A 55,441-nucleotide genomic window follows, 5' to 3' on the forward strand; every position below is an offset into this window, starting at 1 on the left:
CCGCTCCACACTTTTCGGCATCATGCTCTAAGCCATTCAGGCCCCTCTCCAACGTTTCCGGATTGCCATGCCCCAGCCAGATCTTGTCATTTTCGATTGCGACGGCGTACTCGTCGATTCCGAGATCGTCGCCGCGCGCGTCGAGGCCGAGCTTCTGACATCGGCCGGATTCGAAATATCGGCGGAGGAGATTTTCGAGACCTATGCGGGGCTGACGTTCAAGGACATCATGCTGCGGCTCGAGGAGAAGTCCGAGATCCCGTTCCAGGCCTCGCTGATCGACCGCGCCGAGGAACTGGTCGACCGCAAGCTGCGCGCAGACGTGCGCATCATCGACGGCGCCCGCGAGGCGGTCGCCGCCGTCACGGCACCGCGCGCCGTCTGTTCCAACTCGCGCACCGAGCGGGTCGAATTCATGCTGGAGAAGGTGCGGCTGCTGCCGTTCTTCGCCGGTCGCATCTTTTCGGGACTGGACATTCCCAGCAAGAAGACCAAGCCGGCGCCGGACGTGTTCCTCTACGCCGCCGAAAAGCTCGGCGCCAACCCGAAGAACACCTTCGTCATCGAGGACTCTGTCCATGGCATCGCCGGCGCCAGGGCGGCGGGCATGCGGGTGATCGGCTTCACCGGCGCGGGTCATAGCTATCCGGGCCACGCCGATGCGTTGACCGAGGCCGGCGCCGCGACGGTCATCCGCCGCTGGGCGGAATTGAGCAGCACGATCGCGGCACTGTCGGAGTGGTCGGAAGACGCCTAGGGCTCGTTCGAACCCTGACCTTGCTCAGTTCGTCGCCGGAGCGCGCTTCTTCCGCTTGCCCTTCGACTTGTCCCCGGTGGCGGCCGGCGTGTTCTCGTCATAGCCGGCATAGGCCTGGTAGTCGCGCGCGGTCGGCTCCGGCACCACGACATTGTTGTCGACGAAGGCGAACTGAGTAGCGGCCGAGGGGTCGGTGACCTGCACCTGATACGGATGCAATTGAGAATAAAGCACCTCGTCGCCATGCTGGACCGCGATGCGGATCGGCATGGTGACGGTGCCGGGCGCGAACATCGGGCCTGGCACGATCTTGCCCGCCACGGCGATCTTCATCGACATCTGACCGTTGGCATGGGTGCAATCGCGCGTCACATCGGTGATCGAGGCCTGGTAGATGATCTTCGACGGGTCGTGATCGGGATCGATCGGCTGGCCGTTGGGGCCGGTCTGGGCGGCCGCGGCGGCTGCCTCGGCCTCGGCCTGCGCCGCCGGATCAAGCTTCTTTTTCTTGGGCTTCGCCGTTGCGCCCTTGGCATAGGTGTTGAAATAGGCGGTGCCGTCGCGCAACGTCACTTTAGGGCAATAGGCGCGCAACTGGCTGGCAAGGATCTTGGGATCCTGCGGCGGCGGCGGCGCGGTCGGATCGCTCTTCTTGCCGAAACCGAGGTTCAGAATACCATTGTCGCTCGATTGGCAGCCGGCGGCGGCAAGCATAAAGCCGGTGAGCGCCAGACCCGCGACAAAACGACGGTTGACCGAATAAAACGCCATGAAACTGCACTTCCCTCTCACAAAGCCGGTGACGTATAGCAACCGCGCGGCAAAAATGCGACTGAGCCGGCTCGGAAAATTAACCAATTGCCGTGGATGACGCGACCGGCAGCAATGGGCCTTTGACGATGCAATATGTGAGTACCCGCGGGGAAGCGCCCGCGCTTGGATTTTCAAACGCGGTGCTGGCCGGCCTGGCGCGCGACGGCGGGCTTTACGTGCCCCGCGAATGGCCGCAGTTTTCCGCCGCCGACATCCGTGCCATGCGCGGGCTTGCCTATCCGGACCTCGCCATCCGCGTCTTGACGCCATTCCTTGGCGGCGAGATCGCGGCGCCCGTCTTCGAACGGCTGGTGCGCGAAGCCTATGCGACGTTCCGGCATGAGGCCGTCTGCCCGCTGGTGCAGACCGGGAAAAACACCTTCATTCTCGAATTGTTTCACGGCCCGACGCTGGCCTTCAAGGACGTGGCGATGCAGTTGCTGGCGCGGCTGATGGACCACGTGCTTGCCGAACGGGGCCAGCGCGCCACCATCGTCGGCGCCACCTCCGGCGACACCGGCGGCGCGGCAATCGACGCCTTCGCCGGGCGCGACCGCACCGACATCTTCATCCTTTTCCCCAACGGCAAGGTCTCGCCGGTGCAGCAGCGCCAGATGACGACATCTTCGGCCGCCAACGTCCATGCGCTGTCGGTCGAGGGTAATTTCGACGACTGCCAGGGCCTGGTGAAGGACATGTTCAACGACCATGCCTTTCGCGACCGGGTGTCGCTGTCGGGCGTCAACTCGATCAACTGGGCCCGCATCATGGCCCAGATCGTCTATTATTTCTCCTCGGCGTTGTCGCTCGGCGCGCCCGACCGACCGGTCTCCTTCACGGTGCCGACCGGCAATTTCGGCGATATCTTCGCCGGTTACGCCGCCAAACGCATGGGGCTGCCGATCGAGCGGCTGATCATCGCCACCAACGACAACGACATCCTGGCGCGCACGCTTGCAACGGGCGAATACCGCACCAAGGGCGTGTTCGCCACGACCTCGCCGTCGATGGACATCCAGGTGTCGTCGAATTTCGAGCGCCTGCTGTTCGAGGCCGCGGGGCGCAATGCCGAGACGGTCAGACGCTACATGAACGGACTGAAGCAGTCCGGCGCCTTCGCCATCGAAGCCGGCGAGATGGCACGCATCCGCAGCGAATTCGACGCCGGCCGCGCCACTGTCGAGGAGGTCGCCGCCACCATCCGCGCGACGCTGGAGAAAAGCAGCTACCTGCTCGACCCGCACACCGCCGCCGCCGTTCATGTCGCCACCGTCCGTGCCTCCGGCCCGGTGCCCATGGTGGTGCTTGGCACCGCGCATCCGGCGAAATTCCCGGCGGCGGTGGAGGCGGCGAGCGGCATCGTCCCTGCCCTGCCCGCCTGGCTAGGCGGCTTGATGACAGCCGACGAAAAATACACGATACTTCCATCCGACTTGAAAATGGTGGAAGATTACGTGAGCCGCCACTCGCGGGCGGCGCGTTAGGGAGTACTTGCCATATGGGTGTTGAGGTAAGCCGTCTGTCGAACGGCCTGACAGTCGCCACCGAAACCCTTCCAAGCATCGAATCGGTTGCCCTTGGGGCCTGGGTCAAGTCAGGCGCTCGCAACGAGCGTGACGAAGAGCATGGCATGGCCCATCTGCTCGAGCACATGGCGTTCAAGGGCACCAAGCGCCGCAGCGCCTTCGAGATCGCCTCGGAAATCGAGAATGTCGGCGGCGAGATCAACGCCGCCACCAGCGTCGAGACGACATCCTACTATGCCAGGGTGCTTTCCGACGACGTGCCGCTGGCGGTCGATATCCTGGCCGACATCCTGCAGCAATCCGAATTCGATCCCGAAGAGCTGGAGCGCGAGCAGCATGTGATCCTGCAGGAGATCGGCGCCGCGCACGACACGCCCGACGACATCGTCTTCGACCGCTTCACCGAAACGGCCTTCCGCCATCAGACCATCGGCCGCTCGATCCTGGGCACGCCGGAGACGGTCAAATCCTTCACCTCCAAGCAGCTGCACGGCTTCATCGAGCGGCAATACGACGCCGAGCGGATGGTGATCGTAGCGGCCGGCGACGTCAAACACGACAACTTCGTGCGCGAGGTCGAGAAGCAGCTCGGCGGCTTCCGCGCCAAGGCGGCGGGCAATATCCCGCAATACGCGCAATATGTCGGCGGCGATTTCCGCGAGGACCGCGACCTTATGGACGCGCAGATCGTGCTCGGCTTCGAGGGCCGCGCCTACCATGTGCGCGATTTCTACGCCTCGCAGGTGCTGTCGATGATCCTCGGCGGCGGTATGTCGTCGAGGCTGTTCCAGGAGGTGCGCGAGAAGCGCGGCCTCTGCTATTCGGTCTATGCCTTCCACTGGGGTTTTTCCGACACCGGCATCTTCGGCGTGCACGCCGCGACAGGGCAAAGCGACATCGCCAAGCTGGTGCCGGTGATCATCGACGAATTGCAGAAGGCCGGCGAGAGCATCCAGCAGGAAGAGCTCGACCGCGCCCGCGCGCAATATCGCGCCGGCCTCATCATGTCGGCCGAAAGCCCGGCCAGCCGCGCCTCGCAGATCGCCAGGCAGTTGCTTCTGTTCGGACGGCCGATCGCCAAGGAGGAATTGATGGAGCGGCTTTCGGCACTGACCGTCGACCGGCTGACCGACCTCTCCTCGCGGCTGTTCTCGACCAAGCCGACGCTCACCGCGGTCGGCCCCGTGGGCACGCTTGCGCCCTACGAGGCGATCCTCGAATCGCTTGCGGGCCCGCAGACGACGGCCCGCCGGCTCGCCGTTTGACCCTAAGCAGGTTCCGCAAAAGTGCCCCACGGTTTTGCGATCAGAACCTGCGAGCAACCAGGGAATCTAGGCGGATATTCGTGGGGCATCCCACGAATATCCGCTTAGAACCAGCGCCGTGTTCGCGCTCCCTTTCTTTCGCCGCGACCTGCCGGCACTGAGAGGCGAAAAAGTCACGCTGCGCGTGCCCTTGACCAATGACTACCGCGAATGGGCGGCAGTGCGCGGCGAAAGCCGCGCCTTCCTCGAGCCCTGGGAGCCGCGCTGGCAGCCGGACGAGCTCGACCGCACCGCCTGGCGGTTGCGCATCAGCCGCTACCGCGAGGATTACGCGCAGGGCACGGCCATCGCCTTCTTCATCTTCGAAAAATCGAGCGGCAAGCTCGCCGGCGGCATCACGCTCGGCAACATCCGCCACGGCGTCGCGCAGAGCGGCCATATCGGCTACTGGATCGGCGAACGCTTCGGCGGACGCGGACTGATGACCGAGGCGGTCAAGCTGGTGTCGCGCTTCGCCTTCGATACGCTCAGGTTGCACCGGATCGAAGCTGCCTGTATCCCCGAAAACGCCCGGTCGATCCGCGTGCTTGAAAAAGCCGGATTCCGGCGCGAAGGACTGCTGCGATCCTATCTGAGAATCAACGGCATCTGGCAGGATCACTACCTCTACGCCCGGATCGCGGACGATCCGCCGAGCGACGGAACGAAGGGCTGAATGTGACGAATTCTCCGCGATTAGCGTCGCTGTTCGCCCTCATCATGACGGTCGTCGTCACGCTTTTTTCGGCGATGCCGGCTTTCGCCGTCGAGCCGATCAAGATCGCGCGTGACGACAAGGCGCTGGACCTCTCCGGCGCCGTGGAGATCTACCGGAACCAGGGTGAGAATTTCCAGGTTTCGACCGCGCCCGGCCCCGACGGCATCGTGCGGCGCATCGAGGTGGAGGCCAATGACGCGCGCTCCAGCGGCGACTGGGCCGTCTTCGCGCTCGCCAACACCACCGACCAGCAGCTCGACCGGCTGATCGTCGCCCCGCATTTCCGCCTGGTGAATTCCGGCATCTTCTGGCCCGACCTCGGCTCGACGCGCATCGCCGCGATCACGCCCAGCGAAGGCTTCGCGCTCGACCGCCAGACAAGCCCCGACGCCGACGTGTTCCGGGTGACGCTGAACCCCGGAACGGTGGTGACCTTCATCGCCGAGCTCGCCTCGCCGAAGCTGCCGCAGGTCTATCTCTGGGAGCCGGATTCCTACAAGGATTCGGTCAATTCCTACACGCTGTTCCGCGGCATCGTGATTGGCATTTCGGGGCTTCTGGCGCTGTTCCTGACGATTCTTTTCGTGGTCAAGGGAACCTCGATGTTTCCGGCGACAGCGGCGCTCGCCTGGGCCGTGCTCGCCTATATCTGCGTCGACTTCGGCTTTCTCAACAAGATCATCGAGATCTCGCCCGGCAACGAACAGATATGGCGGGCCGGCACTGAGGTGGCGCTTGCCGGAACCTTCGTGGTGTTCCTGTTCGCCTATCTCAACCTCAACCGTTGGCATGGCCATTTCAGCTATGGCGCCCTGGTCTGGATTCTCGGACTGCTCTTGATCGCGGGGGTGGCCATCGTCGATCCGGCGGTCGCCGCCRGCATCGCGCGCATCTCGTTCGCCGCCACCGCGCTCRCCGGCCTCGGCCTCATCATCTTCCTCGGGATTCGTGGTTATGATCGCGCGATCATGCTGGTTCCGAGCTGGGTCATGGTGCTCCTATGGCTATGCGGCTCGTGGATGGCGATCACCGGCATGCTGGACAACGACATCGCCCAGCCGGCTCTGGGCGGCGGGCTGATCCTCATCATCCTGCTCATCGGCTTCACCGTCATGCAGCATGCGTTTGCCGGCGGCGCGCTGCATCAGGGCCTGTTCTCCGACCTCGAGCGCCAGGCGCTCGCCGTCGCGGGCTCGGGCGACATCGTCTGGGACTGGGACGTGCTGCGTGACCGCGTGGTGACCAAGCCGGACATTAGCCTGCAGCTCGGCCTTGCGCCGAACAGCCTCGGCGGTGCTGCCCGCAACTGGCTGCCGGCGCTGCATGCCGACGACCGCGACACGTTCCGCACCACGCTCGACGTGGTGCTGGAGCACCGGCGCGGCAAGGTGGCGCAGAACTTCCGCCTGCGCGGCGCCGACGGCCACTATCACTGGTTCTCGCTGCGCGCCCGCCCGGTGATCGGGTCCGACGGCGAGGTGATCCGCTGCGTCGGCACCATGGTCGACGTGACCGAGCAGAAGAAATCCGAGGAAAGGCTGCTGCACGACGCCGTGCACGATAATTTGACCGGCCTCCCGAACCGCGAATTGTTCATGAACCGGCTGGAGGCGATCATCTCGATCGCCCGCACCGAGGACAAGGTGCGCCCGACGGTCTTCATCATCGACATCGACCGCTTCAAGCAGGTCAATGACGGTCTCGGCATTTCCGCCGGCGACACCATCCTTCTCACCGTCGCGCGCCGGCTGCACCGGCTCCTGAAGCCGAAGGATTCGCTGTCGCGCTTCGCCGGCGACCAGTTCGCCTTGATGCTGCTTTCGGAGCAGGACCCGGCCCGCATCGCGGCCATCGCCGACGCCATCAAGCACGCGATCAACAATCCGATCACCTTCGCCAAGCGCGAGATCGTGCTGACCGCCTCGATCGGCCTGATCACCTGGACGACGGCGCAAACCTCGGCCGAAGACATGGTCAAGGACGCCGAGCTTGCCATGCACCAGGCCAAGCGCTTCGGCGGCGACAGGATCGAGCCATTCCGGCCCGCCTTCCGCACCGTCGGCACCGACCGGCTGCAATTCGAATCCGACCTTCGCCGCGCCATCGAGCGGCGTGAGTTCACGCTTGCCYATCAGCCGATCGTGCGGCTGGAGGACGGCAGCGTCGCCGGCTTCGAGGCGCTGCTTCGCTGGGACCATCCCAGGCGCGGCATGATCCCGCCGGGGGACTTCATCCCGGTGGCCGAGAATTGCGGGCTGATCGTGCAGCTCGGGCTGTTCGCCATGCAGCAGGCGGCCGAGGATCTGGCTGCGTGGCAAAAGCAGATCGGCGACGCGCCGCTGTCGGTCTCGGTCAACCTCTCCAGCCGTCAGCTCATCCGCCGCGACCTGGTCAGCGACGTCCGGTCGGTCATCGCGCGAGCCAATCTGAAACCGCGCTGCTTCCGGCTAGAGCTCACCGAATCCCTGGTGATGGACAATCCCGAGCAGACCGCGCATGTGCTGACCAAGCTGAAGCAGCTCGGCATCGGCCTGTCACTCGACGATTTCGGCACCGGCTATTCCTCGCTCTCTTATCTGACGCGCTTCCCCTTCGACACGATCAAGATCGACAAGAGTTTTGTTGACGACGCGACGCCCAAGCGCGCCGTGTTGCTCAAATCCATGGTCAACATGGCGCATGAGCTGGGGCTTTCGGTCGTGGCGGAAGGCATTTCGGACGAGAGCGACGCGCTGGAGCTGCGCCAGATGGGCTGCGAATATGTCCAGAGCTTCATGTTCGGCGCGCCGATGCCCGGCGACCAGGTGCTGAAGACGCTGAGGGAGCAGTACCCGCTGACGCAGGCTTAGAGGCCTGTCGCTTCGGCGATTGCGCCTCTCAGTTCGTCATCCTGGGGCGGAGCAAGGAGCGCAGCGACGCGGCGCAGACCCTAGGATGACGACGTCGCGGGCGTTCGCGCCAAATCGCGAGCGTCAAGCATGCCCCGCAGCCGCGCTCAAATGAGCAAGGTCGATGCCGATCGAAGCCAAGATACGGTCGTATTTGCGCTCGATATCGGCGTCGAACAGAAGTTCCTGCGTGGCCGGACAGGTGAGCCAGCCGTTCTCGGCGATCTCCGTCTCGAGCTGGCCGGCGCCCCAGCCGGAATAGCCGAGCGCCATCAGCGCATGGCGCGGGCCGCGGCCGGTGGAGATGGCGCGCAATATGTCGACGGTTGCCGTCAGGCAGATGTCGTCGGAGACGGTGAGCGAGGATTCCACGCGATAGTCGCCCGAATGCAGCACGAAGCCACGGCTGCGATCAACCGGCCCGCCATTGCGCACGACGAAATCGCGCGTATGCGCCGGCAGGCGGATCGCTTCCTGCTCGTTCATGATGCCGAGCTGCACCAGCAGGTCCGGAAACAGCATCTGCTGCGTCTGGTTGATGATCAGCCCCATCGCGCCTTCGTCGCTGTGGGCGCAGACGTAGATGACGGAGCGCGCGAAACGGTCGTCCTTCATGCCAGGCATGGCAATCAGGAACTGGTCGTCGAGGAAGCCGCGTCCGGCGGCCGCCTTCTTGTGGCGCAGCAAGTCCATGGCTTGAGCGTAACGCGTTTCGGCAGCGCCGAAAAGATGGTGACGGTCCCCTATGTCACGCAAATATGATACCGGGAGGCTGACGAAGTCATTGCGCGGCCAAGAACGGACGGTCAAATCACCGCATGAGATACATGAAAATACTGGTTCTCGGCGTCGTTTTGGGGTGGGCTGCAAGCCTCCCGGCCGAGGCCTCTTCCTCGGACTGGTACAATTCGGAAGGCGGCAAGGTTCGGCTGGTAACCACCGGCAGGCCCGACCAGGCCGGCAAGATCCACGGTGTGCTCGACATCGCGTTGAAGCCCGGCTGGAAGACCTATTGGCGCGATCCGGGCGATGCCGGCGTGCCGCCGCAGCTCGACATATCCGGCAGCACCAACATCGCAGACGCGCAACTGTCGTTCCCGCCGCCTCAGCGGCATGACGACGGCTACGGCAAATGGGCCGGCTACGATCGTCCGGTCTCGCTGCCGGTGACCTTCACGCTGTCTTCGCCCGGCCAACCGGCGACCATCGACGCCCATGTCTTCCTCGGCATCTGCGAGACGATCTGCATTCCGGTGCAGACCCGGCTCAGCGTCGACCCCGGCTCCGATCCGGATAACGCGACCGACGCCGCACTGGTGAAGACCGCGCTGGCGACGCTGCCTTCCCCGGCCCGGCCCGATTTCGGCATCAACGTGCTGCCCGGCGACCATGAAACCCTTGTCGTCCAGGCGCAGTCGCCCGGCGATCCGGCATCCGTCGATTTCTTCATCGCCGGGGAACGCGACTATATGTTCGGCGCGCCGGTGCGCAGCCAGAAGGACGGCAAGCTCGTCTTCACCGTGCCGATCCTCGACCGGCCGTCGGCGACGCCGACCGATGGCGGGCTGTACTACACGCTGACCAGCGCCGAGGGTTCGGTGGACGGGTTGCTGCCTTTCCCTTGATCCAGCATGTGGTCAAGGTTGCGGGAAAGCGTCCGGTCCGTTATCGAAGGCGCTGGTCCTTCCCATCTCCCGTAAACGAGGCTCCCCATGACCATTTCGGTTGGCGAAAAACTGCCCGACGTGACCTTCAAAACGATGACCGCCGATGGCGCGAAGGATATAAGCGGCAAAGAAATCTTCGCTGGCAAGAAGGTGGTGTTGTTCGGTGTTCCCGGCGCCTTCACGCCGACCTGCAGCAACAACCATTTGCCGGGCTATCTGGAAAACCACGACGCCATCCTCGCGCGTGGCGTCGACACGATCGCCGTCGTCTCGGTCAACGACGTGCATGTCATGGGCGCCTGGGCGCGCTTCTCCGGCGGCGAAGRCAAGATCCTCTATCTCGCCGATGGCAGCGGTGATTTCGCCAAGGCCGTGGGGCTCGACAACGATCTTTCCGCGGCCGGCATGGGCCTGCGCTCCAAGCGCTTTTCGATGATCGTCGACGACGGCAAGGTCGTGGCGCTCAATGTCGAGACCAAGCCTGGCGTCAACGAAAGCGGCGCCGCCAAGATCCTCGAGCAGCTCTAGATCAGGATGACGTTTCGTTGACCCGCCATCCCGATCTGACTTTTTGTTGGAGCATGATCTTGTCCGAAAACCGGTTCCCACTTTTCGGGATCATACTCTGATGCTGGACATCCTCTGGCGCGCGGTGGCGATCGGCATCGGCGCCACGGTGTTCATGGATATCTGGGCGATCATCCTCAACAAAGCGATCGGCCAGCCCTTGCCCAATTGGGGCATGGTCGGACGCTGGGTCCGGCATCTGCCGGAGCGGGTTTTTCACGACGATATCGGCAAGGCAGCGCCCTATGCGCATGAAAAGGCGCTGGGTTGGGCCTTCCACTATCTGGTCGGCATCCTCTACGGCGTCATCCTTGTCGTGCTCGCCGGCGCGGGCTGGCTGGCGGCGCCGACCTTCCTGCCGGCCTTCATCCTCGGCATCGTCACGGTCGGGGCCGGCTGGTTCCTGCTGGCGCCTGGCATGGGCGCAGGCTGGGCGGCATCCAGGCTGCCCAATCCGATGAAGGTGCGCGCACTGAACCTGGTGGCGCATACGGTGTTCGCGCTCGGCATGTTCTCGACGGCGCTGCTGATCCGCTGAAGCGGCAAAAGGGGCAGCTCCCGTTCAGGAGCTAACAGCTCCTCGGCGCCGCTTCCGCCAACTTCCTCCGAGCCTCTTTTCGGAGGGCGTGAAAATCCAAAGGCCCCGGTCTCCCGCTCGCCTTGCCCTCATCCCAGAGTCGCCGCAGCCGGCGCACGTCTTCTTGCTTCAGTTCGCGCGTACCTGACCAATCTGCCAACGGTGAGCGCATCTCAATAGCTCTGCGTAGAGCGCCGGGGTGCGCGTTTGCCTGTTGGAGCGGCTTTCTGTGGCGCAGCCGCAGCCGCCGCAGGCCTTGCCAGCTTCGGCTTGAACGGCGCCATGCCTTGCCGGGCCAGCTCGTCGGCGCGCTCGTTCTCCGGGTGGCCGGCGTGGCCCTTGACCCAGTACCAGGTCACCTTGTGGCGCCGGTTGGCCTCGTCGAGCGCCTGCCAGAGCTCGCCATTCTTGACCGGCTTCCTGTCGCCGGTCTTCCAGCCGTTCTTCTTCCAGCCATGGATCCATTTGGAGATGCCGTCCATGACGTATTTGCTGTCGGTGTAGAGGTCGACCGTGCAAGGTTCCTTCAGCGCGTTGAGCGCGGTGATGGCGGCGAGCAGCTCCATGCGATTGTTGGTGGTCTCCGCCTCGCCGCCGGACAGTTCCTTGGTGACGCCGTTGTAGCGCAGCACCGCGCCCCAGCCGCCCGGCCCGGGATTGCCCGAGCAGGCGCCGTCGGTGAAGATCTCGATCTTTTTGTTCATGTCAGCCCATATTCGGATGGCGACTTGATGGCGCGGTGGAAGCGCATGCGGCGGATATACTCGGTCGGGTCGCGCTTCATCACTAGCCCGCCATCCGGAACGGTCAGCCAGTCATAGAGCCTTGTCAGCATGAAGCGCAGCGCCGAGCCGCGCGCCAGCATAGGCAGCGCCGCCTTCTCGTCACCCTGAAGCGGCCGCACCGACTGATAGCCGGAAAGCAGCGCGGCCCCCTTCGTGAGATTGAAGGAAAAATCCTTCTCGAAGCACCAGGCGTTGAGGCAGGTGGCGACATCGTAAGCGTAGAGATCGTCACAGGCGAAATAAAAGTCGATCAGCCCGGACAGTTTCTCGCCGAGGAAGAAGACATTGTCCGGGAACAGATCGGCGTGGATGATGCCTTGCGGCAGGCCGGTCGGCCAGTTGCGTTCGAAATCGGTAAAGTCGGCATCGACCTCGGCCGCCAAGCCCGGCTCGACCTCGTCGGCGCGCTCGCGCGATGCCGCCCAGAGCTTGCGCCAGCCGTCGATCGCCAGCGCATTCGGCCTTCTCATCTGAAAATCCTGACCGGCAAGATGGAGCCCGGCGAGCGCCTTGCCCACTTCCGCGCAATGCGCGGCGGTCGGGCGCCTGAGCGACAGGCCCTCGAGGAAGGTGATGATAACCGCAGGCCGGCCGGCCAGCGTGCCGATGACGGTGCCGTCATGCGCGGTGACCGGCAGCGGACAGGAAATGCCCTTCCTGGCGAGGTGGCCCATCAGGCCGAGAAAGAACGGCAGGTCGGCCTTGTCGACGCGCTTTTCGTAGAGCGTCAGGATATAGGAGCCGGTCGAGGCGTGGACCAGGAAGTTGGAATTCTCGGTGCCTTCGGCGATGCCCTTGTAGGAGAGCAGCTCACCCACCGGATAGGCTTTGAGGAGCGCAGTCAGCTCGCCTTCGTTGACGTCGGTGTAGACGGCCATGCGGTTCACGCCGCTCCGTTGACGAAGGCCATGTCGGCCGCCGTCAGTTCGACATCGCGCAGCACCCGCATCACCGGAAAATCCTCCGTTTCCGTGGCCGTGATAGCCAGATCGATGGTGACGTCGAAACGCTGCCGGAATGCGTCGATGATCTCATCGACGATGATTTCCGGCGCCGAGGCGCCGGCCGACAGGCCGAGTGTCCTGATCCCGGCGATCTCATCCCACGGAATTTCGGCGGCGCGCTGCACGAGAAGCGACATCGCAGCACCCGCACGCTCCGCCACTTCGACAAGACGACGCGAATTGGACGAATTGGGAGCGCCGACGATGAGGAAAAGATCAGCGCCCGCCGCGGTCTCCTTCACCGCTTCCTGGCGGTTGGTGGTGGCGTAGCAGATCGATTCGGCCGCGGCCGCGTGCAATTCGGGAAACCGCTCCTGCAGCGCCCGGATGATGCCGGCGGTGTCCTCGACCGACAAGGTCGTCTGGGTGACGAAGCCCAGCGCCGAAGCGTCGACGGGCACGAAGCGCGCGGCGTCGGCCTCGGTCTCGATCAGCGTTACGGCGCCTTCCGGCAACTGGCCCATCGTGCCGATCACCTCCGGGTGCCCGGCATGGCCGATCAAAAGCACATGACGACCGAGCCGCTGGTGGCGCATCGCCTGCTTGTGCACCTTGGAGACGAGCGGACAGGTGGCGTCGAGGTAGAAGAGATTGCGCGCCTCGGCATCCGCCGGCACCGATTTCGGCACGCCATGCGCGGAAAAGACCACCGGCGACTGCCGATGCTCCGGCGGAATCTCGGAGAGTTCCTCGATGAAGACGGCGCCGAGGCTCTGCAGCCCTTCGACGACATAGCGGTTGTGCACGATCTCATGGCGGACATAGACCGGCGCGCCGTATTTCTTCAGCGCCAGCACGACGATCTGTATGGCACGGTCGACGCCGGCGCAGAAGCCGCGTGGTTGGCAGAGCCTGATCGTCAGCGGTGGCTTTTTCTCGGTCATGAATGCGAAGCCGGTTCAGTCGGAATCCTGTGGCGAAATGAGGTGCGCACCCCTGCCCTGTCAAGAGCGACCCAGCCTCAGCCTTCTTTCGCCGGGCGGCGCAGCCTCAGGATCAGCACGGCTGCAAGGGCGGCGGCCAGCCCGTACCAGGTGACGGCATATTGCAGGTGGTTGTTCGGCAGGTCGATGATGGTGACGCCACCGACCGGCAGGCCGCCGGGATTCGGCGTCTTGTCGGCATCGATGAAGAACGGCACCAGCACGAAACCGGCAGGCAGACCGGCGGTCGCCGCCATGACGTCACGGTCCTTCCAGTAGAAGATGTTCTTGGCAACATCATTGTCGGGAAGCATCATCGACGGTTTTCCCGGCAGCGGATTGCGGGCAAGCCCGGTCACCGTCACCTTGCYGGCTACTTCGCCTTTCGGCCGCTTGGCGGGGTCCTTGAGCTCGTAGGGAACAAAGCCGCGGTTGACGAGCACGAAGCGGCCGTCCTCGAGTTGCAAGGGCGTGTAGACGTTGAAACCGCTGTCGCCTTGCCAGGTGGAAAAGAAATGCCGCTCGCCCTGGTGAAGGAAAGTGCCGGTCACCGTCACCGGCGTGTAATCGACGTCATGGGAAGCGGCGAACTCCCTCTCTATGTCGGCCAGCGGCAACGGCTCGGAATGCGTGCGCTTGTCGATGGTCGCGAGCAGGTCTTCCTTCCAGTGCAGGCGCTGGACCTGCCAGGTGCCGAGCCCGATCAGGACGGCGAACAGGACAAGGCCGAGACCGATGAGCAACGCCGAGCGCGACCGCGAACGGCCGGCCACCGAGCCTGTCGTCCCATTCATTCGTGGGATTCCAGCCTGCCTTCGGAGGCCTTCTTCGAATATTGCAAGGTGATCAGCACACCCTTGATGAGGCGCAGCGCCGTCAGGCAGAGCACCAGCGCCAGGGGTATCCACAGGATGAAGTGCAGCCAGAGCGGGGGGCTGAACGTCACCTCCATCCACAATGCCAGGCCGACGACGACGAAGCCGATGATCAGGATGACGAACACCGCCGGTCCATCGCCAGCATCGGCGAAGGAATAGTCGAGCCCGCAATTGTAGCAGCGCTTGCCGACGGTGAGGAAACCGGAGAACAGCTTGCCTTCGCCGCAGCGCGGGCAGCGGCCATGCAGCCCGGCCGAGATCGGATCGATGGGGGGCCAGATCGCCTTATCTTCACTCATGTCCGCACCGTAGACCCTTTCGCCCCAAAAGATAAGGCGGCCACGTCGCCGCAGCCGCCCTTTGGATGCCCGAAAACCGTCGGCTCAATGGCCTTCGATCAGTGCGCCGTTCGAGGCCCAGACATAGATGGCGCTGAACAGGAACAGCCAGACCACGTCGACGAAGTGCCAGTACCAGGCGGCTGCCTCGAAGCCGAAATGCTGCTTCGGCGTGAAGTCGCCGCGCATCGCACGCACCAGGCAGACCAGCAGGAAGATGGTACCGATGATGACATGGAAGCCGTGGAAGCCAGTCGCCATGAAGAAGGTAGCGCCGTAGATCGAATCCCTGAAGCCGAAGGGAGCGTGCATGTACTCGTAGGCCTGCACCATGGTGAACAGCATGCCGAGACCGACGGTCAGCACCAGGCCATTGATCAGGCCCTTGCGGTCGCCATGCAGCAGCGCGTGGTGCGCCCAGGTCACCGTCGTGCCCGACAGAAGCAGGATGATGGTGTTGTAGAGCGGCAGGTGGAAGGGATCGAGGACTTCGAGCCCCTTCGGCGGCCAGACGCCGCCGGTGAAGGCGGTGCGGGCGTATTGCGCGGCTTCGCCCGGGAACAGGCTGGCGTCGAAGAAGGCCCAGAACCAGGCGACGAAGAACATCACCTCGGAGGCGATGAACATGATCATGCCGTAGCGCAGATGCAGCGACACGACGCGCGTGTGGTGCCCCTCATGCGCTTCCTTGATGGTGTCCGACCACCAGGCGAACATCGTGTAGAGCACGATGATCATGCCGATGAAGAACAGCCACGGATTAGCGATGTTGTGGCCAAAGACCGGGAAGTTGCCGCCCTTCAGATATTGCATCAGGCAGACGCCGCCGACGGCGGTGACCAGCGCGCCGACCGAACCCAGGAAGGGCCAGGGGCTCGGGTTGACGAGATGGTAGTCGTGGTGTGGTTTTGCGTGCGCGTCTGCCATATCAACCCCCGAGGCTTGCTTCGGAATCTGGAACTTTTTTGCTGCTGCCAGCGGCCGGCACCGACGAGGCGACCGGCTGTTTCTTTTCGACCGGGAACATCGTGTAGGACAGGGTGATCGTCTTCAAGTCCTTGAGTTCCGGCACATTGACGATGTCTGGATCGACATAGAACACGACCGGCATGTCCAGCGTCTCGCCGGGCTTCAGCGTCGTGTCGGTGAAGCAGAAGCACTCCACCTTGTTGAAATAGGCGCCGGCCATTTCAGGCTGCACGTTGAACGACGCGCGACCGGTGATGGGGCGGTCGAACTTGTTGGTGGCGCTGTAATGCGCCTGGGTCGTCTCGCCGATCTTGATCGTCACCGAACGGGCGACCGGTTCGAATTGCCATGGAATGCCGTTGGTGTTGGCGTCGAAACGGATGGTGATGTCGCGGTCGAGCACGCGCCCGGCATATTGCTTTTCGGCGCGTTGCGTGGTGCCGCCATAGCCGGTGACCTGGCAGAACATCTTGTAGAGCGGCACCGCCGCATAGGCCATGCCGACCATGCCGGTAAAGAAGGCGAGGCAGACAGCGGCGACGATGCCGTTGTTGACCTTGCGGGGCTTGCTCAAGTCGCCGCTCATCAGCCGCCCCCAAGCAGGCCCGAGCCGGTCAGGCTCGCGCCTTGGTGACCGAAGCGCACGATGGTGGCGGCATAGAAGATGATGACCAACGCGGCCAGCGCGACGGCGATGGCGATGGAACGGTTGCGGCGCGCCTTGCGCTGGCGCTCGGTCAGCGTAACCAGTTCGAGGTTCTTGTCGGCCACGATCATATCCCCCCCATCATCAGCGCGCGCCCGACGACGCAATCGACGAGATAGGCGGCGAAGATGGCGAAGAGATAGAGCAACGAATAGCCGAACAAGGCCTTTGCCGGCTTCATCGCGTGGTCGTCGGCGGCCATGGCAAGCACTTTCCAGGCGTAGCAGACGAAGCCCGCGCCGAGGACCGCCGAGACGACGCCATAGCCGGCCGTAGTGTAGCCGAGCGCCCAGGGCAGCACGCCGACCGGCGCCAGGATCAGCGCATAAGCGAAGATCTGCCGACGGGTCGAGGCCTGGCCGGCGACATTCGGCATCATCGGGATGCCGGCGCGGGCGTAGTCGTCGGACTTGAAGAGAGCCAGCGCCCAGAAATGCGGCGGAGTCCACAGGAAGATGATCAGGAACAGGATCACGCTTTCGAGGCTGACCGAACCGGTCACCGCGGCCCAGCCGATCACCGGCGGGATGGCGCCGGCGGCGCCGCCGATGACGATGTTCTGTGGCGTCCAGCGCTTGAGCCACATGGTGTAGATGACGGCGTAGAAGAAGATGGTGAAGGCGAGAAGCGATGCCGACAGCCAGTTGACCAGCACGCCGAGCGTCATCACCGACAGCACCGAGAGCACCAGGCCGAAGCTCAACGCCTCGCCCGGCGTGACGCGCCCGGCCGGCACCGGGCGGCCGGCGGTTCTGGTCATCACCGCGTCGATATCGGCGTCGTACCACATATTGAGCGCGCCGGAAGCGCCGGCGCCGATGGCAATTGCCAATATGGCGATCATCGCCAGCAACGGGTTGATGGCGACGGGCGCCGCGACCAGGCCGACAAAGGCCGTGAAGACGACCAGCGACATGACGCGCGGCTTCAGGAGGGCGAAGAAATCGCCAGCGGTCGCTTCCGACATGCGAAAGCCCGCTTCCTCCATCAATCTGTCTTCGGCAAGGGCCATGCGTACTTAAAGTCCATCATTCCGTTGGCCAAGACCGCCGGGYAAGCCGGCGGCCTCGTGTAAGTCGGGACGCCGCCTACTTGATCTTCGGCAGCTGTTCCCACTGGTGGAACGGCGGCGGCGAAGGCAGCTGCCATTCCAGCGTGGTGGCACCCTCGCCCCACGGGTTGGCGCCGGCGACGCGCTTCTTCTGGAAGGCCTCGAACACGCCGTAGAGGAAGATCGCAACGCCGACGGCCGCGATGTAGGAGCCGTAGGACGAGATCATGTTCCAGCCGGCGAACGCGTCCGGATAGTCGACGGTGCGGCGCGGCATACCGGCGAGGCCGAGGAAGTGCTGCGGAAAGAAGATCAGGTTGACGCCGACGAAGGTCACCMAGAAGTGGGTGTTGGCGATCACCGGCGAGTACATGTAGCCGGTCATCTTCGGGAACCAGTAGTACCAGCCGGCGAAAATGGCAAACACCGCGCCCAGCGACAGCACGTAGTGGAAGTGGGCGATCACGAAATAGGTGTCGTGCAGCGAGCGGTCGAGGCCGGCATTGGCCAGCTGAACGCCGGTGACGCCACCGATGGTGAACAGGAAGATGAAGCCCAGCGCCCACAGCATCGGCGGCTTGAAGGAGATCGAGCCGCCCCACATGGTGGCGATCCAGGAGAAGATCTTCACACCGGTCGGCACCGCGATGACCATGGTGGCGAACACGAAGTAGCGCTGCGTGTCGAGCGACAGGCCGGTCGTGTACATGTGGTGAGCCCAGACGATGAAGCCGACGGCGCCGATCGCGACCATGGCGTAGGCCATGCCGAGATAGCCGAAGACAGGCTTCTTCGAGAAGGTCGAGACGATATGGCTGATGATGCCGAAGCCCGGCAGGATCAGGATGTACACTTCGGGGTGACCGAAGAACCAGAACAGGTGCTGGAAGAGAATCGGATCGCCACCCTGATCCGGCACGAAGAAGGCGGTGCCGAAATTGCGGTCGGTGAGCAGCATGGTGATGGCGCCCGCGAGGACCGGCAGCGAGAGCAGGAGCAGGAAGGCGGTGATCAGCACCGCCCAGRCAAACAGCGGCATCTTGTGCAGCGTCATGCCGGGAGCGCGCATGTTGAAGATGGTGGTGATGAAGTTGATGGCGCCGAGGATCGACGATGCGCCGGCGATGTGGATCGACAGGATCGCCAGGTCAAGCGCAGGCCCCGGCTGGCCGGACGTCGAGAGCGGCGGATAGATCGTCCAGCCGCCTCCGGGACCGAAAGCGCCCGGCGCGCTCGGCACGAACATCGAGCAGAGCAGCAGGATGAAGGCCGGCGGCAGCAGCCAGAAGGAGATGTTGTTCATGCGAGGGAACGCCATGTCAGGCGCGCCGATCATGATCGGCACCATCCAGTTGGCGAAGCCGCCGATGAGCGCCGGCATCACCATGAAGAAGATCATGATCAGGCCGTGCGCGGCGCCAAAGGCATTGTACATGCTCTTGCCGCCGTCGATGGCGGCGTCGCCCTGCATGCCGTAGACCATCTGCGCCAGGCCGCTGAAGATCTGGATGCCCGGCTCCTGCAGCTCCATGCGGATGGCGACCGAGAGCGCACCACCGATGATGCCGGCAATGATCGCGAAGATCAGGTAGAGCGTGCCGATGTCCTTGTGGTTGGTCGAGTAGACCCAGCGGACCCAGCCATGCGGCCTGTGGTCGTCGTGATCGTGAGCTGCAGCCTCTGCCATGTTCCGCTCCGTTCCCTAAATCTTGCTAACCCGCGGCATCAATTGCCGGCGGCCGCTACCTTGTTGGTACCATCGATCTCGGCCATCAGCGCCTTGTTGGCGGCAGGCACGTCGGTCTTGGCCGTCTCCAGCCAGGTCTTGAACTGCGCATCGGACACGACGCGCACGGCGATCGGCATGAACGCGTGGTCCTTGCCGCAGAGCTGCGAGCACTGGCCGTAATAGAGGCCTTCCTTCTCCGCCTTGAACCAGGTCTCGTTGGTGCGGCCGGGCACGGCGTCCATCTTGATGCCGAAGGACGGCACGGCGAAGGAGTGGATAACGTCGGTGGCGGTGATCAGCACGCGGGTCGTGGTGTTGACCGGTACGACCAGCTCGTTATCGACCGCCAGCAGGCGCGGATAGAGCGAGCGATCTTCCTTGCCGGCCTTGGCGCGGTCGGCATCCTGGAGAACCGCCGAGTTGAAGGAGAAGCTCTTGTCGACCTGGTATTCATAATCCCAGTTCCACTGGTTGCCGGTCGCCTTGACGGTGAGCTTGGCTTCTTCCGGCGGGGTGTATTGCGCGGTGAGCAGCTGAAAGGAGGGAATGGCGATGAGCAGAAGCACGATCACCGGCCCGACCGTCCAGATCACCTCGATCAGCGTGTTGTGGCTGGTCCTGGACGGCACCGGATTGGCGCTGGCGCGAAACCTGACGATGCAGACCAGCAGAAGCGCCAGCACGAGGATGGTGATCGGGACGATGAACCACATGGTGTAGTTCCCGAACCGCTCGATCTGCCGCATCATATCGGTCGCCGGAGCCTGGAAGGTCACCTCCCATTCCCGCGGCTGGTCGGCACGGGCCGCCGCACTGGAGAAGAGCACGGCCGAAGCTGCCGCACCTGCCAAGAATTCAGCGCTTGCCAGGAATTTCCTCATCGCCCTCTCGTCTCCCACTTCCCGCGATCTGGTCGCACCAATAACGGACGCTGCCGGGATTGGGAATCCCGGTCTGTCCCTAGGGTGGTTCAAACCATACTCTATTTCCCTCCGCAAGAAAGGAGCGGAGGAAACCGTGCGGCATTTTTGCGCGCAGGCCGAAGGCCGTCTTCAGGCCCCGCCGCGCTATATACGCAACGGTCGCAATTCGGGCGAATTTGCTTTGGAAAAGCATGGAATTGCCGGTATCGGGGCGGGCCGGCGACGGTCTCGTCCTTTACTTGGCCCCGGCGCGGCTTAAAGTGCCGTGATTCGCAATGGAGCCGTTATGACTTCCTGGCTTTCGAGAACCCTGGCGAAGGTCGTCCTTGCCGTCGCCTTGCTCGGCGTCGGCGTAGCCGTTGGCGCCGCCGCCTCGCCGAACAATGCTTCGCCCCCGAGCGGCACGGTGAAGTCGACGCATGGCGCGTGGTCGATCATCTGCGACACGCCGGCGGGCGCGACCTCCGAACAATGCGTTATGATGCAGAATGTCGTTGCCGAGGACCGTCCTGAAATGGGGCTTTCGGTCGTGGTGCTGCGCACCGCCGACAACAAGGCCGAGATCCTGCGCGTGCTGGCGCCGCTCGGCGTGCTGCTCCCCAACGGTCTCGGTCTCAATGTCGACGGCAAGGATATCGGCCGCGCTTATTTCGTGCGCTGCTTCCAGGACGGCTGCTACGCCGAGGTGATCCTCGAAAAGCCGTTGCTCGACACGTTGAAGAGCGGCACCTCGGCCACCTTCATCGTCTTCCAGACGCCCGAGGAAGGCATCGGTATTCCCGTCGACCTCAAGGGCTTTGCGGAAGGTTTCGCCGCCCTACCTTGATCTTCTTGCCCATGCGCCGCTCCCGACGCCGAAGTCCGGTGGCGAATGCGCGTTTGGCGGCCAGGAGGCTCAATGCGCGCGAATTTATCCGCTTCCATCACCGGTCTGGCGCTGCTCGCCGCGGTTTCGGCCGCACGTGCCGAGGATGACGAAATCCTCCAGAAACCCGAGCCGGCGGCGATCCTCGATATCGCCAAGGGCTACGGCTCGGCCAGGATGGACAAGGACGACAATGGCGATCCGATGATTTCGGGGCGGATCGAGGGCGTCAAATACGTGATCTATTTCTATGGCTGCGAAAACCACGAGAACTGCAAGTCGCTGCAGTTCTCGACCGGCTACAGCGATCCGCTGACCGCCGACCAGGCCAATGCCTGGAACGCAAAATACCGCTGGGTCAAGGCCTATTCCGGCGACGGCTCGAACTTCAAGATGGATGTCTCCTTCGCCGGCGGCATCACCAGGGCCAATCTCGAGGAGCAGTTCTCCAACTGGAACGCGATGGCCGGCAACATCAAGGACTTCATCAACGGCAAGTGAAGGCGGCGGCGCTTGCCGGCCTCGATCCCGTTAGCGATTGTCTGGCGGCCGCTTCGCGCCTACATCCCCTAGTGCAAAGAGAGCATGATGTCGTCCGAAAACCGCTACACACTTTTCGGCATCATGCTCTAGAACGATTTTGTTTCCACGAATGGACCTGCCATGAACAGCCTGATCGGCCAATTCGACATTTCCGACGATCGCGTCAAAGAGATCGTCACCGAGACCATCAAGGGCGCCGACGACGGCGAACTGTTCCTTGAATACAGCGAAAGCGAAGCGCTGATGTTCGACAACGGCCGGCTCAAGACGGCCAATTTCAACACCGACCAGGGTTTTGGCCTGCGCGCCGTGGCCGGCGAGGCCAGCGGCTATGCGCATTCGAGCGACCTGTCCGAAGCCTCGCTCAGGCGCGCGGCCGATGCCGTCTCGGCGGTCAAGGGTGGCTATTCCGGAACGCTCGCCGCAGCACCCGCCCGCACCAACCGCCACCTCTATGGCGACGAGAACCCCATCCCCTCGCCCAGCTTCGAGGCCAAGGCCAAGCTGCTGCAGGAGATCGACGGCTGGCTGCGAGCCAAGGATCCGCGCGTGCGGCAGGTGACAGCCTCGCTCGCCGCCTCCTGGCAGCATGTCGAGATCGTGCGCGGCGACGGCCAGATCGTGCGCGACATCCGCCCGCTGGTCCGCATCAACGTGTCGGTCGTGGTCGGCAGCGGCGACCGGCAGGAGAGCGGCTCCTACGGCATGGGCGGCCGCAAGAGCTTCGGCGAGTTCGTCAGCGAGGAAAGCTGGAAGCATGCGGCCAGCGAGGCGCTGCGGCAGGCGCTGGTCAATCTGGAAGCGGTTCCGGCGCCGGCCGGCACGTTCGACATCGTGCTGTCCAGCGGCTGGCCGGGGGTGATGCTGCACGAAGCGGTCGGCCACGGGCTCGAAGGCGACTTCAACCGCAAGAAGACATCCGCCTTCGCCGGCCTGATGGGCCAACAGGTGGCGGCAAAGGGCGTCACCGTCGTCGATGACGGCACGATCCCCGAGCGGCGCGGCTCGCTCACCGTCGACGACGAAGGGACGCCTTCGGCGCGCAACGTGCTGATCGAGGACGGCAAACTGGTCGGCTATATGCAGGACCGCCAGAACGCCCGGCTGATGGGCATGAAGGCCACCGGCAACGGCCGCCGCGAGGGCTATGCGCACCAGCCGATGCCGCGCATGACCAACACCTACATGACCGCGGGCGACATGCAGCCGGAAGAGATCATCGCCTCGGTCAAGAACGGCATCTACGCCGTCTCCTTCGGCGGCGGCCAGGTCGACATTACCTCGGGCAAATTCGTGTTCGGCTGCACCGAGGCCTACATGATCGAGAACGGCAAGGTGACGCAGCCGATCAAGGGCGCGATGCTGATCGGCAACGGACCGGACGCCATGCACCGCGTCAGCATGGTCGGCAACGACATGAAGCTCGACAACGGCATCGGCGTGTGCGGCAAGGCCGGACAGGGCGTGCCCGTCGGCGTCGGTCAGCCGCATCTCAGGATGAACCAGATGACGGTGGGCGGGACGAGGGTTTGAGGACTGGCCGGATATGGCTTGAATTGAACCACGGCACCAGTTATCTTACCTTTGTCTTACATAGGTAAAGTGCCATGTCTACTTCTCAAAAGCTCACGACCGCCGTCTCGACCAAGGGACAGGTGATTCTGCCTAGCGCCATTCGGAAACGGAGAGAATGGAGCGCTGGAACGAGACTCGAAGTTCAGGAAACGCCGGAGGGCGTGCTTTTGAAGCTGGCGCCTGCATTCGCGGCAACGCAGCCGAAAGACGTGTTCGGTTCCCTGCCATCCCGCGGCGCGCCAAAGACACTCGAAGAAATGGACGCGGGCGTCCTCGCCGAAGCACGGCGGCGCCATGCTCGCGATTGATACGAACGTTGTCGTTCGCTACCTGACGAACGACCATCCCAAGCAGTCCGCGCGCGCCAGGCGGTTGATCGACGGCCAACAGGTTTTTGCCGCCGTCACGGTGATCCTGGAAACCGAGTGGGTGCTGCGCAGCGCCTATGGCTATGACCAGGCTGATATCGTCAGGGCGCTGCGGCAGTTCGGCGGACTTCCTACGGTCGAGATCGAAGATGCCCCTGTTGTCGCTTCAGCGCTCGATCTGGTCGAGGCCGGCGTGGATTTCGCGGATGCGCTGCATCTCGGCAAATCATCCCACTGTACCGGCTTTGCAACCTTTGACCGCAATTTCGTGAAAGCCGCAAAAAGGACCGGGTCTGAAGGCGTGCGGGAGGCATGAAGCCAGCGCGGTCCGGGGCTACGACCAGCCGCAGTGTCCCGCCAGGTTGATGCTCGCATTCCGACTTGAAGGCATCCTCGACCTTGAACTGAACACAATCGTGTTAGGACATTACTAATTGTTTAATTGGCTGGGCCGGCGTTTGCGCATTAGCCTGTCGCCAGTCTCCTCGTTGCGGTGGTGTTGGCAGTGAAGCGATCCCCTGGTGTCCCGACCTCCTCTCTCCTCCTTGGCCTTGTTTCGTTGGTAGGCGCTTCGTCGCTGCAAGCCAGCCCAGCGGCGGCGCAGTCGTCGCTGCTCAAGCTGGCGTCGACGCGGCCTGCCGCCAGTTCCGCCTCGGTTGGCGGCAGCACCAGCGTCCCATATGGCTGGCTCGATTTCTGTCATCGCCGGCCGAAGGAGTGCAAGGTGCCCGCCCTGCCGGCCGCGAGCGTCAAGCTGACCGCGCAGAACATGAGCATCCTCAAGCGGATAAACCAGAAGGCGAACCGCTCCATCAAGCCGGTCAGCAACTACGACCACTGGGGCACGACGATGGACCACTGGGACTATCCGGTGGACGGCAAGGGCGATTGCAAGATCTACGCGCTCTACAAGCGCAAGCTTCTCCAGGAAGCGGGATTTCCCCGGCAGGCGCTGCTGATGACGGTGGTGCGCGACCTTCACAATGAGGGCCACACCATCCTGACGGTGAAGACCGACAAGGGCGATCTCGTGCTGGACAATCTGGTCGATGAAATCCGGCCCTGGAATGCGACCGGCTATTATTTCCTGAAACGCCAGTCGCAGCAGAATCCGAATATCTGGGTTTCGCTCAACCAGCGCGGCGGCACGGCGAAACGGCTGTCTCCAAGCTCTTAAAGCGCGTCGCGCTGAAACGGATTCAGGCGACGCGCTTTAAGTCTTTGTTTTGATGCATGTCGTTGTCCCAGAACCGCTGCGCACTTCTGGGCGACATGCATTAGACCAAAACCGTATCATAATCCGCGCGGCCCGGCTTGAGGTCGGTTGGCGCACCACTGATCAACGATCCCCGATTTTGCAGGATCGATGGGCCAGGACCTCCGGCCCACCGACGAAATGGCTATGCCGCCTGCGCGGGGCCTATTGCTTGCAGGGCGGCTCGCCCGGATGCCCGCAGGTCGGCCTCTTGTTTGCCTGCTGCGGCTGCTGCCTGGGCTGCTGCACTAGGCGCCGCTCCTGTGGCTGAAGCTGGAGCTTCGGCTGCACATGGAATTGCGGCCTTTCCTGCCTGGACAGCACCTCCAGGTTCGGCTTGTTGACCTTGAGGTTGTGYTGGACGTTGACTTCCGCGCCTGCCGCTCCGCCGCCGTTTCCGGTCAGTTTGCGGAACTTCTTGCCGCTGTCGCCACCCTGCCCGTTCGGAGCCAAGGTCGCGCCTGCGGCCAGGTCCTTGCGCGTAAGCCTCTTCGGTTTCCCGCCGTTCTGGTCGGGCAGGATCGTCGGGCTGTTCCTTCCGAGCTTATCCTGAATCGTGGGCCCGTTCGTGACAGGCGCGCCGTTGACGGTGGGCAGCCTGTGGAACTTGCCCTTGTTGCCGGTCTGCGCCCCGGCGCCCTGTCCGGTCACGACTTCGCCCTGCTTGCCGAGTGTCCTCAAGTGCCTGTCCGCCAGCGCCGGTTTGCCGTTGACCAGAGGCAGCGGCTTGCCGTTGTTCACGAGCGGCACCGTGGTCTTGCCGTTGGCGAGCGGAAGCGTCTTGCCATTGGCGAGCGGAACGGTCTTGCCGTTCACGCGCGGCAGCGTCTTGCCGTTGACGAGGGGCAGAGTCTTGCCGTTGGCCCCGGGCAGGGCATGATCGGTCGAAAGCGTTTTCGACAAGGGCGTTCCCAGGGGCGCCACCAGGCCCGGTTGCTTGCCCTGCTGGAGCGCCGCCCGCTTCTGCAGCAGCGGCGGCAGCGCCACCTTGGTGGCCAAGGCGGCGGCGCCCAGTCCAACCGCGCCGGCAGTCAGCTTCTGGCTGGTGGTGAGGCCGCCGCCCTGCCCTGCCTGGTTGTTCTCGTTGATCGTCGTGTTGTTGATGACGGTCGTGTTGTGGATGTTGTTGAAGATGATGTTGTCCGGCGGCGGCACGATGTCATGCGGCGGGTTGATCCATCTCGGGAACGGCACGAAGGCCGGCGATGGCAGGACGAAGATGCCGACGGGCGGCGGCGGTGGGGCCAGCACCACGAAGTCAGGCGGAGGCGGCGGCAGGAATATCACCGCGACCGGCGGCGGCGGCTCGAAATCGAAATCGGGATCATCGAAATAGAGCACCGGACGGTCGACATAGACGATTTCCTCCGGCGGAGGCGGCGGCACGTCATAGACGATGACGGAGAAGCTCGGCGGCGGCTCCAGCTCGGCGTCGAAATGCTCCAGGCGGCGGCGGGCGTCCCAGGCATGCGGGCCGTGCGGATAGCGTTCGAGATAGGACCAGTAGGCCTCCGGCGTATCGCGCATCCAGGTCTGCCGCCAGGTGATCGCCTCGCGCCGCGCCGCGATGATGGCGCGCACGCGCCTGGCCATTGGATCGTGCGGATAGGCGACGAGGAAATCCTCATAGCCGCGCATCGTGTCGCGGTCGAGCGCCGCGACATAGGCGTCATGGGCGTCGAAATCGCGGATTTCCCTGGTGCGGTCGGCCTGGGATTCGGCTTCGGAAACCTTCGGCGCCGGCGCATCCGGCGCGCGGTCGAAGAAGACGAAGGGCGCATCGACCTTCGAAGCGTCCCACGGCACCTCAGCGCCTTGCGTCACCTCATTGACGCGCAGGCGCGTGCGGTCGAACACATCCTCAAGCGACAGGCCGCCATCGCGCATCATCTCGGCGAGCGACTGGGCGTAAGCGCCATATGGCCCCTTGCCTTCCGGCGCCGCGGTGCCGGGCGCGGCGTTGAAAGCTATCAGCATGTTCGGGTCAGGATCGACCAGCGCGAGGCCACCCGCCAGCGGCTGGTCCCACTGGGGGAAGTCATTCGGCCGCGCCGCGTCGAGCACGACGATGTTGACCTTCGTCGGCAGAGCGGCAAGCGGCCGCGTCAAATCGGAAATGCGCACCGCCTGGATCGGCACGTCGGCCGGATTGGCGATCTTGGCGTCGACCGGCAGGAAATAGTTCTCGCCCTCGAACTGCGCGCCGTGGCCGGCCAGATAGACGAAGACGACCGCGTCGGGACCGGCTGCCGAAACCTTGGCGAGGAAATCGCGATACGCCCCGCGCAGCGATTCCTGGTCGACGTCGCGGGCGCCGACGACGTCGAAGCCGGCCGCCTGCAAGGTCTGCGCGATCAGGCCGGCGTCGTTGGCCGGCGTCGCCAGCGCGCCGGACGGATAGGCGGCGTTGCCGATGACGAAGGCCAGCCGCTTTTGCTGTTGCGCGAGCGCGCCGGTCGCCGAGACGGCGACGAAAAGGAAGAGGACGACAAAACCGAGGAATTTCTGGAGCATCCGCATTTCAGGCCACCTCTGTTAAGAGCAACCGATGCTGTCGAGGCCCTTCCCCTCCTCCAGCGGATCCAGCCTAGACCGTGCAAAACGGCGGCTTTGCGGCGCGATTCCGGCGGCTTGCGCGCAAGCGGCCGCTTCAACGAAATGTGATAGCGCCGAGCGCCTCCGGTGGCTCCGTTTTAAACCGTTCTATAGCCACGATGCTGGCGTTTCCGGCAGGCGATGCTCGGGATCGACGACGTCGAGGCGCGGCGCGCCGTTCCCGTTCCAGCGCCAGAGCGCAACACAGGTGCCGCCGGGCGACATAAATGATGGATAGATCACGCCATGTAGCCCATCGGCCAGCAGGCGGTCGCGGAGCTGGTGCGTCTCGGGCACCAGTCCCCGATCCAACAAATCCCGCCACTCACATCGATGAATATCCATCGTGGCGCCCAGTCCGGCCAGAGTCGCAGCGTCGGTCAGGTCGGCCAGCCGCGCGCAAGAAAGTTCCAATTGAGCGATCAAAGCCGGGTGCTGGACAAAACCCTGATTATACTCGGCCCAGGCAGTGGACAGTTCTTGCGCCGCATAGATGGTCGGGGCGCCCAGGGGGTTCCAACGGCCGCCAAACCGGGCCGCGCCCTCGCCGGAAAGCGGCAGATAGGCCCAGCGTGGCACGAAGGCACGCCACAGCGTCAGCCTGATTTCACGCATAGACGCCGGAGCGGACGGCCTCCAGGTAGGCAAGCACCTTGTCCGTCTTGCCCTCGCGAACGAGATCGTAAGCAGTCTTTCCGGCCCAGCCCGGGATGGGCTGATGCTTGAACCAGATCGCCGCGCGCTGCTCGCCGCCGGCCATTTCGCCTGCCATCGCCAGAATGCGAACGACGGGGCTCAGCGCGGCATCGACCTTGCGCGCACCGGTCTTGGCGGCGAGCGTGTTGCGCGCAACGCCAATCAGGCCAGCCAGTTCAGTCAGGTTGACGCCGAGCAATTCGGCGACACGCCGCGCGGACAGGTATGGAGACCGCTCCTCGCCGAAGCGCGACGCCGGAATTTCAAGCATTGCGGAACTCATGACTATTTTCCAGCGTGTTTTGATACGATCACATCAAAATATGCCCAATCCAAGCGCAATTCAAGCGCAACGGACGGCTGGATACCTACCGCCGCCTTCTCGGCTTCTCCAGCAGCGCCACAGCCTCGACATGCGGCGACCACAGGAACTGGTCGATCGGCGTGACACTCTTCAGCGTGTAGCCGCCATCGAGGAGAATCCGCAAATCGCGCGCGAGCGTCACCGGATTGCACGACACGGCGGCGATCAGCGGCACGTCGGAGCGGGCGATCTGCTTCGACTGGTCCTCGGCGCCGGCGCGCGGCGGATCGAAGACCAGGCCGTCGAGGGCGTTCAACTCCTTGAAGGTCAGCGGCCGGCGGAACAGGTCGCGGCGTTCGCTGGTCACCCGCTTCAAGCCGGTGGCGAAGCGGTAGGCGCGGTCGAGTGCGGCGAGCGCCGGCGCATCGCCTTCCACGGCATGGACCTCCGACTTCGCGCCAAGCCGCAGCGCGAAGCTGCCGCAGCCTGCGAACAGGTCCGCGACCTTTTTGGCGCGCGACAGATGCTGGCCGACAAGACCAGCCATCGCCTGCTCGGCGGCTTCCGTCGCCTGCAGGAAGGCGCCGGGCGGCATGGCGACAGCAACCGATCCGAATTGCACCACCGGCTTCTTCGGCTCGACGACGATCTCGCCGTCGACGGAAAGCCGCGCCAGGCCCTCAGCCATGACGAAGTTCGAGGCGATGCGGCGCTGGTGGTCGCCAAGCTTGCCGGCATCATGGACGGCAATGTCGAGGCCAGAGGCGGTGACGGTCACCGTCATATGGAACGCCTTTGGCGTGGCGCAGACCAGACCGGCCAGGGCGCGCAACTTATCGAGCGCCGAGACGATCGCCGGCAGCGAGATCGGGCATTCCTCGATCGGGATGATCTCGGAAGACAGCGCGCGCACGAAGCCGAGCAGCATGCCGGCTTCGGTACGCCTGGCGCTGAACGTGACGCGGCGGCGGGTGTGCGGCGCGCAAGGCACCAGCGCGGCGATCTCGCCAGCGATGCCCTTGGCCTTCAGCGCCTGCACGACCTTCTCGCGCTTCCATTGCTGGTAGGCTTCGGCTTCGTAATGCTGCAGCGCGCAGCCGCCGCATTCGGTGAAATGGCGGCAGGCCGGATCGATCCTGAGCGGCGCGGCTTCCAGCACCGAGATCAGCGTGGCGCGATCCTTCTGGCGCGCGGCCGTAACCGTTTCGCCGGGCAGCGTGAACGGGACGAAGACCTCTCCGCCCTCGGCACTGGCGATGCCGTCGCCCTGCGAGCCGAGCCTGGYGATGGTGAAGCGTGTGCTCATCGCGAACCCGCATCCTTTACGGCGGCGAGGAGGAACTCGCGGTTGCCGTCGCCGCCTTCGAGCGGCGACGGGTGGAGTCCGAGCACACGCCAACCGGGAATGGAGGACAGCCAATCGCGCAGCTCAGCAGCGATGCGTTCGGCATCCGCCGGCTCCTTCAGCAGGCCGCCCTTGCCGATGGCCTCGCGACCGGCCTCGAATTGCGGCTTGACCAGGAGAATCGCCCTGGCGCCCTCGCCCGCCAATTCCAGCGCCGGCGGCAGCGCGAGCTTGAGCGAGATGAAGGAGACGTCGCAGACCAGGAAACCGGGGATGCGGCCGCCGAGATCGGCTGCCGTCAGATCGCGGGCGTTCAGCCCTTCGATCGCCGTCACGCGCGGGTCGCCGGCAATGTCGGGATGCATCTGGCCGTGACCGACATCGATCGCCGTTACATGGGCCGCGCCGCGCTCGAGCAGCACCTGGGTGAAGCCGCCGGTCGAGGCGCCAACATCGAGCGCTTCGCTGCCGCAAGGATCCAGGCCGAAATGGTCGAGGCCGGCGATCAGCTTCAGTGCCGCGCGCGACACATAGGCCCGCGCCGGATCGTCGATGGCGACCAGGCAGCCCGGCGCGACGGGCTGGCCGGGTTTGCGGGCAACGATGCCATCGACCGTCACCGTGCCGCGCTCGATCGCATCGCGGGCGCGCGAACGGCTGGCGAACAGGCCGCGCCCGACGAGCAATTCGTCGAGCCGCTGGCGCTGGCTTAATGGCAAAGGGGAACTCATCGGCCTTCATTGGCGAAAGCCGGGCGCGAACGCAATGGGTTTGAATATCGGGCAAGAGGCTGCAGAATGCCCGAAGGAACAGGCGATCAGCCGATGGAGGTGGCAATGCTGAAGGGGACCTGCCATTGCGGCGCGGCTCACTGGACGCTGGAAGGCGATCCCGGTGGGATCACCGCCTGCAATTGCACGCTTTGCCGCCGCTACGGCACGCTCTGGGCTTATGACTATGTCGACGAACGCATACGCATAGCCGGGCCGCTGAAGTCCTACACGCGCGCCGAGGTGGCGGAACCCGCGCTGGAGATCCTGTTCTGTCCGACCTGCGCCTGCGTGGTCGCCTGGCGTGSCCTGCGCGCGGCCAAGAGCGGGCGCACGCGCATCGCCGTCAATGTCAGGCTGGCGCCGCCGGAGGAGGTCGCCAACCTGCCGATCGATCATTTCGACGGCCTCGACACATTCGACGACCTGCCGCGCGACGGCCGCTGCGTGCGCGATATGTGGTTCTAGAGCGTTTCACCGTTTCACGGAAACGGCGAACCGCTCTATCTCTTTGTTTTGACGCAATTCCTGACGGAAAATCGCGTCACACTTTTCCTGGAATTGCTCTAGAAGACGGTCCGCGAAACCTGGCGCTCGACGGCCGGCGTCAGGCCATCATTGCCGGAGGCCTCCTTGCGCGGCGGCTCAACAGGCGCCGGTGCGGACGGCGGACTGTCCGGCAGCACGACGAGTTGAGGCTTCTGCTTGTAGGAGAAGCCGCCGCGGATGTTGCCCATCTTGCCGGCGACGATGTCGATTGCCGCCTTTTCGATATTGCGGTCGTAACGCGTTTCGGCTGCCGCCGGCGCAATCATGGCCGCCAAAAAGGCCATGCCGCAAATGAACGACTTCATGGTTCCTATCCCCTGCCTAGGACCAAGGTCTTAGCAGGGTGCCGTTGAAAATCGGCCAAGAGACAGGGTAAGCGAACCGCCAAACGGAAGCGTTAACAAATGGTTAGCGTAAAAAGCCGGCAAACTGATTCAAAGAGCTAACGTCTTGATTCAGGCGCGCTGCGCCTGAACGCCACGGCCGAGCGTCGCGAAGACCGTGCGCACGATGCCCGCCGCATCCAGGCCGGCGTCGGCATACATCTTTTCGGGCTTGGCGTGGTCTGTGAACACATCCGGCAGCACCAGCGGGCGCACCTTGAGGCCGCTTTCCAGCAGGCCTTCATGGGCGAGGAAATGCAGGACCTGACTGGCGAAGCCGCCGATGGCGCCCTCCTCCACGGTCACCAGCACTTCATGCGAACGGGCGAGGCGCCGGATGAGATCCTCATCCAGCGGCTTGGCGAAGCGGGCGTCGGCGACGGTGGTGGAGAGGCCCGCCGCGCCGAGCTCCTCGGCGGCCAACAGGCAATCCTGCAGCCGCGTGCCGAAGGAAAGCAGCGCGACTTTGGCGCCCTCTTTCAGGATACGGCCCTTGCCTATTTCCAGCACCGAGCCGCGCTCCGGCATGTCGACGCCAACGCCGTTGCCGCGCGGATAGCGGAAGGCGATCGGGCCGTCGTCATAGGAGGCCGCGGTGCGCACCATATGGCGCAGCTCCGCCTCGTCGGCCGCCGCCATGACGACGAAGCCCGGCAGCGAGGCGAGGAAAGTGGTGTCGAAGGCGCCGCAATGGGTGGCGCCGTCGGCGCCGACGAAGCCGGCGCGGTCGATGGGGAAGCGCACAGGCAGCTTCTGGATCGCCACGTCGTGGACAACCTGGTCGTAGGCGCGCTGCAGGAAAGTGGAATAGATGGCGGCGAAGGGCTTGTAACCTTCGGTGGCGAGCCCCGCCGCGAAGGTCACCGCGTGCTGCTCGGCGATGCCGACATCGAAGGTTCGCCTGGGAAACACCTCGCCGAACAGGTCGAGGCCGGTGCCGCTCGGCATGGCGGCGGTGATGGCGACGATGCGGTCGTCCTCGCGCGCTTCCTGGATCAGGCTTTCGGCGAAGACCTTGGTATAGGCGGGCGCGTTGGCCGGCGCCTTGGCCTGCGCGCCGGTGATGACATCGAACTTGTTGACGCCGTGATATTTGTCGGCCGCGGCCTCGGCCGGCGCGTAGCCCTTGCCCTTCTGGGTCACGACATGGATCAGCACCGGGCCTTTGCCGTTGTCGCGCACGTTCTTCAGCACCGGGATCAGATGCTCGAGATTGTGCCCGTCGATGGGGCCGATGTGATAGAAGCCGAGCTCCTCGAACAGCGTGCCGCCGGTGACATAGCCGCGCGCATGCTCGACGGCGCGAGTGATGGCGCGGTCGGCGCGCTTGCCGAGATAGGATGTCAGCTTCTTGCCGAAGTCGCGCAGGCCGAGATAGGCCTTGCCGGAGGCGAGCCTGGCCAGATAGGCGCTCATGGCGCCGGTCGGCGGCGCGATCGACATGTCGTTGTCGTTGAGGATGACGATCAGGCGGGCATCGAGCGCGCCGGCATTGTTCAGCGCTTCGAAAGCCATGCCGGCTGACATCGAGCCGTCGCCGATGACGGAAATCACATTGTTGCGCCCGCCTGACAGATCGCGCGCCATGGCCATGCCGAGGCCGGCCGATATCGAGGTCGAGGAGTGCGCCGCGCCGAACGGGTCGTATTCGCTCTCGGCCCGCCGGGTGAAGCCGGAAAGGCCGCCTTCCTGGCGCAGCGTACGGATGCGATCGCGACGGCCGGTCAGGATCTTGTGCGGATAGGCCTGATGGCCGACATCCCAGATCAGCCGGTCCTGCGGCGTGTTGAACACGTAGTGCAGCGCGACGGTCAGCTCGACGACACCGAGCCCGGCGCCGAGATGGCCGCCCGTCTGCGACACGGCGTCGATGAGCTCGGCGCGCAATTCCGCGGCAAGCAGCGGCAACGCACTTTCATCAAGCGTCCGCAGGTCCGCCGGGATGCGAACCYTGTCGAGCAGCGGCGTGTCTGGCTTCACTCGGCCTGCCTCAATTGATCGAACACGGCGCTACCAGCAGATTGCGCCATAATCATGCGCGGAATAGGCCGCCGCCGGGCGAATGTAAATGCGCGCCGGTGATGGATCTCTAGTTCTCCGGCAGCGGAATGAACTCCTCCTCATCGCCGGGAACGATATCGAAGCGGCCTGTCTTCCATTCCTGCTTGGCCTGCTCGATGCGTTCCTTCGAGGACGAGACGAAATTCCACCAGATATAGCGCTGGGAACCGAGCGAAGCGCCGCCGAACAGCATGAAGTGGGCGCCGCGCTCGGAGGCGACGACGATCTCCTCGCCCGGCTTGAACACCAGAAGCCGCTCGGCCGGGAAGACATCGCCGGCGATCGAGACTTCGCCTTCCAGCGTGTAGATGGCGCGTTCCTCGGCGTCGGCGGGGATCTGCACGCTGGCGCCGGCCGCCAGGCGCAGATCAGCGTAAAGCGTGTCCGATGCGGTCGCCACCGGCGAGCGCCATCCTGAGAATTCGCCGATGACGACGCGGCCGCTGACGCCCTCGGCATCGATCTCAGGCAGGCGGGCCACCGACGTGTTCGCAAACACCGGGGCGATTTCCTCCTTGCCGTCGGGCAGCGCGAGCCAGGTCTGCAGGCCGGAGACCGACATCGGCGCACCGCGCAGCTCTTCCGGCGTGCGCTCGGAATGGACGATGCCGCGCCCCGCGGTCATCAAATTCACGTCGCCCGGCGCGATCACCATTTCGGTGCCGAGCGAGTCGCGATGCCTGATCTTGCCGTCGAACAGATAGGTGACGGTGGAAAGGCCGATATGCGGATGCGGGCGCACGTCGAGCGCATGGCCGGCGCGCAGGATCGCAGGCCCCATGCGGTCGAAGAAGATGAACGGCCCGACCAGACGGCGCTTTGCCGTCGGCAGCGCGCGGCGCACCTCGAAGCCGCCGATGTCCTTGGCGTTGGGGACGACCATCAGTTCGATCTGGTCGCAGGCGAAGGCATCGCCGGGTTCAGGATCATTTCCGGGAAAGAAGCTCATGACTGTCTCTTAGGCGAAACGCAGCGCCGACCTGGCCTTCGCCTTGGCCGCCTCGACCTCGCGGTTGCGCGGTTCCTGGCTGGTTTCGAGCGAATCGATCAGTTCGCGCGCGGCGGCCGCGATTGCCTCGACGGCGTGGTGGAAAGCATGCTCGTTGCGCTTGGACGGTTTCGTCGAGCCGCTCAGCTTGCGCACGAACTGAAGCGCTGCGTCATGCACTTCGTCATTGGTCGCCGGCGGCTCGAAATTGGCCAGGGTCTTGATGTTGCGGCACATGGCTTGGACTCCTTACCTGCTTGCTCTGCCCCCAAGTTATTCCGCGTCCAACGGCTCCGTTCCCGCCGGCTTGCCGTCGCGCGACAGCCGGATCTTCTCGACCTTGTCCTCGGCCGCCTTCAGCAGCCGATCGCAATGCGCCTTCAGCGCCTCGCCACGCTCATAGATCCGGATCGACTGGTCGAGCGGAACATCGCCGCGCTCCAGATCATCGACGATCTTCTCCAGCGCGTCGAGCGCCTGTTCGAAGCTCATCGCCTTGACGTCCTCATTGCCTTCCACTGCCATACCCTATCCCTTCATCAGCCGCCCGACATGGGCGGCGACTGAAAATGCCAGTCCCTGCAGATCGTAGCCGCCTTCCAGCAGGCTGACGAGCCTGTTGGAGCTGTGGCGCCCGGCGCGCTCCATCAGCTTGCCGGTCGCCCAGTCGAAATCGTCCTCGGTCAGGTTGATCTCGGCCAGCGGATCGCGGTGGTGCGCGTCGAAGCCGGCGGAAATGATGATCAGGTCCGGCGCGAACGCATCGATGGACGGCAGCACGCGCGACAGGAAGGCGTCTCGAAACAGGTCGCTGCCGGTCTGCGGCGCGAGCGGCGCGTTGACGATGTTGCCGGCGCCGGTTTCGCTCTTCGCGCCGGTGCCCGGGTAAAGCGGCATCTGATGCGTCGAGCAATAAAGCACAGACGGATCGTCCCAAAAAATGTCCTGCGTGCCGTTGCCGTGATGGACATCCCAGTCGACGATGGCGACGCGCTCGGCCTGATGTTTCTTCTGCGCATAGCGGGCGGCGATGGCGGCCGTGTTGAACAGGCAGAAGCCCATCGCCGTGGTCTTTTCGGCGTGATGTCCCGGCGGGCGGGCGGCGACGAACACATTGGCGGCACGGCCCTCGAAGACATCGTCGACGGCGGCATTGGCCGCCCCGATCGCCGTCACCGCCGCCTGCCAGCTCTTCGGGCTGGCACTGGTGTCGGCGTCGATCGAGACGATGCCGGTCTCAGGGATTGCCGCGCGGACGCGTTCGACGAATTGCTCGGGATGCGCGTAAAGGATCGTTTTCTCGTCGCCTTCGGGCGCTTTGACGCGGTCGAGCGCCGAAAAGGCATCGTCGTCCAGCACACGCTCGATGGCGCGCAGCCGGTCGGGCCGCTCGGGGTGGCCGGGCGGCGTGAGGTGTTCGAGGAAGATCGGGTGCGTGTAGAGACGGGTGGCCATGGCGCCTAATCTAGGCACCCGCGGCCGTAATGACCATGTTTGAAACGCCGAATGGCTGGGGAAATTGCGCCAGCCGATGTCGTCCGCGCCATTGGCGGGCGCCGAACTTTGCGGTAAGGTCACTTCGCTGCCTGGTGCCCGTGACGCGGGAGAATCGGGAACACGGTTGAACTCCGTGGCGTGCCCAACGCTGTGAGGGGGACCGCGCCGGCAAACGCCACTGTCCATGACGGGAAGGCGCCGGAGCGGGACGATCCCGAGCCAGAAGACCGGCCCGGCAGACATGGTCATCCGCTTGGTCAGGCGGATGACTGCTTGTCGCAAGGGGAAATGCGATGACGGCAGCAGCGATCGCCGCGAGCGGCGACGATTTTGACCAATTGGCGCGCGACGCGGTCTATCGTGCGATGTTCACCAGGCGTGACGTGCGCAGCTATTTTGTCCCCGACGATCTCGATGACAGCGTGCTGGCGCGGCTCATCACCGCCGCTCATCACGCGCCGTCGGTCGGCTACATGCAGCCGTGGAATTTCATCGTTATCCGCGACCAGACAAGGCGGCGGCAGGTCCGCGACTTGTTCCTCGCCGCGCGCGAACAGGAACTGCCGGCGATCGAGGCGGAACGGCAGGCGCTGTACCGCAAGCTTAAGCTCGAAGGCATCTGCGAAAGCGCGCTCAATCTCTGCATCACCTGCGACCGGCAGCGATCGAAGGACTCGCCGCTCGGGCGCTGGCACAATCCGGAGATGGACCTCTACAGCACCGTCTGCGCGGTGCAGAATTTCTGGCTGGCGGCACGCGCGGAAGGCGTGGGCGTCGGCTGGGTGAGCATCATCGAAACGGAGGCGCTGAAGCGGCTTCTGTCGATCCCGGAGCATGTCACGCCGATCGCCTATCTGTGCGTCGGCCGCGTCTCGGCCTTCGCACCGAAACCGGACCTCGAAGCGCATGGCTGGGGCAGGCGCCTGTCGCTGCCCGAGCTGGTGATGAGCGAGACGTTTTGCGGCGCCGGAGAAGCGCCACTCAAATCGGCGATTGCGAGACTTAGCGGCCCGCCAAAGCCGTGATCAAGCGGCCCGGGGCGTGTCCCAGCGCGATCCACCGCCGAAGGAGCCCAGCGCCTTGTCGCGCAGTTCCCTGAATTTGGACGAGGCCTCGGCAAGCCGCGTGTCCCATTCGGGATTGGGCACCTGACCTTCGATGGCTTCGAAATAGACCTGCATCAAGGACGCGATGGCGAACGGCTCGATGAAGGCTGCCTTGAAGGCCCAGGCAAAGACGATCGCAAGCACGAAGGCCCAGCCGGCCAATTGTCCGGGCATGACCCACAGGATGGCGGCGGCAGGCGCCAGCATCAGCAGGAAGATGACGAAGGACACGCCCCACATGATCACCCCAAGCCAGACGGCGTTCTTGACCATGTGCTTGCCGTTCTGGGCGTAAAGCACGACGCCTTGGCGCGCCGTCTCGAAGGGCGAGCTCGAATTGACGCGGATGTTGTAGCCCAGGATGATCTCGTCGACATAGGTCAGCGAGATGCGGATGACGGTGTTGATGAAGCTGACGATGCCGCTCAGGCCCGGAATGGGCAGGAAGGCGGCGATGCCGCCGATCAGGCCGGTGATGGCGCGGATGGCGCCCTTGACCAGCTGATCGACGACGAAAAGGATGTTGGCCTCGGCGAAACGCTGGGTGACGACTTCCTTGGCATAGGCGATCTGGCCCTGGCCGTCGGGCACGTCATGGCCGTCGATCAGATGCACCATGACGGAGATATGGCCCGCTTTCAGCACGTAGAGGATGTATTCGCGGATCCAGTAGACGGCGATCGAGACGATGCCGAAGCCGACCACGCCGCCCCAGAGCGCGAAGGACATCGGGCCGTCGGGATCGGTCGAGATGTGGCCGACGCCGTAGCCGACGCTGGCGCCCGTGCCTGTCGCCATGATGTAGGCGACCGTGATGCCGAAATAGACGATCATGCGAAAGACGATGAACGGCCATGTCCGCATCATGATCGACACAGACCGGCCAATGCTGAAGTCCCACATGGCCCCGACTCCCCACACCCCGCGCATGACCCCGAAAATCGGAAGCGATTTTCGGAGAGGATCATGCGCCAAATCAAAGTTTTACAGCGTCCTTTGCGCGTTCAAAGAACGCGCGGCGCTGTAAGAGAATGGCTGGGGAGGATGCGCTCGCCCTATTGATTGTCAATCACGGCAGGGTTGCACCGGCCTGAAACCAGTGCACAACGCGGTGGCCTGGTTACCCAAGCGTGCCCTCAAGGCTTCTTGCGCAAGCCTTCGAGCAGCTGCTTGAACGCCGCGATCGCCTTCTTCGAGGTGGCTTCCGGATCCTTCGAATTGGCGATGCGCTGCGCGGCCTGGCTGCTGGCGCCATTGATCAGCCGCGAGGCCGTCTCGGGATCGACATCGGCGACGACCACGCCCTCTTCCTGCAGCCTGGTCAGATGCTCGGTCATCGAGGCCGTGCAGGCGCTGGCATTCGGCCATTGCGCCGGGTCGCCAAGCACGGCCGGGCCGTCGCGGAACATGATGCGCTGGATCTCCGGCTCCAGCGCCATCTCGATATAGGTGGTGCATTCGTCGACGAAATGCTGCCAGCGGGTCGGCGCCTTCGAGGCCACCTCGTTCACCCGCACGGCCATTTCGCCGTCGATCTCGGCGATCACCGCCTGCAGCAGGCCTTTCTTGTCGCCGAAATGATGGTAGAGCGCGCCGCGCGTCAGACCGGCCGACGCGGTGAAATCGTCCATCGAGGCCTCGGCATAGCCGACCGTGCCGAAGGCGTGGCGGGCAGCCGCGATCAGCTTGGCGCGCGTTTCGGCGATCATCTCCTTGCGCGGTCTGTGCATGGCTCTGGCCCTACTCACATACGCGTCGTATGCCAATTGACATACGCGGCGTATGAATTATCTGACATTCATACGCGACGTATGTAATTGTGGTATTCACCCTTGTCGAGGAGCAGGATCATGCGAAACCCCTATGCGGACATCTTTCGGGCTCCCGGCACCAAAGGCTTCGCAGCGGCCGCCTTCATCGCGCGGCTACCGATCGCCATGGCGCCGATCGGCATCGTGGCGATGCTGTCGCAGACACATGGCGAATACTGGCTGGCCGGAGCAGTCTCAGCGACCTATGCCCTTGTGAATGCAGTTTTGTCGCCGCAGATCTCGCGATGGGTGGATCAGCGCGGCCAAACCGCGATTGCCCTGCCGACCACGCTCGTCTCGGTGCTTGCCTTCGCGACGTTGATCGTCGCGGCCAACCAGCACTGGCCGRCCTGGACCCTGTTCGGATCGGCGCTGGTTGCCGCCGCCATGCCCAGCATTCCGGCGCTGGTCAGGGCGCGCTGGACCGAGATTTTTCGCGATCGCCCCGAGCTGAACACCGCCTTCGCCTTCGAATCCGCCGCCGACGAGCTGGTCTACGTCGCCGGCGCCTCGCTGTCGGTTGGCTTGAGCGCGGCGCTGTTTCCCGAGGCCGGCATGGTGGCCAGCACATTGCTGCTCGCGCTCGGTTCGGCGGCATTCCTGTTGCAGCGTTCCTCCGAGCCGCCCATCCGCCCGGCGGAACATGGGGCGACCAGCTCGGCGATCCGCCTGCGGCCGGTGCAGATCATCACCTTCGCGCTGATCTTCGTCGGGGCGACCTTCGCCACCACGGAAGTCACGACAGTCGCCATCACCAAGGCGCTTGGCCAGCCTGAGGCGGCAAGCCTGGTCATCGGCGTCTACGCGCTCGGCTCCTTCGTGCTCGGCATCATCGTCGGCGCGCTCGGCCCGAAGGCGCCGCTGCAGCGGCAACTGGCGGTCGCGGTCACCGTGATCGCGCTCACCACGCTGCCGCTGCTTTTTGCCGACACAGTGCCGACGCTGGCGCTGGCGGTGTTCGTCAGCGGCGTCGCGATCTCGCCGACCTTCATCACCGCCTTCGGCCTGATCGAGCACCACGTGCCGCCGGCGATGCTCACCGAAGGCGTCACCTGGGTGACGACCGGCATCGGCATCGGCATGGCGCTGGGTTCCTTCGCCGCCGGCTGGATGGTCGACACGTTCGGACCGCAGAACGGGTTCTGGGTGTCTGTGGCAGCCGGCGCGATTGCGCTGGCCACCGTGCTCGCCGGACAATGCCGGCTGGCGACAGGCGATTGCGACGTGGACAGGCGCGAGGCGGTGGCCCCGGCGGAGTGACGCGAACCGCTCGTCGACTTACAGAATTTCCGTCTTCGCGATGTGGATGCCAAAGCCCTCGAGGCCGACATAATGGCGCTCGCGCGAGGCGATCAGGTTGATCGAGGAAATGCCGAGGTCCTTGAGGATCTGGGCGCCGAGGCCGATCTCGCGCCATTCGTTCTCGCGGCGGCGGGCTTCCTCGTGGTCCTCGCGGTCGCCGCTCTGCGGCCGCTTGCGCTCCTGGTGGGCGACGCCGACCGAGCCCTCGCGCAGATAGACGATGACGCCACGCCGGCGTTCGCCCATCGCCTTCATGATGCCGTCGAGCCGGTGGCTGGTGCCGAAGACGTCGGTGACGACATCTTCCGGATGCAGGCGCACCGGCACGTCCTCGCCGTCACGGATGTCGCCGAAAACGACCGCCAGGTGGTGCATGGTATCCCATGGCAGCGTGTAGGTGAAAGCCTGCGCCTTGCCGCCGGGCGTTTCGATGTCGGAACAGGCGACGCGCTGGACCAGCGTTTCCTTGCGCTGGCGGTAGGCGATGAGATCGGCGACCGAAACCTGCTTCAGGCCGTGTTCCTCGGCGAAGGCCTGCACTTCCGGCCCGCGCTTGACCGTGCCGTCGTCGTTGACCAACTCGGAGATGACACCGACCGGCGGCAGGCCGGCGAGCTTGCAGAGATCGACCGCGGCTTCGGTATGGCCGGAGCGCATCAAGACGCCGCCTTCGCGCGCGATCAGCGGGAAGATGTGGCCGGGGCGCACGAAATCCGACGGGCCGACATTGCCGTTGGCAAGGTTGCGCACGGTGAGCGTGCGGTCGTCGGCGGAAATGCCTGTTGTCGTGCCGTGCTTGAAGTCGACGCTGACCGTGAAAGCGGTGGTGTGCGCGGAATCGTTGTCAGCCACCATCGGTGCGAGGTTCAGGCGCCTGGCATCCTCGCGCAGCATCGGCGTGCAGACGATGCCGGAGGTGTTGCGCACGATGAAGGCCATCTTCTCCGGCGTGCAATGCACGGCGGCGACGATCAGGTCGCCCTCGTTCTCGCGCCCGTCATCGTCCATGACGACGACGATTTCGCCGCGCTCGAAGGCGCGGATCGCTTCGACGATCTTCTTCTGGTCGTAAGGCATGGGGCGCTCGCTTCGCTCGCAGGAATTAGGCAGTAGGCAGTAGAAGAAAGAAACGGCTGTGTCGGGCGGTCTACTGCCTATTCCCTACTGCCTACTGCCTTCCCTGTCTGTCCTCTATGCCGCAGATAATGGTCTGCGATCGCGCAAGCAACCATGGCCTCGCCGATCGGAACGGCGCGTATGCCGACGCACGGGTCGTGGCGGCCCTTGGTCATCACCTCGACATCCTTGCCGTCCTTGTCGATCGACTTGCGGGGCGTGAGGATCGAAGACGTCGGCTTGACGGCGAAGCGGGCGACGATCGGCTGTCCGGTCGAGATGCCGCCCAGGATACCGCCGGCATGGTTGGACAAAAACACCGGCTTGCCGTCATTGCCCATGCGCATCTCGTCGGCATTCTGTTCGCCGGTGATGCGGGCCGCCTCGAAGCCATTGCCGATCTCGACGCCCTTGACGGCGTTGATCGACATCAGGCCGGACGCGATGTCCTGGTCGAGCTTGGCGTAGATCGGCGCGCCGAGCCCCGCCGGCACGCCGTCGGCGACGATCTCGATCACCGCGCCGACCGAGGAGCCGGCCTTACGGATGCCGTCGAGATAGGCGGTGAAGACCGGAACCGAGGCCGGATCCGGGGTGAAGAACGGGTTTTCGGCGTCGCCGACGAAATTCCAGTTCCAGTTGGCGCGATCTATTTGTTTCTCGCCCATCGAAACCAGCGCGCCACGCACCACCATGCCGGGCACTATCCTGCGGGCGAGCGCGCCCGCCGCCACTCTGGCCGCCGTCTCGCGCGCAGAGGAGCGGCCGCCGCCGCGGTGGTCGCGCAGGCCGTATTTGACGTCATAGGTGTAGTCGGCATGGCCGGGCCGGTACTGGCGGGCGATCTCGCCGTAATCCTTGGAGCGCTGGTCGACATTGTCGATCAGCATCGACACCGGCGTGCCGGTGGTGATCATGGTCTCGCCGTCCTCGTCGAGGATGAAGCCGGACAGGATCTTGACCTCGTCCGGCTCGCGGCGCTGGGTGACGAAGCGCGACTGTCCAGGGCGGCGGCGGTCGAGCTCGGCCTGGATGTCCTCGCGCTTGAAGCGGATGCCGGGCGGGCAGCCGTCGACAACGCAGCCGAGCGCCGCACCATGGCTTTCACCCCAGGTGGTGACACGGAAGAGGTGGCCGAAGGTGTTGTGAGACATGAAAATACGCCCTGCCCCGGTGAGGGAACCCGGTTAAGGCTGCCTTCTATTGGCGTTTTCCACAGTGGTCAAACGGTGATCGGCTGCATCAAACTGTGATGTGGCGGATTTAGTTTTGACACATTCGGTTGGTTTCTGYTCTCTTCCCATCCGCCGTTGAGGATCCGCCGCTGACCAGCCGGCGCAATGACCAAAGAGGACGACGATGCGTACCCTGATTGGCGCCGCCTGCGCCATGCTCATGATTTCCACCGCCGCCGCGTTCGCCGGCCAGACCGAAGGCCTGATCAAGAAGGTCGACAAGGACACGCTGACGCTGACGCTTGACGACGGCAAGGCCTACAAGCTCAACGCTGAGACCGATATCGACTCGCTGAAGCCCGGCATGGACATCGTCATCGCCTATGACGTGACCAATGGCGAGAATGTCGTGACGGATATGCAGCTGCCCGACAGCGACCAGAACTAGTCTACGCCGCGGGGTTTTGGCCGCTGTACTGAGCCGGGTATATGACGACCTTGGAAACTGGCCGGAACGCCGAAGCTTCGTCATCCTACGGCGGAGCGAGCGAAGCGTCGCGTAGACCCTGGGATGACGAATTCAGGTGGCTTCGTCCGCTCTCCTGTAGGCTTTGAGACTGCCTCACAACCACTGCAAACTGCGGCCCTCCAGCCGCAGCAGGCGGTCCTGAGGGACATCGAGGCCGGCCGCTTGCTGCTTGGAAAGGCCGGCGACGAAGCGGAAGAAGCAGCGGATGACGCCGCCATGCGTGACGCAGACGGTCGGCTGCCGAAGTTCGGCGAACCATGGCTTTATCCGCTCAAGCAGCATCTCGTAGCTTTCGGCGCCCTCGCCGGGCGGCTGGAAATCCCACTTTGCGTGGCGGCGGCCGTCGGTCGAGCCGGGGGCGCGTTCCTCGAGCTCGGCGAAGGTAAAACCCTGCCAGTCGCCGAAACTTATCTCCACCAGACGCGCATCGGTGCGGTAAGCGGTGGGATCGAGCCCCATCGCTTCGCGCATCAATTCCATCGTCTCGCGCGTGCGGCGCATCGGGCTGGCGACAAAATCGAAATCCGCGGGATTTCTGACAAGCTCAGCCAACCATCGGCCGTTAAGCCTCGCCTGCTCGCGGCCGAATGCGTTGATATCGGTGTCCGCCTGGCCCTGCAGGCGGTGCTCGGCATTCCACTCGGTCTGGCCGTGGCGCGCGATGTAGACGAGCGGATACATCAGGTCTTCCGGAGGTCGGGCGCTATTTGCTTTTCAAGCAATTCCGGACGGAAAACCGCTTCGCACTTTTCCTGGAATTGCTTGGAYGCGGGATAAGCGGAGAGGATCAGTCCTTGACGGTCGAGATATCCGGCGCGTCGACGGCCTTCATGCCGACGACATGGTAGCCGGAATCGACGTGGTGGACCTCGCCGGTTACGCCGCGCGACAAGTCCGACAGGAAATAGACGCCGGAATCGCCGACCTCCTCCTGAGTGACCGTCTGCTTCAGCGGCGAATTGTACTCGTTCCACTTCAAGATATAGCGGAAGTCGCCGATGCCGGAAGCGGCAAGCGTCTTGATCGGACCGGCCGAGATCGCGTTGACGCGGATCTTCTTGGCGCCGAGGTCGACGGCCAGATAGCGAACGCTGGCCTCAAGCGCCGCCTTGGCAACGCCCATGACGTTGTAATGCGGCATCACCTTCTCGGCGCCGTAATAGGTCAGCGTCAGAAGCGAGCCGCCTTCGCTCATCAGCGGCTCGGCGCGCTTGGCGATGGTGGTGAAGGAAAACACCGAGATGTCCATGGTGCGCAGGAAATTGTCACGCGTCGTCTCGACATAGCGGCCGGTGAGCTCGTCCTTGTCGGAGAAGGCGATGGCATGGACGAGGAAGTCGAGCTTGCCCCAGTGCTTGGCGATATCGACAAAGACGGCGTCGAGGCTTTCCGGGTCGGTGACGTCGCAATGGCCGGCAACATGCGCATTGAGTTCGGCCGCCAGCGGCTCGACGCGCTTCTTGAAGGCCTCGCCCTGATAGGTCAGAGCGATTTCGGCGCCGTGATCGACGCAAGCCTTGGCGATGCCGAAAGCGATCGACCGATTGTTGGCGACGCCCAGGATCAGGCCTCGCTTACCGGCCATCAGGCCCTGTCCACCTGCCATGTGCAAGCTCTCCGCAAGAATATCTGCTTTGTGGAGAGCCTATCGCACAGGCACAGAGCCCCTTCAAGCGCCCAAAAGACACTGCAACAGGAACAAAATTCCCCCAATCAGCCTTTTTGGCGGCGCATCAGGGCCTCAAGCTCGGCATCGCCGCCTTCCGGCAGCATCAGCCGCACATGGGCATAGAGATCGCCACGGCCGCCGGCCTTTTCCGGCAGGCCCCTGCCCTTCAGGCGCAGCACCTTGTCCGAGCTCGACCATGCCGGAACGTTGACCGCGAGCTTGCCGGTCGGCGTCTCGACCGCCACCTTGGCGCCGAGCACGGCGTCGGCCAGATCGACGGGCAGATCGACATGCAGGTCGCGCCCCTCGATACGATAGCGCGGATGGCGGCGGATGTGGATCTTGACCAGCGCGTCGCCCGGCTGGCCCGGCCCCTGCTCGCCCTGGCCCTTCAGGCGAATCGTCTGGCCGTCCTCGACATAGGCCGGCAGCTTGACTGCCACCTTGCGGCCATCGGGGAACATCGCCGTCACCTTATCGGCGGTGGCTGCCTCCTCGACGCTGATATCCATGGTGACGTTGAGGTCGGCCGCCTGGACCGGCTGGCGGCGGTCGGCCCGGCCTGCGCCGCGGGCGCCGGAAAAGGCTTCGCCGAAGATCTGGCTGAAGATGTCGCTGTTGCCGTCGAACGGATCGCCGCCCGGACGCCCGGTGCGGAATTCGAAATGCGCACCGCCCGGGCCCTGCTGACGGCGGAAGCCCGCGAACGGGTCGCCGCCGGCCGCGCCCTCGAAACCCTGGAATTTCGGCTTGCCCTCGGCGTCAATCTCGCCGCGATCGTAGGCGGCGCGCGTCTTCTCGTCGCCGACGATCTCGTAAGCCTGGTTAGCGGCGGCAAAACGGTCCTTCGCCTTGGGATCATTCGGATTCTGGTCCGGATGATATTTCTTGGCGAGCTTGCGGTAAGCCGATTTTATGTCCTTGGCCGATGCGTTCTTGGCAACGCCCAGCACCTCATAGGGGTCGCGCATGCTTCCTGCCTGCTAGAGAGAATGGATTTGTAGTCGCCCCCTATATGCGCTCGCATAGGAAGAAATTCCAGTAGTGCAAGGCAATTAGCGCACGAAACTGAGAGTGCCCGAATTCGCGGCATCCGATAATCAGAGCGCCTTGAATTCCTGCATGCGCCAGCCGCCGGCGCCGGCGAGGCACAGCTCGCCCTTGTAGAGGGCAACGCCATCGAAGCTCTCGCGCGTGGCGCTGAAACGACGGCAGGTCAGGCCGCCCTCCTTTAACTCCACCAGTTCGGTGATGGCACCGCGCGAGCCGGTGCCGGCATTGGCCCATGGCACCGCCTGGCCGCCAAGCTCCTTGATGTCGGCGGATGAAACGGCGTTGCCGATCGTGGTCTGGTCGGAATCCTGGTCGGCCGAAGCCGGCGCCGCAGGCGAGTACGGCGTGCTGGAGGTGACGATGGAGCGGTCGACATCGACCTTTTCGAGGCTGAAGCCGCCGGCGCCGCAGGCGGCAAGGGGAAGCACCAACGTCAACAGCGCAGCCTTGGCGCTGGCCGAAGCGATAACGCTCCATTGCCTGCTGTCAAAAGCTTGCGCGATACGCGACAATCGGCGAACTCCTCCCGCAATGTTAAAAATTTGGAAAACTATGAACGAAACCGAGTTAACAAGCAGTGACTTCACCGAAGCTGCGGAGCCATTCCGGCTCTTTGCCGCATGGCTGGAGGATGCCGGCAAAAGCGAGCCCAACGATCCCAACGGCGTGGCGCTGGCAACCGTCGACGCCGACGGCATGCCGGATGTGCGGATGGTGCTGCTCAAGGGGTTCGACGAAAAGGGGTTTGTCTTCTACACGAATTTCGAGAGCGCCAAGGGCCGCGAGATTCTTGGCAGCATGAAGGCGGCGATGTGCTTCCACTGGAAATCGCTGCGCCGCCAGGTGCGCGTGCGCGGGCCGGTGGAGATCGTCAGCGACGCCGAGGCCGACGCCTATTATGCGACACGGCCGCGCGGCAGCCGCATCGGCGCCTGGGCCTCGAAACAGTCGCGGCCGCTGGAGAGCCGCTTCGCGCTGGAGAAGGCGGTGGCCGAATACACGGCGCGCTATGCCATCGGCGAGATTCCACGGCCGAAGCACTGGTCGGGCTTCCGCATCCTGCCGCAGACGATCGAGTTCTGGCACGACAGGCCGTTCCGCCTGCACGACCGTGTCGTCTTTTCGCGCAACGCCAAGGGCGGCTGGGATAAGACGCGACTCTATCCCTGACCTCGAGGCGGGAGATCAGTCCTTCTCGAGCTGAAACAGCAGGAAATGCGGCCGTTCGCTGGCGACGCTGACGGCTGGGCGTATGGACGTCGTCGCTTCCTTCGGCACCAGGAACGTCTCGCGCAGGTTGAGCGTGTCGCCGCTCTTGGCGCCCGAGAAGATCGCCGAGATGCAGTTGCCGACATTGTCGGGGGTTTTCAGCGAGACGATCGAGGTCGGCGACCAGCGCCGGCCGTCCTTGTCGACCAGCACGATCTTGCAGCCGAGCCAGAGCTTCTGCAGGTCCGGATTGCCGATCTTGACCTGGAAGTCGGCAAGCACCGGCGCGGAGTCCGGCGGCAGGTTCGACATGCCGAAAGCGCCGCGCAAATCGGTCAGCTTCCAGTCGCTGCCGCCGAACTGCGCGCTCTGGCCCCAGGCGACACGGCGCGGGAACAGATCGTTGTTTCCAAGCAGCGTCTTGACACTGTCATAGGACTCCACGGCCAAGGCGAACGGGATCAGCAGCACGAGCGACCACAGGCTGCGGCGGCGCCATTTCCGCTCGCTTGCCCTATTGTCCCGATCCAGAGCCTCTGCCGTCATTCGCTCTCCTCAGAGTGGCTCAGCCATATCCAGCGTATCGACCGTGCCGCCGGGCAGGCCGTCCGCCGTGATCGTCACCGGCCCAAGCGAGATCTCGGCCTGCGAGTCCAGCGCTGCCACCAGCTTCTCCGAAATGAGCAAGGTCGCGTTGTTCGCCTGGTCCGGCCGCACTTCGAAGATCAGCCTCGCCTTCCTCGGCAGGCCGGGATCGACCGCGACCGGCAAAAGCCCGTTCATGAAGGACAGCCGCTCGGTCTGGTCGTAAGTGAGGCCTGTCGGCCCCTGCCAGGACGCGACGGAGACCACGGTCGACTCTGCCCGCGCCGCGAACGCGACCGTGACCACGGCCCAGACGCCGCCGGTGGTCAGCACCTTTTGTTGGCCGAACTGGTCGACCTTCAGCTTGCGGGCGAACTCGATCTTTTCGGCACGGACCTCGAAGGCGCGCCCGACGACCGTATCGCCCAGCTTCCCGCGCGCCGGGATCGGCCCGATCAGGTCGCCATAATGCGGCTTCGATATCTGCAGGCCGTAGCAGAACACCACGGCGAGAAGCAGCAGGACGATGTTGGCCGATTTTCGCATCATGGGCCCCTCATGGCTGGATATCCGCGCCGGCGGGTCCGGCGCCGACGGGAATGGTCAGCGTGCCGGCCGGCGTGGGATTGAACCAACCCGGCAGGCCGTAGAGGTTGTCGCGCGGCTTGTAGATCTTGCGGATGACGGTCAGGTCGAAACTTGCCGGTACGGCCGCTCCGTCCGGCAATTGCCAGATATAGGCCATGCGCTCCGGCATACCGGGATGCAGCTCGGGCGACATGGTGGAATCGCGCGTCAGCACTATGAAGGGTTTGGTTGCCGGATCGACCACCGTCGGCCCCGCCTGCAGCACGTCGAAATAGTCCTTGGTGGATTTTGCCGTGCGGTTGGTCATCTCGACCTCCAGCACCAGCGCCTTGCCGCCCGGCTTGAGCAACGTCCCGTAAGCGTATTTCTCCGCGGTGACATAGGCCTTCAAGGGCCGCAGCAGCCACTCGCCTGTGTCGATCTGGCTTGCCGGCGCCAGAACCGGCAGCGGTTCATGCCTTGCGCCGAAAGCGCCGAGCACGCCGGCAGCGGCGATTGCGGCCGCCGTGCCGATACCGGCGACGGTCCATGCCTTCAGCCGTGAGCGGGCGCTTTCAAGCATGCTGCGCCTCTGCCGTGCTCGTCGGTCCGGAAGGCTGCCCACTCTCGCCGACCTGGCGCTTGGGCAGCGCGAAGGCGGTTTCGAGGATCGCGGCGAGGAATGAGATGCGCAGCGGCTCGACCAGGATGCCGGTCGAGGAATCCTGGAATGGGCTGCCGAACAGCAGCGATACACCTTCGGAGAGCACTTGCCAGGTGTCGAGCTCGTGCGGACCGATGAGCCGCGTCATGCCGAGCCACGCCCACGCCGCCAGCCAGTCGATCAGGCGGTAGCCGACGATGAGCGTCACGATCAGCACCACGCCCGAGCTCAACGTGATGCGCACGCCGTTGGCGATCGGCAGGTAGCGCGATCGGTAGCCGGAGATGAAATGCTCGGCGAAGTCGCGCAGGAATTTCGGGATGGCGCGATAGCGCTCGCCCAGGCGCTCGACGCGCCGGTGCACGCGCATCAATTCCTTGTCGTCGCGCACGTCATAGCCATAGATCAGCGCCGCCAGAACCAGCCAGATCACCGGCAGGAGCATGTAGAAGAACAGGTTCACCAGCCTGGTCGTCGTGTCGACGGAGGTGACCTCGACCRGCACCATCGGGGCGGCAAAGGCGCCGGCGATGGGATGCGTGACGCCGTCGGCCGCCGCCTGCAGCACGGAAAAGATGTTGCGGCTCATGATCCAGGCGATGGCCTCGTCCTTCCAGCGCGAGATCACGTAGAGACCGATGAAGATCCAGTTGGTTTCGCAGATGACCACGACGATCTGCCAGAAGGAGCGCGAGCCGCCGCGCTTCTGCATGGCGGTGGCGAAGCGCCTGATCAGCCAAGAGATGACGACCGACACGATCAGCCAGCGCGAATCCAGCACATCGAGCACATTGCCGGCACCCTCGCCGAAAGGCGCCATGTCGAGCGCGACGCGCGAATATTGCCGCACCGTGTCGCCGAGAAAACCCCAGGCGGCGTAATAGGCGAAAAAGGGCAGCAGCGCGACGGTGATCATGCGCGCCAGCCGCGCGCTGCCGCCGGCAGGCCCGGTTTCGCTTTCGCCCTGGGCCGCCTGCTGCGCGGCACGCACGGCCGGCAAGGCAGGCAGCAACGTCTGGAACATGGCCACGGTGACGATGAGCTGTGTCAGCGCCACCAGCGTCAGCAAGGCCAAGCCGGCCATGTGGTTGAGCAAGGCCGCGCGTGCCGCGACCTGCATGAACAGGTCGCCGAACACGATGCCCAGAAGCACCATGGCGACCAGTTGCGGCCAGAAGCGCCACCAGAGTCTCAGGGTCAGAACCGGCGGTTTTACGGCAACGGCAAGCATGTCGGACGCTTCAATCCGTCAATGCAGGCCTCTGATCATTTCGGAAGATTGCGCGTGGGCGGCAATATTGCGGGCCATGTCCTCTCCAGGCGACTCGGCCCCCGCCCGTCGAATTCGTGAGATAGGGCGGCATGACGCGAGTGTACAGACCGAAAATCGCGTTTTACGCGAGTTTCGTTCGAACCTGCCACAACCTGACAGTGTCGTGAAATCAGCTCGCCTTCTTGCGCGTCATGAAAGCCGTCAACGCGGCGCGCGCCTCTTCGGAGGTCAGCCGCTCGCGGAAATGCTCGCTTTCCACCTTGATGCGGGCGACGAGCGCTTCGCGCGGCTCGCGCATCAGGTCGCGCGCGATCTTCAGCGCCTGCGGCGGCTTGGCGGCGATGCCGTCGGCGGYGGCCAGCACCGCGCTTTCCAACGCGTCTTCCGCGACGACGTCGTAGATCATGCCGGCGGCCTTGGCGCGCTCGGCCGAAAAGCCCTCGCCGAGGCCGAGCAGCGCGAAGGCGCCCTGCCGTCCCAGGAGTTGCGGCGCGATCAGGCTGGAGCCGGCCTCCGGTACAAGGCCGAGGTCGACGAAGGGTGTGCGGAAGAGCGTGCGCGGCGTGGCGAAGGTGAGGTCGCAATGCAGATTGAGCGTGGTGCCGATGCCCACCGCAATGCCGTCGACGCCCGACACCATCGGCTTTTGCGACCTGGCCAGCGCCATCAGGAAATCCCAGACCTCGTTGCCGCCCTCGCCGCCGGTGGCGATGACCAGGAAATCGGCGAGATCGTTGCCGGCGGAGAAGGCGCCCGGAACGCCGAGGAAGACATGGACGCGGACCGCCGGGTCGGCATCGCCTTCGGCGAGCGCCGCAGACATTTTCGCATACATGGCGCGGGTCAGCGCGTTCTTCTTGTCCGGCCTGTTCATCCGAATGATCTGCACGGCGCCCTGGCGCTCGACGAGGATATGGTCTGTCACGATTGGTCCTTTGAACGTCAGGATGCCTAAGCGGAAATCAGCGCCTTGCCGGCGGCGGCGAGGCTTTCGGCGCCGTCGATGACGCGCTCCTTCAAGGCGCGCGTCTCGCCGAGCAGGTTTTCGGCGAAGAAGCGGCAAAGCGGGATGCGGCCGCGGTCGGCGAGCCCGCCCTGCGCCAGATACGCGCCGCCGGCGGCAAGCGAGATGAGGCGCAGATAGGGCGTGGCGCCGGCCATCGCGGCGTCGGCCTTGCCCTCGTCCGTGAGCTTCTGCAGGAAGCGCGTCGCCTCGTCGAGATCGGCCAGCGCACGGTCGAGATTGTCGGCGGTGCGGCCGAAGCCATCGATGTTGGAGGTGCGCACGGCGTCGGCCACGGCCTTCAATTCGCCGATGTAGCCATGCACATGCTCGCCGCCGCCGAGCGGCAGTTTTCGCGCTACCAGATCGATCGCCTGGATGCCGTTGGTGCCCTCATAGATCGGCGCGATGCGCGCATCGCGATAAAGCGCGGCGGCACCCGTCTCCTCGATGAAGCCCATGCCGCCATGTACCTGGACGCCCAGCGAGGCGACCTCGACGCCGGCGTCGGTGGAGAAGGCTTTCGCGAGCGGCGTCAGCAGGCTGGCACGGTCGTGCCATTTCGCCCTTGCCTCGCCCTCGCCGACGCGCGCGCGGTCAATCGCATGCGCGCAGGAATAGCTGATCGAGCGCGCGATCTGGGTCAGCGCCTTCATGGTCAAGAGATTGCGCTGCACGTCCGGGTGATGGACGATCGGCGCCATGCCGGAGCCGGAATAGTCGGACGCCTTGCCCTGGCGGCGCTCATTGGCATAAGCGACCGCCTTCTGGGTGGCGGTCTCGGCCACGGCCACGCCCTGCATGCCGACGGCAAGGCGGGCATTGTTCATCATCGTGAACATGCAGGCGAGCCCCTTGTTCTGCTCGCCGATCAGCCAGCCGATCGCGCCGGGCGTCGCGCCCCGGAAGCCGTCGCCATAGATCATGGTGCAGGTCGGCGAGGCATGGATGCCGAGCTTGTGCTCGAGACCCGAACAGAAGACGTCGTTGCGGGCGCCGAGCGAGCCGTCGTCATTGACGAAGAACTTCGGCACCAGAAACAGCGAGATGCCGCGCGTGCCGGCCGGCGCGTCGGGTAGGCGCGCCAGCACCAGATGCACGATGTTGTCGGTGAAATCGTGCTCRCCATACGTGATGAAGATCTTTTGGCCGAAGATGCGATAGGTGCCGTCGCCGACCGGCTCGGCGCGGCTGCGCAAGGCCGCGAGGTCCGAGCCTGCCTGCGGCTCGGTCAGGTTCATCGTGCCCATCCACTCGCCCGAGACGAGCTTTGCGAGATATTTGGCCTTGAGTTCCTCCGAGGCGTGCTTGTCGAGCGCCTCGACCGCGCCCATGGTCAGCGTCGGGCCGATGCCGAAGGCCATGGCGGCGGAGTTCCACATTTCGAGCGCTGCAACGCCGAGCATGGTYGGCAGGCCTTGCCCGCCGAATTCCTCAGGACCGGACAGCGCATTCCAGCCGCCCTCGATCCAGCGCCGGTAGAGATCCTTCCAGCCGGGCGGCGTGGTGACGGCGGCATCCTTCAGCACCGCGCCATGCTCGTCGCCGATCTTGTAGAGCGGAGCGACGTCCTCGCTGGCGAAACGTCCCGCTTCGGCCAGGATCGCGTCGACAAGGTCCTCGCCGAGATCGCCGAAAATGCCGGCGTCCAGCGCCGGCTTCAGCCCCGCCACCTGCTTCAGCGTGAAGGCGATGTCCTCGACCGGCGCGCGATACATGTCTGCTCCTCCTTCCGTTCCGGCCGATCGTAATGCATGGCCGAAGCGAAACCATGCGTCGATTTCGCGCCTTCTTTTTACGTAAACGTCAAACTTTGTCACGCGGATTTTGCATGGGGTCGTCATCGACGGCGGAGCGCGAGCGCAGCGCGAAGCCCGAGGATAGCGACGTCGCGAGCGTTTCGGCCAATCGCATAGATTAAGAGGCGCCTAGCCCAAACGAACCGATCACCGACATCGGAGATTAGGCGAAGCATCTGAACTTCGTCATCCACGGGCAGAGCGACGCAAAGCGGCGCGGAGACCCGAGGATCCATTCCGTTACCTTGACCGTAGAACGCAGCGGAGCAGAATTCTGGACCGTCGCAACGCCTCAACGTCACGGAATGGATCCTCGGGTCTGCGCTGCGTCGCTTCGCTCCTTGCTCCGCCCTTGGATGACGAAATCGCGAGCGTTTCGGCTAACCACGAAGGTCGGGAGACGCTTTCCACCAACGAAGCAGATCGCCGACCTCGGAGATTGGCCGAAGCGCCCCGAGCTTCGTCATCCACGGGCGGAGCGACGCGAAGCGTCGCGCAGACCCGAGGATCCATGCCATGACCTCGCGCGAAGGGTAGAGGCGGTGCAGAACGGAGATCGTTCTGAACCGCTGCAACGCTCGTGGGTAACGGCATGGATCCTCGGGTCTGCGCCGCGTCGCTTCGCTCCTTGCTTCGCCCGTGGATGACGAACCCGTGAAGGCTGCGGCCCAACCTCAAAATTTCCACCACGAATTGCATCCGGCTGGTATGGTCCGCCGATTGCAGACCAAAACCGGACATCCCATGCTTGCCAGACCCGACGCCTATCGCTGCATCGAATGCGGGCTGCCCTACCGGGCCCCGGATTTCAACTACTATCACGGGATGCTCGAGGAAGGCCCCGCTTACTGGACAGATCGCGGCCTGTTGTGCTCGCCGCAATGCTCGCTTGCGCACCACAAGAAGCGCAGGGCCGATGGCACGCTGCCGCAGGAGCCGGCGCCCGATCCGTTCGAGGTTCCGTCGCTGTTCAGGCGCTGATCGATCCCTCAGCGTATGCTGCGGCCCACCGCCTGCAACGCCAGGAAGGCTTCGTAACGGCGGTCGTGCCAAGCGCGGATGTCGCCCGTCGCGGGTGTGAAAACGTCGCCAAGCCGGGACATGGCAGGCATGGCGCTGGAAAGGTCGGGGTAACGTCCGGCCGCGACCGCTCCGAGCATCGCGGCGCCCAACAGCACCGGCTCCGGCGATTGCGAGGCGGCGACCGCCAGGCCGGCGGCATCGGCAAGGAGTTGGCGCACCAACGGCGACTGACCGGCGCCGCCGCTGATGACGACGGTGTCGACGGCAAGGCCGGACGACGCCATCGCCGCCACGATCTGGCGCACGCCATAGCCGAGGCCGCAAAGCCCGGCGACGTAAAGGCCGACGAGACTTTCGACGGAACGATCGGTGCCAAGCCCGGCGATCAGGCCGCGAGCATCGGGATCGGCCAGCGGCGAACGATTGCCGAGGAATTCGGGCACGACATGGATGCTTCCCGCGAGCGTGGCGGCGGCCGAGAGGTCGGTTGAGGCCGCCATGGCGGTCGCCGCCAGCCAATCGACCAGCGACTTGYCTTCGGCCGCGGCGCGCGCAGCAGCCTCGGCTGCGGCCGGGTGAAAATGCACCAGGAGATCGATGGCCGCGCCGGCCGCCGACTGGCCACCCTCGCTCAGCCAAAACCCGGGCACCATGGCGGAATAATAGGGTCCCCACACGCCCGGCACGAAGGCCGGATCTTGGCTGCTCGCCATGGTGCAGGCCGAGGTGCCGAGCACATAAGCCATGCGCGAGGAAATGGTGCCGGCGTCGCCGGCAGCGCCTACCGTGCCGACACCGCCGGCATGGGCGTCGATCAGCCCGGCGGCGACGACTGTGCCCGCGACCAGCCCCAGTTCGGCCGCGGCCGTTTCCGTCAGGCCGGCGCCCAGCGCCGTGCCTGGATCGACCACTTCGGTGCCGATGCGGGCAAATCCTTCGTCCGCAAGCTCGGCGAGCCCGATGGAATAAAAATAGCTGTCGTCCCAGCGCCGCTCATGGCCAAGATAGGTCCATTTGCAGGCGAGCGTGCAGACCGAACGGGCAAGGCTGCCCGTGGCACGCCACGTGAGATAGTCGGCGAGGTCGAAGAAATGCCTCGCCCCGGCGAAGGTCTCGGGCAGGTTCTCCTTCAGCCACAAAAGCTTCGGCGTCTCCATCTCCGGCGAAATGACGCCGCCGACATAGTCGAGGACGGGATGCTTAAGGGCATTGATGCGCCTGGTCTGGTCGAGGGCGCGATGGTCCATCCAGACGATGATGTTCCTGTCGCTGTCTCCCGAGCGGCCGACCGGCAATGGCTCGCCATCGTCGCCAACCACCACCAGCGAACAGGTCGCGTCGAAGCCGATGCCGCCGATGTCCCGGGGATCGACGCCCGCCTTCGCGACCGCTTCGCGCACGCTGGCGCAGACCGCCTGCCAGATGTCGCGGCTCGACTGCTCGGCAATCTCACCGGGCTCGACGAAGAGTGCGATGTCGCGCTTGGCGGAAGCAAGCAGATCGCCGCGCTCGTCGAAGAGGCCGGCGCGCGCGCTGCCGGTGCCGACATCGATGCCGAGGAAGTAGGAAGGGCATAGGGACCTCAAAAGGTAGGGGAGCAGGCAGTAGGCAGTAGGCAGTAGGCAGTAGGCAGTAGGCAG

The 55,441-nt window shown here is 64.5% G+C and carries 59 protein-coding genes and 1 riboswitch; of the genes, 20 read left to right on the forward strand and 39 right to left on the reverse strand.

From position 1 onward, the window contains the following. The first annotated feature begins 67 nt into the window (after nt 1-67). A complete protein-coding gene (locus LCM4577_RS25405) occupies nt 68-757 on the forward strand; it encodes an HAD family phosphatase (RefSeq protein ID WP_071035529.1) in 690 nt (229 codons plus the stop codon). A gap of 24 nt (nt 758-781) precedes the next feature. Here the strand turns inward: LCM4577_RS25405 and LCM4577_RS25410 are convergent, their stop codons facing one another. Continuing rightward, nucleotides 782-1,528, reverse strand: a complete 747-nt coding sequence (locus LCM4577_RS25410; RefSeq protein WP_071074013.1) for a hypothetical protein — start codon at nt 1,526-1,528, stop codon at nt 782-784. Between the two features lie 128 nt (nt 1,529-1,656). On the opposite strand from LCM4577_RS25410, the gene thrC reads away from it, so the two are divergent. The 4 genes from thrC to LCM4577_RS25430 all read left to right on the forward strand — a co-directional run bounded on the left by thrC (nt 1,657) and on the right by LCM4577_RS25430 (nt 7,967). Next, nucleotides 1,657-3,054: a threonine synthase gene (gene thrC, locus LCM4577_RS25415; protein ID WP_071074167.1), complete on the forward strand. Its 1,398-nt coding sequence runs from the start codon at nt 1,657-1,659 to the stop codon at nt 3,052-3,054. A 14-nt stretch (nt 3,055-3,068) separates the two neighbouring features. Beyond that, nucleotides 3,069-4,361, forward strand: a complete 1,293-nt coding sequence (locus LCM4577_RS25420; RefSeq protein WP_040991157.1) for a pitrilysin family protein — start codon at nt 3,069-3,071, stop codon at nt 4,359-4,361. Nucleotides 4,362-4,479: 118 nt separating this feature from the next. Further along, complete coding sequence (locus tag LCM4577_RS25425) at nt 4,480-5,076, forward strand: GNAT family N-acetyltransferase (protein ID WP_040991155.1); 597 nt, start codon at nt 4,480-4,482, stop codon at nt 5,074-5,076. 44 nt (nt 5,077-5,120) lie between these two features. Then, nucleotides 5,121-7,967, forward strand: coding sequence for an EAL domain-containing protein (locus LCM4577_RS25430; RefSeq protein ID WP_116390184.1), 2,847 nt, complete (start codon nt 5,121-5,123; stop codon nt 7,965-7,967). Between the two features lie 123 nt (nt 7,968-8,090). On the opposite strand, the gene LCM4577_RS25435 is transcribed toward LCM4577_RS25430, so the two are convergent. Beyond that, nucleotides 8,091-8,699, reverse strand: a complete 609-nt coding sequence (locus LCM4577_RS25435) for a YqgE/AlgH family protein (RefSeq protein ID WP_040991150.1) — start codon at nt 8,697-8,699, stop codon at nt 8,091-8,093. Nucleotides 8,700-8,824: 125 nt separating this feature from the next. On the opposite strand from LCM4577_RS25435, the gene LCM4577_RS25440 reads away from it, so the two are divergent. The 3 genes from LCM4577_RS25440 to LCM4577_RS25450 all read left to right on the forward strand — a co-directional run bounded on the left by LCM4577_RS25440 (nt 8,825) and on the right by LCM4577_RS25450 (nt 10,778). Next, the gene (locus LCM4577_RS25440) at nt 8,825-9,631 is read left to right on the forward strand and encodes a protein-disulfide reductase DsbD domain-containing protein (protein ID WP_071074015.1); all 807 of its coding nucleotides are present in this window, start codon (nt 8,825-8,827) and stop codon (nt 9,629-9,631) included. 87 nt (nt 9,632-9,718) lie between these two features. After that, nucleotides 9,719-10,201 carry a peroxiredoxin gene (locus tag LCM4577_RS25445; RefSeq protein WP_071074016.1) on the forward strand — a complete coding sequence of 161 codons (483 nt, stop codon included), beginning with the start codon at nt 9,719-9,721 and terminating at the stop codon, nt 10,199-10,201. 100 nt (nt 10,202-10,301) lie between these two features. Continuing rightward, nucleotides 10,302-10,778 carry a DUF2938 domain-containing protein gene (locus LCM4577_RS25450; RefSeq protein ID WP_041005155.1) on the forward strand — a complete coding sequence of 159 codons (477 nt, stop codon included), beginning with the start codon at nt 10,302-10,304 and terminating at the stop codon, nt 10,776-10,778. A gap of 212 nt (nt 10,779-10,990) precedes the next feature. Here the strand turns inward: LCM4577_RS25450 and rnhA are convergent, their stop codons facing one another. The 11 genes from rnhA to coxB form a co-directional block, all read right to left on the reverse strand. Beyond that, nucleotides 10,991-11,521: a ribonuclease HI gene (gene rnhA / locus LCM4577_RS25455; protein WP_071035523.1), complete on the reverse strand. Its 531-nt coding sequence runs from the start codon at nt 11,519-11,521 to the stop codon at nt 10,991-10,993. Beyond that, nucleotides 11,518-12,480, reverse strand: coding sequence for a homoserine kinase (locus LCM4577_RS25460; protein ID WP_071074017.1), 963 nt, complete (start codon nt 12,478-12,480; stop codon nt 11,518-11,520). The genes rnhA and LCM4577_RS25460 overlap by 4 nt, the downstream gene beginning before the upstream one ends. A gap of 5 nt (nt 12,481-12,485) precedes the next feature. Beyond that, the gene (gene ispH / locus LCM4577_RS25465) at nt 12,486-13,490 is read right to left on the reverse strand and encodes a 4-hydroxy-3-methylbut-2-enyl diphosphate reductase (protein WP_071074018.1); all 1,005 of its coding nucleotides are present in this window, start codon (nt 13,488-13,490) and stop codon (nt 12,486-12,488) included. Nucleotides 13,491-13,567: 77 nt separating this feature from the next. Continuing rightward, the gene (locus tag LCM4577_RS25470; RefSeq protein WP_071074019.1) at nt 13,568-14,323 is read right to left on the reverse strand and encodes an SURF1 family protein; all 756 of its coding nucleotides are present in this window, start codon (nt 14,321-14,323) and stop codon (nt 13,568-13,570) included. Further along, nucleotides 14,320-14,706, reverse strand: coding sequence for a DUF983 domain-containing protein (locus tag LCM4577_RS25475; protein WP_071035519.1), 387 nt, complete (start codon nt 14,704-14,706; stop codon nt 14,320-14,322). Before LCM4577_RS25475 ends, LCM4577_RS25470 begins: the two co-directional genes overlap by 4 nt. Nucleotides 14,707-14,790: 84 nt before the next feature. After that, on the reverse strand, nt 14,791-15,672 hold the full coding sequence (locus LCM4577_RS25480; protein WP_041005143.1) for a cytochrome c oxidase subunit 3: 882 nt from the start codon (nt 15,670-15,672) through the stop codon (nt 14,791-14,793). Nucleotide 15,673: 1 nt separating this feature from the next. Then, entirely contained in the window at nt 15,674-16,300 is a 627-nt protein-coding gene (locus LCM4577_RS25485; protein WP_071074020.1) for a cytochrome c oxidase assembly protein, read from the reverse strand. Then, entirely contained in the window at nt 16,300-16,491 is a 192-nt protein-coding gene (locus tag LCM4577_RS25490; protein ID WP_071035516.1) for a hypothetical protein, read from the reverse strand. Before LCM4577_RS25490 ends, LCM4577_RS25485 begins: the two co-directional genes overlap by 1 nt. Next, a complete protein-coding gene (locus LCM4577_RS25495; RefSeq protein WP_071074021.1) occupies nt 16,488-17,432 on the reverse strand; it encodes a heme o synthase in 945 nt (314 codons plus the stop codon). The genes LCM4577_RS25490 and LCM4577_RS25495 overlap by 4 nt, the downstream gene beginning before the upstream one ends. Nucleotides 17,433-17,508: 76 nt before the next feature. Then, entirely contained in the window at nt 17,509-19,158 is a 1,650-nt protein-coding gene (gene ctaD / locus LCM4577_RS25500; protein ID WP_071074022.1) for a cytochrome c oxidase subunit I, read from the reverse strand. 38 nt (nt 19,159-19,196) lie between these two features. Continuing rightward, entirely contained in the window at nt 19,197-20,081 is an 885-nt protein-coding gene (coxB, locus tag LCM4577_RS25505) for a cytochrome c oxidase subunit II (RefSeq protein ID WP_116390168.1), read from the reverse strand. Between the two features lie 328 nt (nt 20,082-20,409). Here coxB and LCM4577_RS25510 point away from each other — a divergent pair, with 328 nt between their 5' ends. From LCM4577_RS25510 to LCM4577_RS25535, 6 genes are all read left to right on the forward strand, one after another. Continuing rightward, nucleotides 20,410-20,949 carry an invasion associated locus B family protein gene (locus LCM4577_RS25510; RefSeq protein ID WP_071035512.1) on the forward strand — a complete coding sequence of 180 codons (540 nt, stop codon included), beginning with the start codon at nt 20,410-20,412 and terminating at the stop codon, nt 20,947-20,949. A 72-nt stretch (nt 20,950-21,021) separates the two neighbouring features. Further along, on the forward strand, nt 21,022-21,489 hold the full coding sequence (locus LCM4577_RS25515; RefSeq protein ID WP_071074024.1) for a YbjN domain-containing protein: 468 nt from the start codon (nt 21,022-21,024) through the stop codon (nt 21,487-21,489). 162 nt (nt 21,490-21,651) lie between these two features. Then, nucleotides 21,652-23,064 carry a metalloprotease TldD gene (gene tldD, locus LCM4577_RS25520; protein WP_071074025.1) on the forward strand — a complete coding sequence of 471 codons (1,413 nt, stop codon included), beginning with the start codon at nt 21,652-21,654 and terminating at the stop codon, nt 23,062-23,064. Nucleotides 23,065-23,138: 74 nt separating this feature from the next. Beyond that, on the forward strand, nt 23,139-23,414 hold the full coding sequence (locus LCM4577_RS25525; protein WP_083354858.1) for an AbrB/MazE/SpoVT family DNA-binding domain-containing protein: 276 nt from the start codon (nt 23,139-23,141) through the stop codon (nt 23,412-23,414). After that, nucleotides 23,401-23,790, forward strand: coding sequence for a type II toxin-antitoxin system VapC family toxin (locus LCM4577_RS25530; protein WP_071074026.1), 390 nt, complete (start codon nt 23,401-23,403; stop codon nt 23,788-23,790). The genes LCM4577_RS25525 and LCM4577_RS25530 overlap by 14 nt, the downstream gene beginning before the upstream one ends. 189 nt (nt 23,791-23,979) lie before the next feature. After that, on the forward strand, nt 23,980-24,651 hold the full coding sequence (locus LCM4577_RS25535) for a transglutaminase-like cysteine peptidase (protein WP_052458310.1): 672 nt from the start codon (nt 23,980-23,982) through the stop codon (nt 24,649-24,651). Between the two features lie 243 nt (nt 24,652-24,894). Here the strand turns inward: LCM4577_RS25535 and LCM4577_RS25540 are convergent, their stop codons facing one another. From LCM4577_RS25540 to LCM4577_RS25560, 5 genes are all read right to left on the reverse strand, one after another. After that, a complete protein-coding gene (locus tag LCM4577_RS25540) occupies nt 24,895-27,249 on the reverse strand; it encodes a caspase domain-containing protein (RefSeq protein WP_071074027.1) in 2,355 nt (784 codons plus the stop codon). 183 nt (nt 27,250-27,432) lie between these two features. Beyond that, nucleotides 27,433-27,939, reverse strand: a complete 507-nt coding sequence (locus tag LCM4577_RS25545) for an RES family NAD+ phosphorylase (RefSeq protein ID WP_071074028.1) — start codon at nt 27,937-27,939, stop codon at nt 27,433-27,435. Beyond that, nucleotides 27,932-28,303, reverse strand: a complete 372-nt coding sequence (locus LCM4577_RS25550) for an antitoxin Xre/MbcA/ParS toxin-binding domain-containing protein (protein WP_040991110.1) — start codon at nt 28,301-28,303, stop codon at nt 27,932-27,934. Before LCM4577_RS25550 ends, LCM4577_RS25545 begins: the two co-directional genes overlap by 8 nt. Before the next feature lie 85 nt (nt 28,304-28,388). Continuing rightward, nucleotides 28,389-29,630 (reverse strand): class I SAM-dependent RNA methyltransferase, encoded by a 1,242-nt coding sequence (locus LCM4577_RS25555; protein ID WP_071074029.1) that lies wholly within the window; start codon nt 29,628-29,630, stop codon nt 28,389-28,391. Continuing rightward, entirely contained in the window at nt 29,627-30,400 is a 774-nt protein-coding gene (locus LCM4577_RS25560) for a TlyA family RNA methyltransferase (RefSeq protein WP_071035505.1), read from the reverse strand. The genes LCM4577_RS25555 and LCM4577_RS25560 overlap by 4 nt, the downstream gene beginning before the upstream one ends. Nucleotides 30,401-30,505: 105 nt before the next feature. Between LCM4577_RS25560 and LCM4577_RS25565 the strand changes: the two genes are divergently transcribed. Then, on the forward strand, nt 30,506-30,907 hold the full coding sequence (locus LCM4577_RS25565) for a GFA family protein (protein ID WP_071074168.1): 402 nt from the start codon (nt 30,506-30,508) through the stop codon (nt 30,905-30,907). Between the two features lie 98 nt (nt 30,908-31,005). Here LCM4577_RS25565 and LCM4577_RS25570 read toward each other — a convergent pair whose 3' ends face one another. From LCM4577_RS25570 to LCM4577_RS25595, 6 genes are all read right to left on the reverse strand, one after another. After that, nucleotides 31,006-31,293 (reverse strand): hypothetical protein, encoded by a 288-nt coding sequence (locus tag LCM4577_RS25570; protein WP_071074030.1) that lies wholly within the window; start codon nt 31,291-31,293, stop codon nt 31,006-31,008. A 150-nt stretch (nt 31,294-31,443) separates the two neighbouring features. Then, on the reverse strand, nt 31,444-33,351 hold the full coding sequence (gene dxs, locus LCM4577_RS25575; RefSeq protein WP_071074031.1) for a 1-deoxy-D-xylulose-5-phosphate synthase: 1,908 nt from the start codon (nt 33,349-33,351) through the stop codon (nt 31,444-31,446). Between the two features lie 109 nt (nt 33,352-33,460). Then, nucleotides 33,461-34,381, reverse strand: a complete 921-nt coding sequence (locus LCM4577_RS25580) for a pirin family protein (RefSeq protein WP_071035502.1) — start codon at nt 34,379-34,381, stop codon at nt 33,461-33,463. 9 nt (nt 34,382-34,390) lie between these two features. After that, nucleotides 34,391-34,657 carry a DUF2277 domain-containing protein gene (locus LCM4577_RS25585; RefSeq protein WP_040991104.1) on the reverse strand — a complete coding sequence of 89 codons (267 nt, stop codon included), beginning with the start codon at nt 34,655-34,657 and terminating at the stop codon, nt 34,391-34,393. Between the two features lie 36 nt (nt 34,658-34,693). Then, nucleotides 34,694-34,945, reverse strand: coding sequence for an exodeoxyribonuclease VII small subunit (locus LCM4577_RS25590; protein WP_071035501.1), 252 nt, complete (start codon nt 34,943-34,945; stop codon nt 34,694-34,696). A 3-nt stretch (nt 34,946-34,948) separates the two neighbouring features. Beyond that, nucleotides 34,949-35,875 (reverse strand): histone deacetylase family protein, encoded by a 927-nt coding sequence (locus LCM4577_RS25595; RefSeq protein ID WP_071074032.1) that lies wholly within the window; start codon nt 35,873-35,875, stop codon nt 34,949-34,951. Between the two features lie 115 nt (nt 35,876-35,990). After that, nucleotides 35,991-36,168: riboswitch (cobalamin riboswitch) on the forward strand. Between the two features lie 42 nt (nt 36,169-36,210). Between LCM4577_RS25595 and bluB the strand changes: the two genes are divergently transcribed. After that, nucleotides 36,211-36,942, forward strand: coding sequence for a 5,6-dimethylbenzimidazole synthase (gene bluB / locus LCM4577_RS25600; RefSeq protein WP_071074033.1), 732 nt, complete (start codon nt 36,211-36,213; stop codon nt 36,940-36,942). Here the strand turns inward: bluB and LCM4577_RS25605 are convergent, their stop codons facing one another. Together LCM4577_RS25605 and LCM4577_RS25610 are read right to left on the reverse strand one after the other, a co-directional pair. Continuing rightward, the gene (locus LCM4577_RS25605; protein WP_071074034.1) at nt 36,943-37,926 is read right to left on the reverse strand and encodes a hypothetical protein; all 984 of its coding nucleotides are present in this window, start codon (nt 37,924-37,926) and stop codon (nt 36,943-36,945) included. A gap of 233 nt (nt 37,927-38,159) precedes the next feature. Next, entirely contained in the window at nt 38,160-38,753 is a 594-nt protein-coding gene (locus tag LCM4577_RS25610; protein ID WP_040991099.1) for a TetR/AcrR family transcriptional regulator, read from the reverse strand. Nucleotides 38,754-38,873: 120 nt separating this feature from the next. Between LCM4577_RS25610 and LCM4577_RS25615 the strand changes: the two genes are divergently transcribed. Beyond that, nucleotides 38,874-40,094, forward strand: coding sequence for an MFS transporter (locus LCM4577_RS25615; protein WP_071074035.1), 1,221 nt, complete (start codon nt 38,874-38,876; stop codon nt 40,092-40,094). Between the two features lie 18 nt (nt 40,095-40,112). Here LCM4577_RS25615 and ribB read toward each other — a convergent pair whose 3' ends face one another. Both ribB and aroC read right to left on the reverse strand, forming a co-directional pair. Further along, nucleotides 40,113-41,213 carry a 3,4-dihydroxy-2-butanone-4-phosphate synthase gene (gene ribB, locus LCM4577_RS25620; RefSeq protein ID WP_041005110.1) on the reverse strand — a complete coding sequence of 367 codons (1,101 nt, stop codon included), beginning with the start codon at nt 41,211-41,213 and terminating at the stop codon, nt 40,113-40,115. 77 nt (nt 41,214-41,290) lie between these two features. Continuing rightward, on the reverse strand, nt 41,291-42,406 hold the full coding sequence (gene aroC / locus LCM4577_RS25625; RefSeq protein WP_040991094.1) for a chorismate synthase: 1,116 nt from the start codon (nt 42,404-42,406) through the stop codon (nt 41,291-41,293). 205 nt (nt 42,407-42,611) lie between these two features. On the opposite strand from aroC, the gene LCM4577_RS25630 reads away from it, so the two are divergent. Further along, complete coding sequence (locus LCM4577_RS25630) at nt 42,612-42,875, forward strand: DUF1344 domain-containing protein (RefSeq protein ID WP_040991091.1); 264 nt, start codon at nt 42,612-42,614, stop codon at nt 42,873-42,875. 174 nt (nt 42,876-43,049) lie between these two features. On the opposite strand, the gene LCM4577_RS25635 is transcribed toward LCM4577_RS25630, so the two are convergent. The 4 genes from LCM4577_RS25635 to LCM4577_RS25650 form a co-directional block, all read right to left on the reverse strand. Continuing rightward, on the reverse strand, nt 43,050-43,637 hold the full coding sequence (locus LCM4577_RS25635; RefSeq protein WP_071074036.1) for a histidine phosphatase family protein: 588 nt from the start codon (nt 43,635-43,637) through the stop codon (nt 43,050-43,052). 106 nt (nt 43,638-43,743) lie between these two features. Then, nucleotides 43,744-44,562, reverse strand: coding sequence for an enoyl-ACP reductase FabI (gene fabI, locus LCM4577_RS25640; RefSeq protein WP_071074037.1), 819 nt, complete (start codon nt 44,560-44,562; stop codon nt 43,744-43,746). A gap of 107 nt (nt 44,563-44,669) precedes the next feature. After that, a complete protein-coding gene (locus LCM4577_RS25645; protein ID WP_041005104.1) occupies nt 44,670-45,596 on the reverse strand; it encodes a DnaJ C-terminal domain-containing protein in 927 nt (308 codons plus the stop codon). A gap of 129 nt (nt 45,597-45,725) precedes the next feature. Continuing rightward, nucleotides 45,726-46,190: an RT0821/Lpp0805 family surface protein gene (locus LCM4577_RS25650; RefSeq protein ID WP_071074038.1), complete on the reverse strand. Its 465-nt coding sequence runs from the start codon at nt 46,188-46,190 to the stop codon at nt 45,726-45,728. A 40-nt stretch (nt 46,191-46,230) separates the two neighbouring features. Between LCM4577_RS25650 and pdxH the strand changes: the two genes are divergently transcribed. Further along, nucleotides 46,231-46,848, forward strand: a complete 618-nt coding sequence (gene pdxH / locus LCM4577_RS25655; protein ID WP_041005309.1) for a pyridoxamine 5'-phosphate oxidase — start codon at nt 46,231-46,233, stop codon at nt 46,846-46,848. 15 nt (nt 46,849-46,863) lie between these two features. On the opposite strand, the gene LCM4577_RS25660 is transcribed toward pdxH, so the two are convergent. The 6 genes from LCM4577_RS25660 to LCM4577_RS25685 all read right to left on the reverse strand — a co-directional run bounded on the left by LCM4577_RS25660 (nt 46,864) and on the right by LCM4577_RS25685 (nt 52,697). Then, nucleotides 46,864-47,433, reverse strand: a complete 570-nt coding sequence (locus LCM4577_RS25660) for a hypothetical protein (protein WP_071074039.1) — start codon at nt 47,431-47,433, stop codon at nt 46,864-46,866. A 9-nt stretch (nt 47,434-47,442) separates the two neighbouring features. After that, on the reverse strand, nt 47,443-48,021 hold the full coding sequence (locus tag LCM4577_RS25665) for a hypothetical protein (RefSeq protein ID WP_071074040.1): 579 nt from the start codon (nt 48,019-48,021) through the stop codon (nt 47,443-47,445). Between the two features lie 7 nt (nt 48,022-48,028). Continuing rightward, nucleotides 48,029-48,622, reverse strand: a complete 594-nt coding sequence (locus LCM4577_RS25670) for a hypothetical protein (protein ID WP_071074041.1) — start codon at nt 48,620-48,622, stop codon at nt 48,029-48,031. Then, nucleotides 48,615-49,934: a hypothetical protein gene (locus LCM4577_RS25675; protein WP_071074042.1), complete on the reverse strand. Its 1,320-nt coding sequence runs from the start codon at nt 49,932-49,934 to the stop codon at nt 48,615-48,617. The genes LCM4577_RS25670 and LCM4577_RS25675 overlap by 8 nt, the downstream gene beginning before the upstream one ends. A gap of 211 nt (nt 49,935-50,145) precedes the next feature. Continuing rightward, nucleotides 50,146-50,901 (reverse strand): crotonase/enoyl-CoA hydratase family protein, encoded by a 756-nt coding sequence (locus LCM4577_RS25680; RefSeq protein WP_071074043.1) that lies wholly within the window; start codon nt 50,899-50,901, stop codon nt 50,146-50,148. Between the two features lie 26 nt (nt 50,902-50,927). Next, entirely contained in the window at nt 50,928-52,697 is a 1,770-nt protein-coding gene (locus tag LCM4577_RS25685) for an acyl-CoA dehydrogenase family protein (protein ID WP_071074044.1), read from the reverse strand. A gap of 825 nt (nt 52,698-53,522) precedes the next feature. Between LCM4577_RS25685 and LCM4577_RS25690 the strand changes: the two genes are divergently transcribed. Next, nucleotides 53,523-53,759 (forward strand): hypothetical protein, encoded by a 237-nt coding sequence (locus tag LCM4577_RS25690; protein WP_071035887.1) that lies wholly within the window; start codon nt 53,523-53,525, stop codon nt 53,757-53,759. 8 nt (nt 53,760-53,767) lie between these two features. Here LCM4577_RS25690 and LCM4577_RS25695 read toward each other — a convergent pair whose 3' ends face one another. Then, nucleotides 53,768-55,387 (reverse strand): FGGY-family carbohydrate kinase, encoded by a 1,620-nt coding sequence (locus tag LCM4577_RS25695; RefSeq protein ID WP_071074045.1) that lies wholly within the window; start codon nt 55,385-55,387, stop codon nt 53,768-53,770. Between the last annotated feature and the right edge of the window lie 54 nt (nt 55,388-55,441).

The sequence above is a fragment of the Mesorhizobium sp. LCM 4577 genome (genome assembly GCF_001854795.2).
In the GTDB taxonomy this organism is placed as follows: Bacteria; Pseudomonadota; Alphaproteobacteria; order Rhizobiales; family Rhizobiaceae; genus Mesorhizobium; species Mesorhizobium plurifarium.

Bases quoted from the DNA above. Each gene is read 5' to 3' on its own strand.
- LCM4577_RS25420 (WP_040991157.1), top strand. From the start codon at position 3,069: ATGGGTGTTGAGGTAAGCCGTCTGTCGAACGGCCTGACAGTCGCCACC.
- LCM4577_RS25460 (WP_071074017.1), bottom strand. From the start codon at position 12,480: ATGGCCGTCTACACCGACGTCAACGAAGGCGAGCTGACTGCGCTCCTC.
- thrC (WP_071074167.1), top strand. From the start codon at position 1,657: ATGCAATATGTGAGTACCCGCGGGGAAGCGCCCGCGCTTGGATTTTCA.
- rnhA (WP_071035523.1), bottom strand. From the start codon at position 11,521: ATGAACAAAAAGATCGAGATCTTCACCGACGGCGCCTGCTCGGGCAAT.
- LCM4577_RS25480 (WP_041005143.1), bottom strand. From the start codon at position 15,672: ATGGCAGACGCGCACGCAAAACCACACCACGACTACCATCTCGTCAAC.
- LCM4577_RS25485 (WP_071074020.1), bottom strand. From the start codon at position 16,300: ATGAGCGGCGACTTGAGCAAGCCCCGCAAGGTCAACAACGGCATCGTC.
- LCM4577_RS25590 (WP_071035501.1), bottom strand. From the start codon at position 34,945: ATGGCAGTGGAAGGCAATGAGGACGTCAAGGCGATGAGCTTCGAACAG.
- LCM4577_RS25635 (WP_071074036.1), bottom strand. From the start codon at position 43,637: ATGTATCCGCTCGTCTACATCGCGCGCCACGGCCAGACCGAGTGGAAT.
- ribB (WP_041005110.1), bottom strand. From the start codon at position 41,213: ATGCCTTACGACCAGAAGAAGATCGTCGAAGCGATCCGCGCCTTCGAG.
- LCM4577_RS25610 (WP_040991099.1), bottom strand. From the start codon at position 38,753: ATGCACAGACCGCGCAAGGAGATGATCGCCGAAACGCGCGCCAAGCTG.
- LCM4577_RS25515 (WP_071074024.1), top strand. From the start codon at position 21,022: ATGCGCGCGAATTTATCCGCTTCCATCACCGGTCTGGCGCTGCTCGCC.
- LCM4577_RS25410 (WP_071074013.1), bottom strand. From the start codon at position 1,528: ATGGCGTTTTATTCGGTCAACCGTCGTTTTGTCGCGGGTCTGGCGCTC.
- LCM4577_RS25405 (WP_071035529.1), top strand. From the start codon at position 68: ATGCCCCAGCCAGATCTTGTCATTTTCGATTGCGACGGCGTACTCGTC.
- ispH (WP_071074018.1), bottom strand. From the start codon at position 13,490: ATGACCGAGAAAAAGCCACCGCTGACGATCAGGCTCTGCCAACCACGC.
- LCM4577_RS25545 (WP_071074028.1), bottom strand. From the start codon at position 27,939: ATGCGTGAAATCAGGCTGACGCTGTGGCGTGCCTTCGTGCCACGCTGG.
- bluB (WP_071074033.1), top strand. From the start codon at position 36,211: ATGACGGCAGCAGCGATCGCCGCGAGCGGCGACGATTTTGACCAATTG.
- LCM4577_RS25645 (WP_041005104.1), bottom strand. From the start codon at position 45,596: ATGCGCGACCCCTATGAGGTGCTGGGCGTTGCCAAGAACGCATCGGCC.
- LCM4577_RS25495 (WP_071074021.1), bottom strand. From the start codon at position 17,432: ATGGCCCTTGCCGAAGACAGATTGATGGAGGAAGCGGGCTTTCGCATG.
- LCM4577_RS25525 (WP_083354858.1), top strand. From the start codon at position 23,139: ATGTCTACTTCTCAAAAGCTCACGACCGCCGTCTCGACCAAGGGACAG.
- LCM4577_RS25690 (WP_071035887.1), top strand. From the start codon at position 53,523: ATGCTTGCCAGACCCGACGCCTATCGCTGCATCGAATGCGGGCTGCCC.
- LCM4577_RS25570 (WP_071074030.1), bottom strand. From the start codon at position 31,293: ATGAAGTCGTTCATTTGCGGCATGGCCTTTTTGGCGGCCATGATTGCG.
- LCM4577_RS25440 (WP_071074015.1), top strand. From the start codon at position 8,825: ATGAGATACATGAAAATACTGGTTCTCGGCGTCGTTTTGGGGTGGGCT.
- LCM4577_RS25580 (WP_071035502.1), bottom strand. From the start codon at position 34,381: ATGAGCTTCTTTCCCGGAAATGATCCTGAACCCGGCGATGCCTTCGCC.
- tldD (WP_071074025.1), top strand. From the start codon at position 21,652: ATGAACAGCCTGATCGGCCAATTCGACATTTCCGACGATCGCGTCAAA.
- LCM4577_RS25670 (WP_071074041.1), bottom strand. From the start codon at position 48,622: ATGCTTGAAAGCGCCCGCTCACGGCTGAAGGCATGGACCGTCGCCGGT.
- LCM4577_RS25435 (WP_040991150.1), bottom strand. From the start codon at position 8,699: ATGGACTTGCTGCGCCACAAGAAGGCGGCCGCCGGACGCGGCTTCCTC.
- LCM4577_RS25660 (WP_071074039.1), bottom strand. From the start codon at position 47,433: ATGACGGCAGAGGCTCTGGATCGGGACAATAGGGCAAGCGAGCGGAAA.
- fabI (WP_071074037.1), bottom strand. From the start codon at position 44,562: ATGGCAGGTGGACAGGGCCTGATGGCCGGTAAGCGAGGCCTGATCCTG.
- LCM4577_RS25605 (WP_071074034.1), bottom strand. From the start codon at position 37,926: ATGTGGGACTTCAGCATTGGCCGGTCTGTGTCGATCATGATGCGGACA.
- coxB (WP_116390168.1), bottom strand. From the start codon at position 20,081: ATGAGGAAATTCCTGGCAAGCGCTGAATTCTTGGCAGGTGCGGCAGCT.
- LCM4577_RS25595 (WP_071074032.1), bottom strand. From the start codon at position 35,875: ATGGCCACCCGTCTCTACACGCACCCGATCTTCCTCGAACACCTCACG.
- LCM4577_RS25450 (WP_041005155.1), top strand. From the start codon at position 10,302: ATGCTGGACATCCTCTGGCGCGCGGTGGCGATCGGCATCGGCGCCACG.
- pdxH (WP_041005309.1), top strand. From the start codon at position 46,231: ATGAACGAAACCGAGTTAACAAGCAGTGACTTCACCGAAGCTGCGGAG.
- LCM4577_RS25475 (WP_071035519.1), bottom strand. From the start codon at position 14,706: ATGAGTGAAGATAAGGCGATCTGGCCCCCCATCGATCCGATCTCGGCC.
- LCM4577_RS25665 (WP_071074040.1), bottom strand. From the start codon at position 48,021: ATGATGCGAAAATCGGCCAACATCGTCCTGCTGCTTCTCGCCGTGGTG.
- LCM4577_RS25530 (WP_071074026.1), top strand. From the start codon at position 23,401: ATGCTCGCGATTGATACGAACGTTGTCGTTCGCTACCTGACGAACGAC.
- LCM4577_RS25630 (WP_040991091.1), top strand. From the start codon at position 42,612: ATGCGTACCCTGATTGGCGCCGCCTGCGCCATGCTCATGATTTCCACC.
- LCM4577_RS25560 (WP_071035505.1), bottom strand. From the start codon at position 30,400: ATGAGTTCCCCTTTGCCATTAAGCCAGCGCCAGCGGCTCGACGAATTG.
- LCM4577_RS25510 (WP_071035512.1), top strand. From the start codon at position 20,410: ATGACTTCCTGGCTTTCGAGAACCCTGGCGAAGGTCGTCCTTGCCGTC.
- LCM4577_RS25490 (WP_071035516.1), bottom strand. From the start codon at position 16,491: ATGATCGTGGCCGACAAGAACCTCGAACTGGTTACGCTGACCGAGCGC.
- LCM4577_RS25550 (WP_040991110.1), bottom strand. From the start codon at position 28,303: ATGAGTTCCGCAATGCTTGAAATTCCGGCGTCGCGCTTCGGCGAGGAG.
- aroC (WP_040991094.1), bottom strand. From the start codon at position 42,406: ATGTCTCACAACACCTTCGGCCACCTCTTCCGTGTCACCACCTGGGGT.
- LCM4577_RS25585 (WP_040991104.1), bottom strand. From the start codon at position 34,657: ATGTGCCGCAACATCAAGACCCTGGCCAATTTCGAGCCGCCGGCGACC.